General features: G+C 61.5%; 55 protein-coding genes and 2 pseudogenes (2 of these 57 only partly in view). 41 read left to right on the top strand and 16 right to left on the bottom strand.

The features are described 5' to 3' along the window. Positions 1–91, top strand: the 3' portion of a protein-coding gene (locus BM317_RS13215) for a CAP domain-containing protein (RefSeq protein ID WP_092474535.1). 770 nt of this gene lie to the left of the window's left edge; 91 of the gene's 861 nt are visible here — the last part of the coding sequence; its start codon lies beyond the left edge, outside the window; it ends in the stop codon at positions 89–91. 60 nt (positions 92–151) lie between these two features. Here the strand turns inward: BM317_RS13215 and BM317_RS13220 are convergent, their stop codons facing one another. Both BM317_RS13220 and ggt read right to left on the bottom strand, forming a co-directional pair. Then, complete coding sequence (locus BM317_RS13220; RefSeq protein ID WP_092474537.1) at positions 152–685, bottom strand: cysteine hydrolase family protein; 534 nt, start codon at positions 683–685, stop codon at positions 152–154. 40 nt (positions 686–725) lie between these two features. Next, complete coding sequence (gene ggt, locus BM317_RS13225; RefSeq protein WP_092474539.1) at positions 726–2,453, bottom strand: gamma-glutamyltransferase; 1,728 nt, start codon at positions 2,451–2,453, stop codon at positions 726–728. Between the two features lie 164 nt (positions 2,454–2,617). Here ggt and BM317_RS13230 point away from each other — a divergent pair, with 164 nt between their 5' ends. Next, on the top strand, positions 2,618–3,043 hold the full coding sequence (locus BM317_RS13230; protein WP_092474543.1) for a GNAT family N-acetyltransferase: 426 nt from the start codon (positions 2,618–2,620) through the stop codon (positions 3,041–3,043). A 130-nt stretch (positions 3,044–3,173) separates the two neighbouring features. Here the strand turns inward: BM317_RS13230 and BM317_RS13235 are convergent, their stop codons facing one another. Next, positions 3,174–3,524 (bottom strand): hypothetical protein, encoded by a 351-nt coding sequence (locus tag BM317_RS13235; protein ID WP_060741574.1) that lies wholly within the window; start codon positions 3,522–3,524, stop codon positions 3,174–3,176. A gap of 139 nt (positions 3,525–3,663) precedes the next feature. Here BM317_RS13235 and BM317_RS13240 point away from each other — a divergent pair, with 139 nt between their 5' ends. The 8 genes from BM317_RS13240 to BM317_RS13275 all read left to right on the top strand — a co-directional run bounded on the left by BM317_RS13240 (position 3,664) and on the right by BM317_RS13275 (position 8,022). Next, a complete protein-coding gene (locus BM317_RS13240; RefSeq protein ID WP_072406776.1) occupies positions 3,664–3,924 on the top strand; it encodes a hypothetical protein in 261 nt (86 codons plus the stop codon). Positions 3,925–3,926: 2 nt separating this feature from the next. Further along, positions 3,927–4,256, top strand: a complete 330-nt coding sequence (locus BM317_RS13245; protein ID WP_092474545.1) for a DUF6388 family protein — start codon at positions 3,927–3,929, stop codon at positions 4,254–4,256. 300 nt (positions 4,257–4,556) lie between these two features. After that, positions 4,557–4,949 (top strand): sulfurtransferase complex subunit TusD, encoded by a 393-nt coding sequence (gene tusD, locus BM317_RS13250; protein ID WP_092474611.1) that lies wholly within the window; start codon positions 4,557–4,559, stop codon positions 4,947–4,949. Further along, positions 4,950–5,312, top strand: coding sequence for a sulfurtransferase complex subunit TusC (tusC, locus tag BM317_RS13255; RefSeq protein WP_092167159.1), 363 nt, complete (start codon positions 4,950–4,952; stop codon positions 5,310–5,312). Further along, positions 5,312–5,605, top strand: a complete 294-nt coding sequence (tusB, locus tag BM317_RS13260; RefSeq protein ID WP_092167156.1) for a sulfurtransferase complex subunit TusB — start codon at positions 5,312–5,314, stop codon at positions 5,603–5,605. The genes tusC and tusB overlap by 1 nt, the downstream gene beginning before the upstream one ends. Further along, a complete protein-coding gene (locus BM317_RS13265) occupies positions 5,602–5,937 on the top strand; it encodes a TusE/DsrC/DsvC family sulfur relay protein (protein WP_060741569.1) in 336 nt (111 codons plus the stop codon). Before tusB ends, BM317_RS13265 begins: the two co-directional genes overlap by 4 nt. Further along, on the top strand, positions 5,934–6,935 hold the full coding sequence (locus BM317_RS13270; protein WP_092167154.1) for a glycosyl transferase family protein: 1,002 nt from the start codon (positions 5,934–5,936) through the stop codon (positions 6,933–6,935). The genes BM317_RS13265 and BM317_RS13270 overlap by 4 nt, the downstream gene beginning before the upstream one ends. An 88-nt stretch (positions 6,936–7,023) precedes the next feature. Then, entirely contained in the window at positions 7,024–8,022 is a 999-nt protein-coding gene (locus BM317_RS13275) for a glutathione S-transferase family protein (protein WP_092474547.1), read from the top strand. A gap of 126 nt (positions 8,023–8,148) precedes the next feature. Here BM317_RS13275 and cysG read toward each other — a convergent pair whose 3' ends face one another. The 6 genes from cysG to BM317_RS13305 form a co-directional block, all read right to left on the bottom strand. Beyond that, positions 8,149–9,543 carry a siroheme synthase CysG gene (gene cysG / locus BM317_RS13280; RefSeq protein WP_092474549.1) on the bottom strand — a complete coding sequence of 465 codons (1,395 nt, stop codon included), beginning with the start codon at positions 9,541–9,543 and terminating at the stop codon, positions 8,149–8,151. Continuing rightward, the gene (gene serS / locus BM317_RS13285) at positions 9,544–10,824 is read right to left on the bottom strand and encodes a serine--tRNA ligase (RefSeq protein WP_025213005.1); all 1,281 of its coding nucleotides are present in this window, start codon (positions 10,822–10,824) and stop codon (positions 9,544–9,546) included. A 15-nt stretch (positions 10,825–10,839) separates the two neighbouring features. Then, positions 10,840–11,214: a fluoride efflux transporter CrcB gene (gene crcB / locus BM317_RS13290; protein ID WP_018608522.1), complete on the bottom strand. Its 375-nt coding sequence runs from the start codon at positions 11,212–11,214 to the stop codon at positions 10,840–10,842. After that, a complete protein-coding gene (locus BM317_RS13295; RefSeq protein WP_072339609.1) occupies positions 11,211–12,536 on the bottom strand; it encodes a replication-associated recombination protein A in 1,326 nt (441 codons plus the stop codon). The genes crcB and BM317_RS13295 overlap by 4 nt, the downstream gene beginning before the upstream one ends. Positions 12,537–12,704: 168 nt before the next feature. After that, positions 12,705–13,328 (bottom strand): outer membrane lipoprotein periplasmic chaperone LolA, encoded by a 624-nt coding sequence (gene lolA, locus BM317_RS13300; protein ID WP_003203330.1) that lies wholly within the window; start codon positions 13,326–13,328, stop codon positions 12,705–12,707. A 58-nt stretch (positions 13,329–13,386) separates the two neighbouring features. Next, positions 13,387–15,792, bottom strand: a complete 2,406-nt coding sequence (locus BM317_RS13305; protein WP_092167146.1) for a DNA translocase FtsK — start codon at positions 15,790–15,792, stop codon at positions 13,387–13,389. Positions 15,793–16,053: 261 nt separating this feature from the next. Here BM317_RS13305 and trxB point away from each other — a divergent pair, with 261 nt between their 5' ends. From trxB to infA, 4 genes are all read left to right on the top strand, one after another. Then, positions 16,054–17,013, top strand: a complete 960-nt coding sequence (gene trxB, locus BM317_RS13310) for a thioredoxin-disulfide reductase (RefSeq protein WP_092167144.1) — start codon at positions 16,054–16,056, stop codon at positions 17,011–17,013. Positions 17,014–17,092: 79 nt separating this feature from the next. After that, the gene (gene aat / locus BM317_RS13315; protein WP_092474551.1) at positions 17,093–17,773 is read left to right on the top strand and encodes a leucyl/phenylalanyl-tRNA--protein transferase; all 681 of its coding nucleotides are present in this window, start codon (positions 17,093–17,095) and stop codon (positions 17,771–17,773) included. Positions 17,774–17,830: 57 nt separating this feature from the next. After that, positions 17,831–18,538 carry an arginyltransferase gene (locus tag BM317_RS13320; RefSeq protein ID WP_092167139.1) on the top strand — a complete coding sequence of 236 codons (708 nt, stop codon included), beginning with the start codon at positions 17,831–17,833 and terminating at the stop codon, positions 18,536–18,538. A gap of 123 nt (positions 18,539–18,661) precedes the next feature. Beyond that, the gene (infA, locus tag BM317_RS13325; RefSeq protein WP_002553999.1) at positions 18,662–18,880 is read left to right on the top strand and encodes a translation initiation factor IF-1; all 219 of its coding nucleotides are present in this window, start codon (positions 18,662–18,664) and stop codon (positions 18,878–18,880) included. A 220-nt stretch (positions 18,881–19,100) separates the two neighbouring features. On the opposite strand, the gene clpA is transcribed toward infA, so the two are convergent. Further along, positions 19,101–21,371: an ATP-dependent Clp protease ATP-binding subunit ClpA gene (gene clpA / locus BM317_RS13330; RefSeq protein WP_024616766.1), complete on the bottom strand. Its 2,271-nt coding sequence runs from the start codon at positions 21,369–21,371 to the stop codon at positions 19,101–19,103. Between the two features lie 29 nt (positions 21,372–21,400). Beyond that, positions 21,401–21,763 (bottom strand): ATP-dependent Clp protease adapter ClpS, encoded by a 363-nt coding sequence (clpS, locus tag BM317_RS13335; protein ID WP_003180089.1) that lies wholly within the window; start codon positions 21,761–21,763, stop codon positions 21,401–21,403. A gap of 244 nt (positions 21,764–22,007) precedes the next feature. On the opposite strand from clpS, the gene BM317_RS13340 reads away from it, so the two are divergent. Beyond that, complete coding sequence (locus BM317_RS13340; RefSeq protein WP_170842295.1) at positions 22,008–22,268, top strand: cold shock domain-containing protein; 261 nt, start codon at positions 22,008–22,010, stop codon at positions 22,266–22,268. An 80-nt stretch (positions 22,269–22,348) separates the two neighbouring features. Here BM317_RS13340 and icd read toward each other — a convergent pair whose 3' ends face one another. Beyond that, positions 22,349–23,605, bottom strand: a complete 1,257-nt coding sequence (gene icd / locus BM317_RS13345) for an NADP-dependent isocitrate dehydrogenase (protein ID WP_060741560.1) — start codon at positions 23,603–23,605, stop codon at positions 22,349–22,351. A gap of 482 nt (positions 23,606–24,087) precedes the next feature. Between icd and BM317_RS13355 the strand changes: the two genes are divergently transcribed. Further along, positions 24,088–26,313: an NADP-dependent isocitrate dehydrogenase gene (locus BM317_RS13355; protein ID WP_092167131.1), complete on the top strand. Its 2,226-nt coding sequence runs from the start codon at positions 24,088–24,090 to the stop codon at positions 26,311–26,313. An 86-nt stretch (positions 26,314–26,399) separates the two neighbouring features. Here BM317_RS13355 and BM317_RS31125 read toward each other — a convergent pair. Then, positions 26,400–26,504 (bottom strand): annotated as a pseudogene (locus BM317_RS31125) (metal ABC transporter ATP-binding protein); the annotation flags it as partial. A 20-nt stretch (positions 26,505–26,524) separates the two neighbouring features. Here BM317_RS31125 and BM317_RS13360 point away from each other — a divergent pair. From BM317_RS13360 to aceA, 8 genes are all read left to right on the top strand, one after another. Then, the gene (locus BM317_RS13360) at positions 26,525–26,971 is read left to right on the top strand and encodes an NUDIX hydrolase (protein ID WP_060741556.1); all 447 of its coding nucleotides are present in this window, start codon (positions 26,525–26,527) and stop codon (positions 26,969–26,971) included. Between the two features lie 59 nt (positions 26,972–27,030). Next, positions 27,031–28,155: a tRNA 2-thiouridine(34) synthase MnmA gene (gene mnmA, locus BM317_RS13365; RefSeq protein ID WP_072406814.1), complete on the top strand. Its 1,125-nt coding sequence runs from the start codon at positions 27,031–27,033 to the stop codon at positions 28,153–28,155. After that, positions 28,152–28,775, top strand: coding sequence for a high frequency lysogenization protein HflD (gene hflD, locus BM317_RS13370; protein WP_060741554.1), 624 nt, complete (start codon positions 28,152–28,154; stop codon positions 28,773–28,775). The genes mnmA and hflD overlap by 4 nt, the downstream gene beginning before the upstream one ends. A 169-nt stretch (positions 28,776–28,944) precedes the next feature. After that, positions 28,945–30,315: an adenylosuccinate lyase gene (purB, locus tag BM317_RS13375; RefSeq protein ID WP_092167127.1), complete on the top strand. Its 1,371-nt coding sequence runs from the start codon at positions 28,945–28,947 to the stop codon at positions 30,313–30,315. 84 nt (positions 30,316–30,399) lie between these two features. After that, entirely contained in the window at positions 30,400–31,566 is a 1,167-nt protein-coding gene (locus BM317_RS13380) for a ribosomal protein uL16 3-hydroxylase (RefSeq protein WP_092474554.1), read from the top strand. Beyond that, a complete protein-coding gene (locus BM317_RS13385; protein WP_092167122.1) occupies positions 31,559–31,984 on the top strand; it encodes a GNAT family N-acetyltransferase in 426 nt (141 codons plus the stop codon). The genes BM317_RS13380 and BM317_RS13385 overlap by 8 nt, the downstream gene beginning before the upstream one ends. Before the next feature lie 277 nt (positions 31,985–32,261). Next, positions 32,262–33,023 carry a secretin N-terminal domain-containing protein gene (locus BM317_RS13390; RefSeq protein ID WP_092474556.1) on the top strand — a complete coding sequence of 254 codons (762 nt, stop codon included), beginning with the start codon at positions 32,262–32,264 and terminating at the stop codon, positions 33,021–33,023. Between the two features lie 456 nt (positions 33,024–33,479). Next, positions 33,480–34,805: an isocitrate lyase gene (aceA, locus tag BM317_RS13395; RefSeq protein WP_014337679.1), complete on the top strand. Its 1,326-nt coding sequence runs from the start codon at positions 33,480–33,482 to the stop codon at positions 34,803–34,805. Positions 34,806–34,913: 108 nt separating this feature from the next. Here aceA and BM317_RS13400 read toward each other — a convergent pair whose 3' ends face one another. Beyond that, positions 34,914–36,836 carry a HAMP domain-containing methyl-accepting chemotaxis protein gene (locus BM317_RS13400; RefSeq protein WP_092474558.1) on the bottom strand — a complete coding sequence of 641 codons (1,923 nt, stop codon included), beginning with the start codon at positions 36,834–36,836 and terminating at the stop codon, positions 34,914–34,916. Positions 36,837–37,674: 838 nt separating this feature from the next. On the opposite strand from BM317_RS13400, the gene BM317_RS13410 reads away from it, so the two are divergent. From BM317_RS13410 to BM317_RS13485, 16 genes are all read left to right on the top strand, one after another. Next, a complete protein-coding gene (locus BM317_RS13410) occupies positions 37,675–38,088 on the top strand; it encodes an NADH-quinone oxidoreductase subunit A (protein WP_003203367.1) in 414 nt (137 codons plus the stop codon). 10 nt (positions 38,089–38,098) lie between these two features. Next, positions 38,099–38,773 carry a NuoB/complex I 20 kDa subunit family protein gene (locus tag BM317_RS13415; RefSeq protein ID WP_030141322.1) on the top strand — a complete coding sequence of 225 codons (675 nt, stop codon included), beginning with the start codon at positions 38,099–38,101 and terminating at the stop codon, positions 38,771–38,773. A gap of 72 nt (positions 38,774–38,845) precedes the next feature. Beyond that, on the top strand, positions 38,846–40,630 hold the full coding sequence (gene nuoC / locus BM317_RS13420; protein WP_060741548.1) for an NADH-quinone oxidoreductase subunit C/D: 1,785 nt from the start codon (positions 38,846–38,848) through the stop codon (positions 40,628–40,630). A 2-nt stretch (positions 40,631–40,632) separates the two neighbouring features. After that, positions 40,633–41,130: an NADH-quinone oxidoreductase subunit NuoE gene (nuoE, locus tag BM317_RS13425; RefSeq protein ID WP_053123206.1), complete on the top strand. Its 498-nt coding sequence runs from the start codon at positions 40,633–40,635 to the stop codon at positions 41,128–41,130. Continuing rightward, on the top strand, positions 41,127–42,482 hold the full coding sequence (gene nuoF, locus BM317_RS13430; protein WP_092167115.1) for an NADH-quinone oxidoreductase subunit NuoF: 1,356 nt from the start codon (positions 41,127–41,129) through the stop codon (positions 42,480–42,482). The genes nuoE and nuoF overlap by 4 nt, the downstream gene beginning before the upstream one ends. Before the next feature lie 137 nt (positions 42,483–42,619). Continuing rightward, positions 42,620–45,334: an NADH-quinone oxidoreductase subunit NuoG gene (nuoG, locus tag BM317_RS13435; RefSeq protein ID WP_092474563.1), complete on the top strand. Its 2,715-nt coding sequence runs from the start codon at positions 42,620–42,622 to the stop codon at positions 45,332–45,334. Continuing rightward, entirely contained in the window at positions 45,331–46,338 is a 1,008-nt protein-coding gene (gene nuoH, locus BM317_RS13440; RefSeq protein WP_025212983.1) for an NADH-quinone oxidoreductase subunit NuoH, read from the top strand. The genes nuoG and nuoH overlap by 4 nt, the downstream gene beginning before the upstream one ends. 11 nt (positions 46,339–46,349) lie before the next feature. Beyond that, complete coding sequence (gene nuoI / locus BM317_RS13445) at positions 46,350–46,898, top strand: NADH-quinone oxidoreductase subunit NuoI (RefSeq protein ID WP_003180051.1); 549 nt, start codon at positions 46,350–46,352, stop codon at positions 46,896–46,898. A 9-nt stretch (positions 46,899–46,907) separates the two neighbouring features. Then, positions 46,908–47,408 carry an NADH-quinone oxidoreductase subunit J gene (gene nuoJ / locus BM317_RS13450; protein ID WP_060741545.1) on the top strand — a complete coding sequence of 167 codons (501 nt, stop codon included), beginning with the start codon at positions 46,908–46,910 and terminating at the stop codon, positions 47,406–47,408. A gap of 4 nt (positions 47,409–47,412) precedes the next feature. Beyond that, positions 47,413–47,721, top strand: a complete 309-nt coding sequence (nuoK, locus tag BM317_RS13455; protein WP_003180046.1) for an NADH-quinone oxidoreductase subunit NuoK — start codon at positions 47,413–47,415, stop codon at positions 47,719–47,721. Beyond that, complete coding sequence (gene nuoL, locus BM317_RS13460) at positions 47,718–49,571, top strand: NADH-quinone oxidoreductase subunit L (RefSeq protein WP_060741544.1); 1,854 nt, start codon at positions 47,718–47,720, stop codon at positions 49,569–49,571. The genes nuoK and nuoL overlap by 4 nt, the downstream gene beginning before the upstream one ends. A gap of 39 nt (positions 49,572–49,610) precedes the next feature. Next, the gene (gene nuoM, locus BM317_RS13465) at positions 49,611–51,143 is read left to right on the top strand and encodes an NADH-quinone oxidoreductase subunit M (RefSeq protein ID WP_060741543.1); all 1,533 of its coding nucleotides are present in this window, start codon (positions 49,611–49,613) and stop codon (positions 51,141–51,143) included. Positions 51,144–51,150: 7 nt separating this feature from the next. Further along, entirely contained in the window at positions 51,151–52,614 is a 1,464-nt protein-coding gene (gene nuoN, locus BM317_RS13470; RefSeq protein ID WP_092167110.1) for an NADH-quinone oxidoreductase subunit NuoN, read from the top strand. Between the two features lie 260 nt (positions 52,615–52,874). Then, positions 52,875–53,147, top strand: coding sequence for a CopG family ribbon-helix-helix protein (locus tag BM317_RS13475; protein ID WP_060741541.1), 273 nt, complete (start codon positions 52,875–52,877; stop codon positions 53,145–53,147). Further along, the gene (locus BM317_RS13480) at positions 53,147–53,422 is read left to right on the top strand and encodes a type II toxin-antitoxin system RelE/ParE family toxin (protein WP_092167108.1); all 276 of its coding nucleotides are present in this window, start codon (positions 53,147–53,149) and stop codon (positions 53,420–53,422) included. The genes BM317_RS13475 and BM317_RS13480 overlap by 1 nt, the downstream gene beginning before the upstream one ends. 302 nt (positions 53,423–53,724) lie before the next feature. After that, entirely contained in the window at positions 53,725–54,201 is a 477-nt protein-coding gene (locus BM317_RS13485; protein ID WP_053123224.1) for a hemerythrin domain-containing protein, read from the top strand. A gap of 56 nt (positions 54,202–54,257) precedes the next feature. Here BM317_RS13485 and BM317_RS13490 read toward each other — a convergent pair whose 3' ends face one another. Both BM317_RS13490 and ycaC read right to left on the bottom strand, forming a co-directional pair. Further along, entirely contained in the window at positions 54,258–55,136 is an 879-nt protein-coding gene (locus BM317_RS13490) for a LysR family transcriptional regulator (protein WP_092474565.1), read from the bottom strand. A 250-nt stretch (positions 55,137–55,386) separates the two neighbouring features. Further along, a complete protein-coding gene (gene ycaC / locus BM317_RS13495) occupies positions 55,387–56,016 on the bottom strand; it encodes an isochorismate family cysteine hydrolase YcaC (protein ID WP_014337664.1) in 630 nt (209 codons plus the stop codon). Between the two features lie 17 nt (positions 56,017–56,033). Between ycaC and BM317_RS31130 the strand changes: the two are divergent. After that, positions 56,034–56,101 (top strand): annotated as a pseudogene (locus BM317_RS31130) (metal ABC transporter ATP-binding protein); its annotated part runs 43 nt beyond the window's last position; the annotation flags it as partial.

The raw sequence follows: 56,101 nt of genomic DNA on the forward strand, positions 1-56,101 counted from the left end.
CCCGATGTTCACGCAGATGGGCGCAGCGTCGGCCAGCGACTCGCGCAGCGATGCGCGGGTGTATTGGACGATGGTGCTTGGCGCGCCGTGAAAAACCATCCTCGACGCTGAGCCATAGGTCTGCTGCTCCAGCCCAAACAGTGAGTATCGGCTACAAGCGGATTTCGGCAGCCGGCGTTACATCAATCCGCGACACCGCACTGCTCAGTCGCCCCAGCCGGTTGTTGTGGTTGGCGATGATCTGCTCGGCCGCCATGCTGCCGTTGTCCACGGTGGAGTGGGCATCGGCCGCCAGGACCACGTCGTACCCCAGGGCATGGGCCTGGCGCACGGTGGCATTGATGCAATAGTCGGTTTGCAGCCCGCAGATCACTAGGCGGTCGATGCCCCGGGCCTGCAGCAAAGGTTGCAGGTCGGTCTGGTAGAAAGCATCGGGAGTGGTCTTGCGCACCCGCAGGTCATCCGCCGCGGTCGACAGGCCGACGGCCAGTTGCCAGCCGGCGGCGCCATGGGTCAGCGCCCCTTCCAGCTCTTCATGCTGGATCAGGATCACCGTCCGGCCGGCAGCCCGGGCCCTGGCACCGAGGTCACTGATGGTCCGGATGATGCGCTGGCTGTCGAAGCATTCCTCTTCGCCGCTGCACAGCGCGTTCTGGACATCGATAATCAGCAATGCGGTGTTCATGACCTTCCCTCTTCAAACCGTGTCGCAGCCGCGCACCCCATCAGTAACCCAGCGACAACCCAGTGTTGCGACGGGGGTCGTTGGCGCCATAGAAGCGGTTCTTGCCCACTGGCTTGCCACCCAATGACGGCGCGCCGACCAGGATCGCGGCGATGTGGTTGGGGTCCTGCGGGCCGGCAAACTTGTGCCCCCAGCTCTCCAGCAGTTTCTGGGTATCGGGGCTGGCCGCGAACGTCTCCAGGTTGGTTTCCTCCGGCATCCATTGCTGATGGAAACGCGGCGCATCGACCGCCTCCTGGAGGTTCATGCCGTAGTCGATCACGTTGAGGATGGTCAGCAACGTCGCGGTGATGATCCGGCTGCCGCCCGGGGTGCCTACCACCATGACCGTCTTGCCGTCCTTGGTGACGATGGTCGGGCTCATGGATGACAGCGGCGCCTTGCCCGGCGCGATGGCGTTGGCCTCGCCCTGCACCAGGCCATACATGTTGGGCACGCCGACCTTGGCGGTGAAATCGTCCATTTCATCGTTGAGGATCACCCCGGTCTTGCTCGCCATGACGCCCGCGCCGAACCAGTCGTTCAAGGTGTAGGTAACCGAAACGGCGTTGCCCCACTTGTCGACGATGGAGTAATGGGTGGTGTTGCTGCCCTCATGGGGCGCCACCCCGGGCTTGATCTTCTGCGAGTCGCCGGCTTTTTGCGGCTCGATCGCGGCCCGCAGCTTGGCGGCGTAGTTCTTGTCCAGCAGATGGTCGATGGGGTTCTTCACGAAATCCGGGTCACCCAGATAGCTGTTGCGGTCCACGTAGGCGTGGCGCATGGCTTCGATCTGATAGTGCATGCCCTGGGCCGAATGGAACCCCAGGTCCTTCATCGGATAACCGTCGAGGATGTTCATGATCTGGCACAGCACCACCCCGCCGGAACTGGGCGGCGGTGCCGAGATGATGTGGTAGCCACGGTAGTCGCACTCCACCGGGGCGAGCTCGCGGGTCTTGTACTTGTCCAGGTCGGCCTGGGTGATGATGCCTTTGTTGGCCTGGCTGGAGGTGACCAGGGCATCGGCGACCCAGCCCTTGTAGAAACCGTCGGCGCCCTTGGCGGAGATTTCCCGCAGGGTCTTGGCGAGATCTTTTTGCACCAGCTTCTGGCCGACCTGCATGGGCTCGCCGTTGTGCAGGAAGATCGCACCGGAGTCGCGCATGTCCTTCTTGAACACATCGGTGGCGGTTTCCAGCAGATCGACATCACCCTGCTCCAGGGCGAAGCCTTCCTCGGCGAACTTGATGGCCGGGGCGATCAATTCCGCCCGGGGTTTGCTGCCGTACTTGCTCAACGCCAGCTCCATGCCGGACACGGTGCCGGGCACGCCTACCGCCAGGTGGCCGCGGGTACTGAGTTCGGGCACGACGTTGCCGTCCTTGTCCAGATACATGTTGGCGGTGGCGGCCAGAGGGGCCTTTTCGCGGAAATCCAGGAACGTCTTGCGACCGTCGGCCAATTGCAGGGTCATGAAACCACCCCCGCCCAGGTTGCCCGCCGCCGGGTACACCACCGCCAGGGCATAGCCCACCGCCACCGCCGCATCCACGGCATTGCCACCGTTCTTGAGCACGTCGACACCCACATGGGTCGCTAGGTGCTGGGCGGTGACCACCATGCCGTTCTCGGCCGCCACCGGTGCCAGGGAAGCGGCGTACGTCGATAAACAACCGAGGGTCAGTGACGTCGCGATGAGGGTCCGGGCCAAGGATTCGAACTTCATGAGTCGGTCTCTTCTTGTTTTTTGGGATAGGGATCGCTTCAAAAGCATTAGGCAGTATGGCCTGGTTTGCGTAATGCGCCTGTTTCCCCGCCGACCGGATGACGTCACGGCAGCCTTTGGGATAGGCTCCTGCGCTTGATCTTGACGGAATAGGGACATCGCCGATGACGCTACGAATCGAACGCACGGACACACCCACCGACGAAGAACGCCAAGCCATCCTCGCCCCGCTGCGCGCCTATAACACCGCCAAGACCGGTGGAAGTGCACCTGAACTGGTGGCTTGGCTGGTGCGGGACGAGAAAGGCGAAATTGTCGGCGGGCTCTACGGCCGAGTGTTTTTTCGCTGGCTGTATATCGAGCTGCTGGTGGTGCCGGAACAGGCCCGGGGCCAGGGCACCGGCTCGACCCTGATGCAGATGGCCGAAGCACTGGCCCGGGAGAAAAACTGCGTGGGCATCTGGCTGGACACCTTCGACTTCCAGGCCCCGGCGTTCTACTGCAGACACGGTTTCACCGAGTGCGGCCTGATCGACGACTACCCGCCGGGCCACCAGCGCTTCTTCTTCCAGAAGCGCCTGGACACCTGAAGCACAACCCCCTGTGGGAGCGGGCTTGCTCGCGAAGACGGCTTAACATTCAACATCGATGTCGATTGACCCGACGCTTTCGCGAGCAAGCCCGCCCCCACATAGGATCCGGGGCATTAGTGCGAGCTGCTTACAAGCAAGTCGCCAACGCCGCCAACCGGCGCTTGGCCACGAAGTCGTCATGCTTGGCGTAATAACTCAACTCGGTGCCCGTCGCACCGGCGTGCAAATCGACAAACGATTCGGCGGAGCGGGTGTAGACCGTAGAGCCACCTTTCTTGCCCGGTTGCAGGTAGGCGCCGGCATCGACACCGAATACCGCTTCGTCCTGCCAGGAAAACTGCACGCACTGGGCCACGACCTGTTCCGGCTTGTCCGAGGTCAGGGTCTTGTAAGGGGCCTGGGTCCGAGCCTCGTTCATCGCCGAACCCGCGCAGCCGACCAGCAAAGTGGCGGCCAGGGCCACCGTCAACATTCGCATTGCGTTCATTCATCGAAAAAAAACGGACTGTAGCACTGCGGCCCGAGCCATCGTGCTGCTTTACTGAAATTTACCCGCGACAGCGAGCACCGATTCACGCAATCTGTCGCGCCATCGCCACCAGCCACGCGGAATCCCCATGACCCCCAACGCCGAGTTCTACAAGCCCACCCCGGAATATGCCGACAAACTGATCAGCCAGATCGGCCAGACACCTTCGTGGATCGCCAAGCGAATCGGCGTCACCGACAAGCGGATTCGCTACATCCTCGACGGCGAACGCACCGTCAAGGGCGAAACCACGCCGATCCAGATGACCTACACCGAACAATTCGCCCTCGAATGCCTGGCGGCTGCGGCCAAGGCCAGCAAGAAGCAGTCTGCATCCCCCAAGGAGTGACCATGGCGGCAACCGAACAGCAACACGAACGGGCCTTGGCAAAGTTTCTCGATGAGCGCCCCGAACTGCGCCACGAACTGGACCATCTCAACCCGCTGCTGGCCCAGGTCAAGGGCGAGACCGCTGCGCAGTACCGCGCCGAGCGCTTGCACGAAGCGTTCGAAGCCGAGGCCGAGCGCCTGGGCCTGTTTGCCTGGGAACTGACTTTGCAACTGACCGCCGCCTCGCCCGAGGAGTACCAGGCCCAGCGCCTGGAAGTGCACAGGGAAGTGGCGGAGATGGCGGGGATGGAGTGGGCGGAGTATTGCCAGTTGCATGGACTCAAGCAGTAGCTCGTATGGATTGAATAGCACTGTTTGGACCGGGGACATGGCAGACCACCTGTGGCGAGGGGATTTATCCCCGTTGGGCTGCAAAGCAGCCCCTTGACCCGTCAACGCGGTGTATCAGACAGGCCACGGCGACTGAAAGAGGGGCCGCTACGCGACCCAACGGGGATAAATCCCCTCGCCACAAGATAAATCCCCTCGCCACAAAGTATTCAAAGCATGCCCTTGTGTTGAATCTCCTGGCAATCGCCCCACCGCCCATAAAGCTTTATCATGGCCGCAGTTTTGCTGATCGGGTCTGTCATGAAGTTCGCCATCGCGCTGTTTTCCGCCGCCCATGCGCCCTCCTCGCGCCGTGCCTTGCTGTTTGCCCAGGCGGCGCTGGCAGGTGGGCATGAGATCGTGCGGCTGTTTTTCTATCAGGACGGCGTCTATAACGCCTGCGCCAGTGTCGTCGCGCCCCAGGACGAACAGGACCTGCCCCAGCAGTGGCGCGCATTCGTCAGCGACAACCGGCTCGACGGCGTGGTCTGCATCGCGGCGGCGTTGCGTCGTGGCGTGTTGAACGAGGAAGAAGCCCTGCGCTACCAGCGTGCGGCGGCCAGCGTCGAAGCGCCCTGGGCCTTGTCCGGGCTGGGCCAGTTGCACGATGCGATCCAGGACGCCGACCGCTTGATCTGTTTTGGAGGCGCGTGAATGGCCAAGTCTTTATTGCTGATCAGCCGCCAGGCCCCTTGGTCCGGCCCCGGCGCCCGTGAAGCCCTGGACATCGTCCTGGCCGGCGGTGCGTTCGACCTGCCCATCGGCTTGCTGTTTCTCGATGACGGCGTGTTCCAGCTCACCGCCGGCCAAAACGCCAAGGCGCTCCAGCAAAAGGACCTGAGCGCCAACCTGCAGGCGTTGCCGATGTTCGGCGTCGAAGACCTGTTCCTCTGCGCTGACAGTGCCGCCGAACGTGGCGTTGCCAGCGCTGCCCTGGCCCTGGGCGAGGTGAAAGTACTGAGCGCGCCGGACATCGCCGCGCTCATCGACCGTTACGACCAGGTGATCACCCTCTGATGTCGACTTTGCATGTGTTGTCTCATTCGCCCTTCGGCGATAACCGCCTCGCCAGTTGCCTGCGGGTGCTGGGCAATCAGGATGCGCTGCTGCTGTGCGGCGACGCGACGTACGCGTTGCAACCGGCCAGCCCACCGTTTGCAGTGCTGCAGGCCGCCGGCGTGAAGCTGTTCGTGCTCGCCGAAGACCTCCAGGCCCGCGCCCTGGACACACCAGACTGGGCCGAAGCCATCAACTACTCAGGTTTCGTCGAGCTATCGATCGAGCACGACAAGGTCAACACCTGGCTATGAACACGCTGAACGTGGGCGACCGCGCCATCGCGCTGGACAAGGACGGCTACCTGGCTGACCTGGACGACTGGTCGGCCGAAGTCGCCACGGCCCTGGCCAGCGCCGAGGACATCGAGTTAAGTCCCGAACACTGGGAAATCCTTGAACTGCTACGGGGTTTCTACGACGAATTCCAGCTCTCCCCCGCAACCCGGCCGCTGATCAAGTACACGGCACTGAAACTGGGGGCGGACAAAGGCAACAGCCTGCACCTGAACCGATTGTTCAAAGGCACTCCCGCCAAACTCGCCGCCAAGCTGGCGGGCCTGCCCAAACCGACGAATTGCTTATGACCGATTTTCCAGCACTGACCCTTGAGACCCCGGCCGAACACCCGTTCGCCCAGTTCGTGCGCATCCTTGGCAAAGGCAAGCGCGGCGCCCGCAACCTGACCCGCGAAGAAGCCCGCGAAGCCATGGGCATGGTGCTCGATGAACAGGTCGAGGACACCCAGCTGGGCGCCTTCCTGATGCTGCTGCGGCACAAGGAAGAAAGCGCCGAGGAAATGGCCGGCTTCACCGAAGCCCTGCGTGAACGCCTGGTGGTCCCGGCGTTGACGGTGGATCTCGACTGGCCGACCTACGCCGGCAAGAAGCGCCATTTGCCGTGGTACCTGCTGGCGGCCAAGTGCCTGGGCCAGAACGGCGTGCGAATTTTCATGCACGGCGGCGGCGCTCACACGGCCGGTCGCCTCTACACCGAACAATTGCTGGGCTTGCTGCAGATCCCGCTGTGCCGGGACTGGCAACAGGTCGGCAGCGCGCTGGACAACGGCGGCCTGGCCTTCATGCCGCTGGTGGACTGGGCGCCGCAAATGCAGCGGATGATCGACTTGCGCAACACCCTGGGCCTGCGCTCGCCGATCCATTCCCTGGCCCGGATTCTCAATCCACTGGGCGCCCGTTGCGGCTTGCAAAGCATCTTCCATCCGGGCTACCAGGCCGTGCATCGCGATGCCAGCGGCTTGCTCGGTGATACCGCCATCGTGATCAAGGGCGACGGCGGCGAAATCGAGATCAACCCGGACGCCGACAGCCACCTGTACGGCACCACCGGCGGCGCCAGTTGGGACGAAGAATGGCCGCGCCTGGCCGAGCAGCGCCATGTCAAACCGGAGAGCCTCGACCCCGAGCATTTGAAGGCGATCTGGCGCGGTGACGTCGAGGACAGCTACCCGCAATTGGCGCTGATCGCCACCATGGCACTGGCCTTGCGCGGCCTGGGCCTGGCTCGCGAAGAAGCGTTCGATAAAGCCCGGCAGTACTGGGACGCGCGGGATCGTTCGATTTAACCGATCATTAACGCCCAACCTTTGCGCTTTTAGTTCGAACCTATGGGAATAGACTCGTCTCCAATGATTATTGAGCGAGGATATCCAGATGGGTTTGTTGGTCGAGGGCCGCTGGCAGGACCAGTGGTATGAAAGCAAGGATGGCACCTTCCAGCGCGAACAGGCGCAGCGCCGTCATTGGGTGACCGCCGACGGCAGCGCCGGGCCCTCGGGCGAGAGTGGCTTTGCCGCCGAGGCCGGGCGCTACCATTTGTATGTCTCCCTGGCCTGCCCCTGGGCCCATCGCACACTGATTTTCCGCAAGCTCAAAGGCCTGGAAGACCTGATCGACGTCTCGGTGGTCAGCTACCTGATGCTGGAAAACGGCTGGACCTTCGACAAGGCCCACGGCTCCACAGGCGATAAACTCGACCCTCTGCAATTCCTGCATCAGCGCTACACCGCCGACACACCGCACTACACCGGCCGTGTCACCGTGCCGGTGCTGTGGGACAAACGCCAGCGACGCATCGTCAACAACGAATCGGCGGAAATCATCCGCATGTTCAACAGTGCCTTCGATGGTTTGACGGGCAACGACCTGGACCTGTATCCCGAGCACCTGCGCCGCGATATCGATGCCTTGAACGAGCGGATCTACCCGGCGGTCAACAACGGCGTGTATCGCGCCGGGTTCGCCACCACCCAAGCGGCCTACGAAGAAGCGTTCGACGGTTTATTCGCCGAACTGGACCGGCTGGAGGCCTTGCTTGCGACCAAGCGCTACTTGGCTGGTGAATACCTGACCGAGGCGGATATCCGCCTGTTCACCACGATCATCCGTTTCGACGCGGTGTATTTCGGTCACTTCAAATGCAACCTGCGGCGCATCGCCGATTATCCGAACCTGTCGAACTGGTTGCGGGAGTTGTATCAGTGGCCGGGCGTTGCCGAAACCGTGGACTTCACCCATATCCAGGGCCATTACTACGGCAGCCACAAGACCATCAACCCTAACGGGATCGTGCCCAAGGGGCCGAAGCAGGACTTTACGGTCGCCCATGATCGGGAAAGGTTGAGTGGGAAAGGGATTTGGCAGCGCCATTGAGATCGTTCCCACGCTCCGCGTGGGAATGCATCCGGTGACGCTCTGCGTCACTCCAAGGCGGAACGCGGAGCGTCCTGGGCGGCATTCCCACGCGGAGCGTGGGAACGATCAACGGTGCGGGTCTTCCTAGACCTGCCCCTGAGCCCCTTCAAACCAGGCCAGTTTCTCGCGTAACTGCACCACTTCCCCAACGATCACCAGCGTCGGCGCATGCACCTCATGCTCGGCCACCAGCCGTGGCAAGTCCGCCAAAGTACCGGTAAAGACCCGTTGGTTCGACGTGGTGCCTTGCTGGATCAATGCCGCCGGCGTATCCGCCCCGCGACCGTGCCTGATCAGCTCGTCGCAGATCATCGGCAGGCCGACCAAGCCCATGTAGAACACCAGCGTCTGCGCTGGCGACACCAAGTCGGCCCACGGCAAGTCGCTGGTGCCGTCCTTGAGATGGCCGGTGATGAAACGCACCGATTGGGCGTAGTCGCGATGGGTCAGCGGGATCCCGGCGTAGGCCGCGCAACCACTGGCGGCGGTGATGCCCGGGACGACCTGGAACGGGATGCCATGGGCCGCCAGCTCTTCGATCTCTTCACCGCCGCGACCGAAGATGAACGGATCGCCGCCCTTCAACCGCACCACGCGCTTGCCCTGGCGGGCCAAGTCCACCAATTGCTGGTTGATCTGGTCCTGGGGCACGGCGTGTTCGGCGCGGCGCTTGCCGACGTAGATGCGCTCGGCATCACGCCGGCACAGTTCGAGGATCGCCGGCGCCACCAGGCGGTCGTACAGCACCACGTCCGCCTGCTGCATCAAACGCAAGGCGCGGAAGGTCAACAGGTCCGGATCACCCGGCCCGGCCCCCACCAGATAGACTTCGCCCGGCGCGCTCGGCGCCTGGCCGTCGATCTTTTCCCGCAGCAAGCGCTCGGCTTCGCCGCCCTGCCCGGCCAGTTGGCGGTCGGCGATAGGACCTTGGAACACCTCTTCCCAGAACGCCCGGCGCTGCTGGACATCGGGAAACAGTTGCTTGACCTGATTGCGAAAACGCGCCGCCAGCCCGGCCAACTGCCCATAGGTCGAGGGAATCCAGGTTTCCAGCTTGGCCCGGATCAGCCGCGCCAGCACCGGCGCGTCGCCGCCACTGGACACCGCGATCACCAAGGGCGAGCGGTCGACGATCGCCGGGAAGATCACGCTGCACAGGGCCGGCGCGTCCACCACGTTGACCGGCACGCAACGCTTATGGGCGTCGGCCGAGACCTGGGCATTGAGCGGTTCGTCGTCGGTGGCGGCAATGATCAGCCCGCAACCGTCCAGATCCGACTCAAGGTAACCGCGTTGGATACACTCGCCGCCGCTGCCACTGACCAGTTCCCGCAACTGCGGTTCGATGTCGGGTGCGACCACCCGCAGCAACGCGCCGGCATCGGCCAGCAGTCGGGATTTGCGCAAGGCAATCTCCCCGCCGCCGACCACCAGCACGCGGCTGCCGCGCAGGTTGTGGAACAGTGGCAAATAGTCCATTTAGCCGATGACCTCGATGCCGCCCATGTAGGGTTTCAACACCTCAGGCACACGGATCGAACCGTCGGCCTGCTGGTAATTCTCCAGCACCGCCACCAGGGTACGCCCCACCGCCAGGCCGGAGCCATTGAGGGTGTGGACCAGTTCCGGCTTGCCGGTTTCCGGGTTGCGGAAACGCGCCTGCATGCGGCGGGCCTGGAAGTCGCCGCAGTTGGAGCACGACGAGATCTCGCGGTACTTGTCCTGGCTCGGAATCCAGACTTCCAGGTCGTAGGTCTTGACCGCACTGAAGCCCATGTCGCCGGTGCACAGCGCCAGGGTGCGATACGGCAGTTCCAGCAGTTGCAGGACCTTCTCGGCGTTGGCGGTCAGGCTTTCCAGCGCTTCCATGGATTTCGACGGCTCGACAATCTGGACCATCTCGACCTTGTCGAACTGGTGCTGGCGGATCATGCCGCGGGTATCACGGCCCGACGCCCCGGCTTCACTGCGGAAGCACGGCGTGTGGGCGACGAACTTGATCGGCAGCTGCTTGGCGTCGACGATCTCGCCGGCCACGATGTTGGTCAGCGACACTTCGGCGGTCGGGATCAGGTACAGGTCGGCCTCGCCGTCGCGGCTGATCTTGAACAGGTCTTCCTCGAACTTCGGCAACTGACCGGTGCCCTGCAGCGCCGGGGCCTGGACCAGGTACGGGGTGTAGGCTTCCTCGTAGCCGTGTTCGGTGACGTGCAGGTTGATCATGAACTGCGCCAGGGCCCGATGCAGGCGCGCGATCGGCCCGCGCAACAGGGCGAAACGGGCGCCCGACAGCTTGGCGGCGGTTTCGAAGTCCAGCCAGCCGAATTTCTCGCCCAGGGCCACGTGGTCCTGCACTGGGAAATCGAAGGTTGTCGGCGTGCCCCAACGGCGCACTTCGACGTTGCCGTCTTCGTCTTCACCAACCGGCACCGACTCGTGAGGCAGGTTCGGGATGCCCAGCAGGATCGAATCCAACTCGGTCTGGATCGCGTCCAGCTCGACCTTGCCCGCGCTCAATTCACCCGCCATGCGCTCGACATCGGCCATCAGCGGCGCGATGTCTTCGCCACGCTGCTTGGCCTGGCCGATGGACTTGGAGCGCGCGTTACGTTCAGCCTGCAGGGCTTCGGTGCGGGTCTGGACGGTCTTGCGCTGTTCTTCCAGCGCTTCGATGCGCGCGACATCCAGGGCAAAGCCACGGGAAGCCAGGCGGTCCGCTACGTCCTGGAGGTTGCTACGTAACAGTTTGGAATCGAGCATGTCGGTCTCTCGTTATCAAAGTTTGGTCAAGGACAGGCCAGCCCAGGTGGCGAGCAGCCCGCCGAATACGCTGATGGCCGCATAGCCCAGGGCCAGCGGCACCTGCCCGCTTTCCAGCAGGCGCACCGTATCCAGTGAAAAGGATGAAAAAGTCGTCAGGCCGCCGAGAAAGCCAACCATCAGCCCGGCCCGCACCTCGATGGGCACTTCCGGGCGAATCAAAAACAGACCGTATAGAACGCCGATCAGCAGACAGCCCACGATATTAACGGCCAGCGTCGCGGTATAGAAGTGCCGGGGCCAATTTGCGTTGATCCAGTTGCCCGTGGCGAAACGCAACAACGTGCCGGCGACGCCGCCAGCGGAAACAGCAAGTATCAGGGGGATCAAGGTTTTCTCCTCTGCCGTGGACTCAGGCGATCCAGTTGTGCCAGGTGGTTGAGCTTCTCGCCGATCTTCAGTTCAAGACCCCGGGGCACCGGCTGGTAGAAGCGCTGGGGTTCGAGTTCATCGGGGAAATAATCTTCGCCGGCGGCATAGGCGTCCGGCTCGTCGTGGGCGTAACGGTATTCATCGCCATAGCCCAACTGCTTCATGAGCTTGGTCGGCGCGTTGCGCAGGTGCAGCGGTACTTCGAGGGAGCCGTGCTCGGTGGCGCTGCGCATCGCCGCCTTGAAGCCCATGTACACCGCGTTGCTCTTCGGTGCGCAGGCCAGGTACGTGATGGCCTGGGCCACGGCGAGTTCACCTTCCGGGCTGCCGAGGCGCTCCTGCACGTCCCACGCCGCCAGGCACAGGCTCAGGGCCCGGGGGTCGGCATTGCCGATGTCTTCGCTGGCCATGCGCACGACGCGCCGCGCCAGGTACAGCGGATCGCAACCACCGTCGATCATGCGCGCAAACCAGTACAAGGCCGCGTCCGGGTTGGAACCGCGAATGGATTTGTGCAGCGCCGAAATCTGGTCGTAGAACGCCTCGCCGCCCTTGTCGAAGCGGCGCCGGGTATCGCCCAGCAGGCTTTGCAGCAGCTCGACGCCAATCTCGCTGTCGTCTTCGGCCAGGTCCGAGGCATTTTCCAGCAGGTTGAGCAAGCGCCGGCCATCGCCATCGGCGGCTGAAAACAGGATCTGGAAGCCTTCATCGCTGAGGCTCAAGTGCCGCTTGCCCAGGCCGCGCTCCTCGGTCAGCGCCCGATGCACCAGCTTGCGCATCGCCGTCTCGTCGAGGCTCTTGAGCACATAGACCCGCGCCCGCGAGAGCAAGGCGTTGTTGAGTTCGAACGAAGGGTTTTCGGTGGTGGCACCGATGAAGATCAGCGTGCCATCTTCGACGTAGGGCAGGAATGCATCCTGCTGGGACTTGTTGAAGCGGTGCACTTCGTCGACGAACAGGATCGTGCGCTTGCCGTACTGCCCAGCCTGCTGCTTGGCCACTTCCACCGCCTGGCGGATTTCCTTGACCCCGGCCAGCACTGCCGACACCGTTTCGAAGTGAGCGTCCGAGACTTCCGCCAGCAGCCGCGCCAGGGTGGTCTTGCCCACGCCCGGCGGGCCCCAGAAGATCATCGAGTGCAGCGCGCCCTGCTCCAAGGCCTCGCGCAGAGGCTTGCCGCGGGCGAGCACATGCTCCTGGCCGACGTACTCATCCAGGTTGGTCGCGCGCAGGCGAGCGGCCAGGGGCTGGGCAATCGGGGCGCTTCGAAACAGGTCCATGATTACTACAAAACCTCCGCTGGGTCCTGTTGCCGACTCTATTGAACACTACAGCACCCTGTGGGAGCGAGCTTGCTCGCGATGGCGTCGGATCAGTCGAAATAGATGTGACTGACCCACCGATATCGCGAGCAAGCTCGCTCCCACATTAGGTTCTGAGATGCCCCCTTATTCCTGGATCACATCGGCACCCTTGGGGATGTCGAACTTGAACTTGGACGCGGCGATCGGCTCGTTGGCCTTGACCCCGGTGAACAGGATATTGGTGCGCTGGCCGACACTGTCGATCAACTGCATGTCGTTGACCAGGCCGTTGCGGAACGACAGGCGCAGGCTGTCGAACAGGCTGTCCTTGGTCTTGGGCTTGAGGGTGAAGTCGATCACGCCACCGGCCTCCTTGGAGGTGATCTCGAAGCTCTGGCTGATCTCGGAGATGTCACCGGAGAGCAGCAACGCCGGTGTCTGGGTCAGGCGCTGGTCGAGGGTCTTGATGGTCACCTGTTCCAGGTCCGGGTCCCACAGGGAGACTTTCTTGCCGTCGGACACCATCAGTTGTTCGGCTGGTGCATCCGTGTGCCAGTAGAACAGGCCCGGGCGCTGCAGGGCCATGTCGCCAGCGGTTTCCTGCAATTGGGTGCCACTGCCATCGAGGGTCAACTGGGAAAAACGTGCGGTCAGGGTCTGGGAGCCCCCCAGCAATTGGGTCAGGCGAGCGACGTCCTTTTCGCCGGCGTGGGCCGACAAGGTAGACAAGGCCAGTACGGGCAACAGCAACATGCGAATCAGGCGCATGGGAGTCCTCATGAAGTCGTGGGGGTTCGAGCGGCGCTTCGACAGGCCGCCCGGGTCATTAGTCGCGCATCGGGCCCGGCGCCAGTACTTCGCGCGAGCCGTTGGTGTTCATGGCCGTCACCACCCCGGCCATTTCCATGGCTTCGATCATGCGGGCGGCGCGGTTGTAGCCAATCTTCAGCTTGCGCTGGACGGCGGAAATCGAGGCCCGGCGGCTCTCCAGGACGAACTGCACCGCTTCGTCGTAGAGCGCATCGGTTTCAGCGTCGTCGTCACCGCCGCCACTGCTGCCCTCGAAACCGCTGCCGGCCTCTTCGACACCGTTGAGGATGTCGTCGTTGTATTCAGGGGCGCCACGCAACTTCCAGGCTTCCACCACGCGGTGCACTTCGTCATCGGAAACGAACGCACCGTGCACACGAATCGGCAGGCTGGTGCCCGGCGGCATGTAGAGCATGTCACCATGCCCCAGCAACTGCTCGGCGCCACCCTGGTCGATGATGGTCCGCGAGTCGATCTTGCTCGATACCTGGAACGCCATGCGGGTCGGGATGTTGGCCTTGATCAGGCCGGTGATCACGTCCACCGACGGCCGCTGTGTGGCGAGGATCAAGTGGATACCGGCCGCACGGGCCTTCTGGGCGATACGGGCGATCAGTTCTTCGACCTTCTTGCCGACGATCATCATCATGTCGGCGAATTCGTCCACCACCACCACGATGGTCGGCAGCTTGTGCAGCAGCGGCGCTTCGTCGTGGATGCTCTCGCGGTGATACAACGGGTCGCTCAATGGCGTACCGGCCTCTTCGGCCTCCTTGACCTTGGCGTTGAAGCCCGAGAGGTTGCGCACGCCCATCTTCGCCATCAGCTTGTAGCGGCGCTCCATCTCGGCGACGCTCCAACGCAGGGCGTTGGCGGCGTCCTTCATGTCGGTGACCACCGGGCACAGCAGGTGCGGAATGCCTTCGTAGATCGACAGTTCGAGCATTTTCGGGTCGATCATGATCAGCTTGGCGTCTTCCGGGCCGGACTTGAACAGAATCGACAGGATCATCGCGTTCACGCCCACCGACTTACCGGAACCGGTGGTACCGGCCACCAGCAGGTGGGGCATCTTCGCCAGGTCGGTGATGACCGGCTTGCCGCCGATGTCGTGGCCCAGGGCCAGGGTGACCGGCGACTTGTGGTTGTCATACTCAGGCGTCGACAGCACTTCGGAGAAGCGCACGATCTGCCGGTCTTCGTTGGGAATCTCAATGCCCACGGTGGTCTTGCCGGGAATCACCTCCACCACCCGCACACTGGTCACAGCCAGGGAACGCGCCAGGTCCTTCGCCAGGTTGGCGATGCGGCTGACCTTCACGCCGGCGGCCGGCTGGATTTCGTAGCGGGTAATCACCGGACCCGGGTGGATCGAATCCACCGACACCTCGACCCCGAACTCCTTGAGCTTGATCTCCAGTAGGTGGCCGACGGCCGCCAGGGATTCGGGGGAATAATTGAGCTGTTTCTTCTCGGCCGGGTCGAGGATCGAGATCGGCGGCAAGGTGCCTTCCACCGCACTGTCGACGAACAGCGGCGCCTGTTTCTCTTTCTGCACGCGCTTGCTCTGCTCCGGCGGCTTGGCCGGGGCCATGGTGATGACCGGCGGCACCTGTTTTTCGCGCTCGGACATGTGCTTGCTCAAGGCCTGCTCACGCTCGATCAGGCGCTCCTTGACCTTGGCCTGCTCGCGCTTGTCCGGCGTCGTCGGGGCCACCACGTCGTGGACGCGGTCGTCCACTTCACGCAATTGCGCCACCAGTTGCTTGCGCTCGGTACGCGCCGCCCACCAGCGATTGACGGCGCCCTGGATCAGCTCGATCAGGTCGAGGGTGATCTTGCCGGTGACGTCCATGACCTTGAACCAGGACAGGTCGGTGAATACCGTCAGGCCGAACAGGAACAGGGCGATGAACAACAACGTGCTGCCCTGGATGTTCAGGGCGTTCCTGGCCAGGTCGCCGAGGCTTTCCCCCAGCGCGCCACCCGCCCCGGCCGGCAAACCGGTGGGCGTATGGAAATGGATATGGGCCAGCGCAGCCCCCGACAACACCAGGAACACCAGGCCGATCAGGCGCCATGAGAACAGCCAGCCGCTCCACTGCCACGGCTCGTGGCGCTGGCGGAAGATCTGGTAGGCCTTGATCGCCAGCAGCAACGGGAAAATGTAGGCGAAATAGCCCAGCACCATGAACAGGATGTCGGCGCTGTAGGAACCGGCCGGACCGCCGAAATTCTGCACGTCGTCGATCTTGCTGTTATGACTCCAGCCCGGATCGTCCTTGCCATAGGTCAGCAAGGCCATCATCAGGAACAGGCACAGGGCGCCGATGGCGATCAATGCACCTTCCTTGAGCCGATAGTGCAGTTGCTGGCGCCAGAGCGGAACGACTGGTTTGGGTGCTGCGGTGGATTTCTTCAAAACGCTTCTTTTCCTGCGCCAACGGCGCGTCCATCTGTTGAATGACTATAAAAAACTGCCCATGACGAGCAGGTAAAAAAGTGAATGTGCACAACCGGTACTACTTTTACCACTGTGAGGCGCATCCAGAAAACTACAGGCGTGGCCGAAAATTTTGATCTTTAGCCCATCCCGCGTTCAAAACCCAGGCATTGTACGGGTTTGTCTGCGCCAATTGGACCATGCATTCTCTTTTGTGACAAAGGCTTATGAGGTGTTTTTATGAGCGAAGTGAAGCATTCACGCCTGATCATTCTGGGTTCCGGCCCTGCGGGGTACAGCGCGGCCGTCTATGCCGCCCGCGCCAACCTCAAACCTGTTGTCATTACTGGCCTGCAGGCCGGTGGCCAGCTCACCACCACCGTGGAAGTCGATAACTGGCCCGGCGATGTCGAAGGCCTGACCGGCCCGGTACTGATGGAGCGCATGCAACGGCACGCCGAGCGTTTCGACACGCAGATCGTCTACGACCATATCCACACCGCCAAGTTGCAGCAGCGCCCGTTCGAATTGACCGGCGACAGCGGCATCTACACCTGTGATGCGCTGATCATTGCCACCGGCGCATCGGCCCAGTACCTGGGGCTGCCCTCGGAAGAAAGCTTCGCCGGCAAAGGGGTTTCCGCATGCGCGACGTGCGATGGCTTTTTCTATCGCAACCAGGTGGTCGCGGTAGTCGGAGGCGGCAATACAGCGGTCGAGGAAGCCCTGTACCTGTCGAACATCGCCAGGGAAGTGCACCTTATCCACCGCCGCGACAAGCTGCGCGCCGAGAAAATCCTCCAGGACAAACTCTTCGAAAAGGCCACCAGCGGCAATATCAAGCTGCACTGGAACCAGAACCTGGATGAAGTCCTGGGCGACGCCAGCGGCGTGACCGGCGCACGCCTGCGGCACAGCGAGACCGGCGAAACCAGTACCCTGCCCCTCGCCGGGGTGTTCATTGCCATCGGCCACAAACCCAATACCGATCTGTTCCAGGGCCAGTTGACGATGCGCGACGGCTACCTGCTCGTGCGCGGCGGCAGCGAAGGCAACGCCACCGCGACCGATATCGAAGGCGTATTCGCCGCAGGCGACGTGGCCGACCATGTCTATCGCCAGGCGATTACCTCCGCCGGTGCCGGCTGCATGGCCGCACTCGACGCGGAGAAGTATCTCGATGACATCCCTGCCGTTTGACGGTTAACCTTCCAGGCGGGGGCTCGCTGACCGGCGAGCCCCGCATCTGCCGCCCTCCCCTTCTACAAGCCGGACGCCCATGCTGACCTGGTTACAACGCAACAGCCTCGAATTTCCGCCACTGGCAAAAGCCATGCGCGATCCCAACGGATTATTGGCCGCCGGTGGCGATCTATCCGCCGACCGGCTGATCCAGGCCTACCGCCACGGCTGCTTCCCATGGTTTTCCGAGGGGCAACCGATCCTGTGGTGGTCGCCGGACCCACGCACGGTGTTGTTTCCCGACGAACTGCACATATCCCGCAGCCTGGGCAAACTGTTGCGCAAGCAGCGCTATGACGTGACGTTCGATCAGGATTTTGCCGCGGTCATCCGGGCCTGCGCAGCACCGCGCGACTATGCCGAGGGCACCTGGATCACCGACGCCATGCAGACCGCTTATCTGGACCTGCACCGACGCGGTTTCGCCCATTCGGTGGAAGTCTGGGACCAGGGGGTGCTGGTGGGCGGCCTGTATGGCTTGGCCATGGGCCAGTTGTTTTTTGGCGAATCCATGTTCAGCCGGGCCGACAATGCGTCGAAATTCGGCTTCGCCACCCTGGTCCAACACCTCAAGGCCGCCGGTTTCGTGCTGATCGACTGTCAGATGCCCACCGAGCACCTGCACAGCCTGGGCGCTCGATCGATCCCACGCACCGAATTTGCCGGCTATCTAAAGGCTCATCTGGATCTGCCCAACCAGGCAACATGGGTTTGCTGAGCGACATTCGCGCTCCTGGCTTACAATTAAATCCAAAGCTTATTCCGAGGGCCGATCATGACCGAGTTGGCGCGTTTGAAGTTCTATGCCACTCAGCCCCACTCTTGCAGTTATCTGCCGGAGGAGCAGGCCACGACGCTGTTCCTCGACCCTAGCCAGCCCATGGATGTGCATGTCTACGCAGACCTGTCGGAAATGGGCTTTCGGCGTAGCGGCGATCACCTCTACCGGCCCCATTGCCAGCATTGCAACGCCTGCGTCCCGGCGCGTATTCCCGTGGCGCAATTCTTGCCCAATCGCCAGCAGAAACGCATTTTCAAGCGCAACGCCGACCTTCAGGTCCGCCCGGCCAAGCCGCAGTTCACCGAGGAATACTTCGACCTGTACCAACGCTACATCGAACAACGCCATGCCGATGGCGACATGTACCCGCCCAGCCGGGATCAGTTCTCGACCTTCCTGGTGCGTGACCTGCCGTTTTCCCGCTTCTATGAATTCCGACTGGAGGGACGGCTGGTCGCCATCGCTGTCACGGACCTGCTGCCCAACGGTCTTTCAGCGGTGTACACCTTCTATGAGCCACAAGAAGAACGGCGTAGCCTGGGGCGCTTTGCCATCCTCTGGCAAATCAATGAAGCCCGGCGCTTGGGACTGGAGGCGGTGTACTTGGGCTACTGGATCAAGAACTGCAAGAAAATGAACTACAAGACCCAATATCGGCCTATCGAATTGCTGATCAACCAGCGATGGGTTGTCCTGAGTTAGATCCCTTCGGCTTATAAAGCTAGAACCCCTTGGCTTGCCCCCCCTTTTTCGGGCACAATGCACGCCGCTTTTGCCTGGCGCAGTTGCACCGGGCCATTCACTGGATACCGAGGGCTTTACTGCATGTCGAAAGAAGACAGCTTCGAAATGGAAGGCACTGTCGTCGACACCCTGCCCAACACCATGTTTCGTGTGGAGTTGGAAAATGGGCACGTCGTAACCGCGCATATCTCCGGCAAGATGCGCAAGAATTACATTCGTATTCTTACCGGTGACAAAGTGCGCGTCGAGCTGACGCCCTATGACTTGAGCAAAGGGCGCATCACTTACCGCGCTCGCTAACAAGTCAATACAAGACGCCCGGCTAGATGCCGGGCGTTTTTGTTTGCGCGCAACGCGGATCATTCCCACGCTCCGCGTGGGAATGCAGCCAGGGACGCTCTGCGTCCCAAAAGCCGAACGCAGAGCGTCCGTTGAGGCGTTCCCACGCGGAGCGTGGGAACGATCCCATACACAGCAAAAAGGCGCCTTTCGGCGCCTTTTGCTTTGTTGCAGTTTACGGTCAGGCCATTTCGGCCGTGGTTTCGAAGTCGAAGGTCAGTTCGCCGTCCTTGATGTCGATGTGAACCACACCGCCATGCTCGGCCAGCTCGCCAAAGAGGATCTCCTCCGCCAGTGGACGCTTGATCTTGTCCTGGATCAAGCGAGCCATCGGCCGCGCGCCCATCGTCACATCGTAACCACCTTCGGCCAGCCAACTGCGGGCCGCATCGGTCACCTCCAGCAACACACGCTTGTCTTCGAGCTGCGCCTGAAGTTCGGTAAGGAACTTGTCCACCACGCTCTTGATGACTTCATGACTGAGGCGACCGAACTGGATAATGGTGTCCAGGCGGTTGCGGAATTCAGGCGTGAAGCTTTTCTTGATCACTTCCATCGCATCGGACGAGTGGTCCTGATGGGTGAAACCGATCGAAGCGCGCGCTGCGGTTTCGGCGCCGGCGTTCGTGGTCATGATGACGATCACGTTGCGGAAGTCCGCCTTGCGCCCGTTGTTATCGGTCAGCGTACCGTGATCCATCACCTGCAGGAGCAGGTTGAAGACTTCCGGATGCGCCTTCTCGATTTCGTCGAGCAGCAATACGCAGTGCGGTTGCTTGGTGATGGCTTCGGTCAACAGGCCGCCCTGGTCGAAACCGACATAGCCCGGAGGCGCACCGATCAGACGCGATACGGTATGGCGCTCCATGTACTCGGACATGTCGAAGCGCACCAGCTCGATGCCCATCGCCTTGGCCAACTGCCGTGCCGCCTCGGTCTTGCCGACACCGGTAGGACCGGCGAACAGGAACGAACCCACCGGTTTGTCCGGCGACTTGAGACCGGCGCGGGACAGCTTGATGGCGGTCGACAGCGAGTCGATGGCCGCATCCTGGCCGAACACCGTCAGCTTCAGGTCACGCTCCAGGTTACGCAGCAGCTCCTTGTCGGAACTGGTGACATGCTTGGGCGGAATACGCGCGATTTTCGCCACGATGTCCTCGACCTGAGGCACTTCGATGCGCTTGACGCGTTTCTCCACGGGTTGCAGGCGCTGGTAGGCACCCGCTTCGTCGATGACGTCGATGGCCTTGTCCGGCATGTGCCGGTCGTTGATGTAGCGCGAGGCCAGTTCAGCCGCCGCGCGCAGGGCTTCATCGCTGTATTCGATGTTGTGGTGCAGCTCGAATCGCCCTTTCAGGCCGCGCAGGATACCAATGGTGTCTTCCACCGAAGGCTCCGACACATCGACCTTCTGGAAACGCCGGGCCAGGGCACGGTCTTTCTCGAAGATCCCGCGAAATTCCTGGAACGTAGTCGAGCCGATGCAACGGATATCACCCGAGGACAGCAGCGGCTTGAGCAGGTTCGACGCATCCATGACCCCGCCCGACGCCGCCCCGGCACCGATAATGGTGTGGATTTCGTCGATGAACAGGATCGCCTGCGGACGTTTTTTCAGCTCACCGAGCAACGCCTTGAAGCGTTTCTCGAAATCGCCGCGGTATTTGGTACCGGCCAGCAAGGCGCCCAGGTCGAGGGAGTACACCACGCTGTTGGCCAGCAGGTCCGGCACCTGGTTATCGACGATGCGCTTGGCCAGGCCTTCGGCAATCGCGGTCTTGCCCACCCCTGCCTCGCCCACCAGCAATGGGTTGTTCTTGCGCCGCCGGGCCAGGATCTGGGCCACGCGCTCGACTTCCGCCTCGCGCCCGACCAGCGGATCGATCCGGCCCTGGCGCGCCAGTTCGTTCAGGTTGCTGGCATAGGCATCCAATGGGTTGCCTGAAGAAGAAGACTCACCGCCCTCGTCGTCCTGCATATCCTGCTCACCCTCGGAATGATCGCCATGCCCCGGCACCTTCGAGATGCCATGGGCGATGTAGTTGACGACATCGATACGCGCAACGCTCTGCTGCTTGAGCAGGAACACTGCCTGGCTTTCCTGCTCGCTGAAGATGGCAACCAGCACGTTGGCGCCGGTGACTTCGCGCTTGCCCGAGCTCTGTACGTGGAAGACAGCACGCTGCAGGACACGCTGGAAGCCCAGGGTTGGCTGGGTTTCACGATCCTCGTCATGCACAGGGATCAATGGCGTGGTGGAGTCGATGAACTCCTGCAGATCATGCTTGAGTTTATCGAGGTTCGCGCCGCAGGCACGCAAAACGGTGGCGGCAGCCTCGTTATCCAATAGGGCCAGCAGCAGGTGCTCGACGGTCATGAATTCATGACGCTTCGAACGAGCCTCCTTGAAGGCAAGATTGAGGGTGACTTCGAGCTCGCGGTTTAACATAGCTTCACCTCATACCCAAGTGGTCGGCGTTAACCGTCCTTCTCGATTTCACAGAGTAGCGGATGCTGGCTTTCCCGGGCGTACTGGTTGACCTGCATGGCCTTCGTCTCGGCGATGTCGCGGGTAAACACGCCACACACTGCCCGTCCCTCTGTATGGACGGCCAGCATGACCTTGGTCGCCAGCTCCCGATTCAGGTTAAAAAACACCTCGAGCACTTCGACGACGAAATCCATCGGTGTGTAGTCATCGTTGAACAAAACCACCTTGTACATCGGTGGCGCCTGTAATGCGGGCTTTGCTTCCTGAACAGCAATGCCTGCGGAATCGTCGTCGTGTAGATCCGGGCGATCCTGATTGAATGTTAGTCGAATCTGGCTGACTGCATGCATGGAAAGAAAGGTTCGTTTAGTTGGCGAATACAGTGATGGGGGCGCTTGTGGGCGATTTCAACCACGACCACCGGAGCCACCTTGACTATCGGGAAAACGGTGTTACAACCAATAGAGCCCATCGTGGGTTAAAAAGGTCCGTGGAATCTATCCTTGTACAAGAAGATTAACCTGCGGATGGACTGGATGATACTCCAGTGATGGAGTGCGTTGCAGAGGGAAATGGGTTATGTCGGTCGTCAAGATGAAGGGTAAGGTGAAATGGTTCAATAATGCCAAGGGTTACGGTTTCATTCTTGCGGACGGCAAGGATATTGGAGACCTGTTCGCCCATTTTTCGGCGATCGAGATGGACGGCTACAAGACCCTGAAGGCCGGGCAACCGGTGACATTCAACGTCATCCAGGGGCCCAAGGGCCTGCACGCGATCAACATCAAGGTTGTCCTCGCCGAAGACGCGCCCGCCCCTGTCAATGTCATTGCCAGGGTCACCGAGACCCACTGACCGGCAGTCGCCACCCCGCCTGAATGAAAATGCCCGGCTCGATCACTCGAGCCGGGCATTCGCGTTGAGCGCCGATTCGCTTACATGTGCGAGATCAGGGCATCACCGAAGCCCGAGGACGATACCAGCTTGGCACCCTCCATCAGGCGTTCGAAGTCATAGGTCACGGTCTTGGCCGAAATCGCGCCGTTGGTGCCCTTGATGATCAGGTCGGCCGCTTCGGTCCACCCCATGTGGCGCAGCATCATTTCCGCCGACAGAATCAGCGAGCCCGGGTTGACCTGGTCCTTGCCGGCATACTTGGGCGCGGTACCGTGGGTGGCTTCGAACATCGCCACGGTGTCGGACAGGTTGGCGCCCGGCGCGATACCGATACCGCCCACTTCCGCCGCCAGGGCGTCGGACAGGTAGTCACCGTTCAGGTTCAGGGTGGCGATCACGTCATACTCGGCCGGGCGCAACAGAATCTGCTGCAACATCGCATCGGCGATGGCGTCCTTGACGATGACGTTCTTGCCGGTCCGCGGGTTCTTGAACTGCATCCACGGCCCGCCGTCGAGCAGGGTCGCGCCGAACTCTTCGGCCGCCACTTCGTAGGCCCATTCCTTGAAGGCACCTTCGGTGAACTTCATGATGTTGCCTTTATGCACGATGGTCAGGGAATCGCGGTCGTTGTCGACCACATATTGCAGGGCCTTGCGCGCCAGGCGCTTGGTGCCCTGCTTGGAAACCGGCTTGACGCCGATGCCGCAATCCTCGTCGAAACGGATCTTGGTCACGCCCATTTCTTCTTTCAGGAACTTGATGACCTTGGTGGCTTCGGGCGAGCCGGCTTTCCACTCGATGCCCGCGTAGATGTCCTCGGAGTTCTCGCGGAAAATCGTCATGTCCACATCGCCGGGCTTCTTGACCGGGCTTGGCACACCTTCGAACCAGCGCACCGGACGCAGGCAGACATACAGGTCGAGCTGCTGGCGCAGCGCTACGTTCAACGAACGGATACCGCCACCGACCGGCGTGGTCAGCGGGCCCTTGATGGAAACTACATAGTCCTTGACCGCATCCAGGGTTTCCTGGGGCAGCCAGGTGTCCTGGTCGTAGACTTGGGTCGCTTTCTCACCGGCATAGACTTCCATCCAGGAAATCTTGCGCTTGCCGCCATAGGCCTTCTGAACCGCAGCGTCCACAACCTTGATCATGACCGGACTGATATCGACGCCAATGCCGTCGCCTTCGATGAAGGGGATGATCGGGTTGTCGGGAACATTAAGAGAATGGTCTGCATTGACGGTGATTTTGTCACCGACGGCTGGAACCTGAATCTTTTGATACCCCATGCTGAACTCCATTGCTTGGATTGAACATCTGGCTGCGTTCGAGCGTACCCCAGTTGAATCGGCACGCAAACCCTACGTTAGGCCCATCGACGGCAAAGCGTTGCACTTCGCCGGGTACAACCCTGAAAACCAAGGGAAAAGCGCCAAACATGAGCATAGTCCGCCCCAAGGGTACTGCGACGTTTAGACCAATGGACGTGTACGGAAGTCTATGAACCATCGGCAGATCGCCAGCTACCTATGTATAATGCCGCCGCTGACCACAGGGTCACGACGGCTGACGGCTCTATCACAGGACTTTCCGCCAGTTTAAAAGCCGGACCGTTACCGCGGCCCAACCGCTTGACGCTCGACTGATGCACCCAACATCACCGCGAAGAAACCTCGACATTCGGTTCACGGATGACTTTGAACGAACGCGCTTACCCGGCGCCCCTCGAGTTTCTGCGCATGCTTTAGCAAAGAAGAGAGTTAATCCGAATATGCCCACCCGCTCGAAGATCATCTATACCTTCACCGACGAAGCGCCTGCCCTCGCCACCTATTCGCTGCTGCCGATCGTCGAAGCCTTTACCGCTTCGGCCGATATCGCCGTGGAAACCCGCGATATCTCCCTCGCAGGGCGCATCCTGGCCAGCTTCCCCGAGCAACTGGGTGACAAAGCCGTAGCCGACCACCTCGCCGAACTGGGCGACCTGGCCGTTACGCCTGAAGCCAACATCATCAAGCTGCCGAACATCAGCGCCTCGGTGCCGCAACTGCAGGCCGCGATCAAGGAATTGCAGGCCCAGGGCTACGCCCTGCCGGACTACCCGGAAACCGTGACCACCGACGCCGAGAAAGACGCTCGCGCCCGTTACGACAAGGTCAAGGGCAGTGCCGTGAACCCGGTCCTGCGTGAAGGCAACTCCGACCGTCGCGCACCGCTGTCGGTCAAGAACTACGCGCGCAAGCACCCGCACAAGATGGGCGCCTGGGCCGCGGACTCCAAGTCCCACGTAGCCCACATGAGCACCGGCGATTTCTACGGCAGCGAAAAAGCCGCCCTGATCGACGCCGCCGGCAGTGTGAAAATCGAGCTGATCGCCCAGGACGGCACTGCCACTGTCCTGAAGGAAAAAACCACCGTACAAGCCGGTGAGATCCTCGACTGCGCCGTGATGAGCAAAAACGCCCTGCGCGACTTCATCGCCGCTGAAATCGAAGACGCCAAGCAAAAAGGCGTGCTGCTGTCGGTTCACCTCAAGGCCACCATGATGAAGGTCTCCGACCCGATCATGTTCGGCCAGATCGTTGCCGAGTTCTATAAAGACGCCCTGGCCAAGCACGCACAAGTGCTGGAGCAGATCGGCTTCAACCTGAACAACGGCATCGGCGACCTGTACGCCCGCATCAAGGCCCTGCCGGCCGAGCAGCAGGCGCAGATCGAAGCCGACATCCAGGCGGTCTACGCGGCGCGCCCATCCCTGGCGATGGTCAACTCCGACAAAGGCATCACCAACCTGCACGTGCCGAGCGACGTGATCGTCGACGCCTCGATGCCAGCCATGATCCGTGATTCCGGCAAGATGTGGGGCACCGATGGCCAGCTGCACGACACCAAGGCCGTGATCCCGGATCGCTGCTACGCCACCATCTACCAGGCGGTGATCGAAGACTGCAAGCAACACGGCGCCTTCGACCCCACCACCATGGGCAGCGTGCCGAACGTCGGCCTGATGGCCAAGAAAGCCGAAGAGTACGGCTCCCACGACAAGACTTTCCAGATCAAGGCCAATGGCGTGGTCCGCGTTTCGGACAACACCGGTCGCACCTTGCTGGAGCAGAACGTCGAAGCCGGTGACATCTTCCGCATGTGCCAGACCAAGGACGCGCCGATCCAGGATTGGGTCAAACTGGCCGTCAACCGTGCCCGCGCCAGCAGCACCCCGGCGATCTTCTGGCTGGACCCGATGCGCGCCCACGACGGCGTAGTCATCGAGAAAGTCCAGACCTACCTGAAGGACCACGACACCAGCGGCCTGGACATTCGCATCATGTCGCCTGTCGACGCGATGAAGTTCACCCTGGGCCGCACCCGCGAAGGCAAGGACACCATCTCGGTGACCGGCAACGTGCTGCGTGACTACCTGACCGACCTGTTCCCGATCATGGAACTGGGCACCAGCGCCAAGATGCTGTCGATCGTGCCGCTGATGAACGGCGGTGGCCTGTTCGAAACCGGCGCCGGCGGCTCGGCCCCCAAGCACGTTCAGCAGTTGCTGGAAGAGAACTTCCTGCGCTGGGATTCCCTGGGCGAGTTCCTGGCCCTGGCCGCGTCCCTGGAACACCTGGGCGTGACCTACAACAACCCGAAAGCCCTGGTGCTGGCCAAGACCCTGGACCAGGCCACCGGTGAGTTCCTGGACCGCAACAAGTCGCCTTCGCGCAAGGTCGGCGGCATCGACAACCGCGGCAGCCACTTCTACCTGACCCTGTTCTGGGCCCAGGCACTGGCCGCCCAGGACGACGACGCAGCCCTCAAGGCCCAGTTCGCCTCCCTGGCCAAGACATTGACCGACAACGAAGAAAAGATCGTTGCCGAACTCAATGCCGTGCAAGGCAAGCCCGTGGACATCGGCGGTTACTACTTCGCCAACCCCGAGCTGACCAGCAAGGCCATGCGCCCGAGCGCCACCTTCAACACGGCGATTGCTGCGCTGGTGTAAGGTTGTAAGGGAACATCACGAACCCCGGCCTTGTGCCGGGGTTTGTGTTTCCGACAAATAATTCCAATGTAAACACGAATCCAATGTGGGAGCGGGCTTGCCCGCGAATGCGGTTTATCATTCAACATCTCTATTGACTGACCCAGCGCTTTCGCGAGCAAGCTCGCTCCCACAGGGTCCGTGTTCAAAATTTGACATTGAGGAAAGCTCCATGGACTGGCAACCCCACATCACCGTCGCCACCATCGTCGAGGACAACGGCCGCTTCCTGATGGTGGAAGAATCCAAGGGCGGACGCGCGGTGCTCAACCAGCCGGCCGGTCACCTGGACCCGAACGAAACGCTGATCGAAGCCGCCGTGCGCGAAACCCTGGAAGAAACCGGCTGGGACGTCGAGCCCACCGCCGTGGTAGGCATTTACCTGTACACCGCCCCCAGCAACGGCGTGACCTACCAACGCGTCTGTTTCGCCGCCAAGGCCTTGCAACACCACCCCGAGTATCAACTGGACGACGGCATCCTCGGCGCCAAATGGCTGACCCGCGACGAACTGCTCGAACGGCGCGAGCACTGGCGCAGTGAGCTGATCATCCGTTGCATCGACGATTATCTGGCCGGCCATTGCCACAGTCTGACGCTGATCCGTCCTTCTCTTTAGCCTTGCGCGCCCGGGCCTGATAGAATCGCGTCCTTTTTCAAGACACTCATTGAATCCCTATGCGTGATCCAGCCCCTTCTGACACACCCAAGAAGCGCGTCATTGTCGGCATGTCCGGCGGCGTGGACTCTTCCGTTTCCGCCCTTCTGCTGATCGAGCAGGGTTATGAGGTGGAAGGCCTGTTCATGAAGAACTGGGAAGAAGACGACGGAACCGAATACTGCACCGCCATGGATGACTTGGCGGACGCCCAGGCCGTGTGCGACAAGATCGGCATCAAGCTGCACACCGCCAACTTCGCCGCCGAGTACTGGGACAACGTGTTCGAGCACTTCCTGGCCGAATACAAGGCCGGTCGCACGCCGAACCCGGACATCCTCTGCAACCGCGAAATCAAGTTCAAGGCATTCCTCGACTACGCCATGATGCTGGGTGCCGACCTGATCGCCACCGGCCACTACGTGCGCCGCCGCGACATCGATGGCCGCACCGAACTGCTCAAGGGCCTGGACCCGAACAAGGACCAGAGCTATTTCCTGCATGCCGTCGGCGGCGAGCAGATCGCCAAGACCCTGTTCCCGGTAGGCGAACTGGAAAAGCCCGAAGTGCGCGCGATTGCTGAAAAACACCAGCTCGCCACCGCCAAGAAGAAGGACTCCACCGGGATCTGCTTCATTGGCGAGCGCCGTTTCAGCGACTTCCTCAAGCAATACCTGCCAGCCCAGCCGGGCGAGATCAAGACGACCGAAGGCGAAGTCATCGGCCGCCATCATGGCCTGATGTACCACACCATCGGCCAGCGCCAGGGCCTGGGCATCGGCGGGCTGAAAGACGCCGGGGAAGAGCCGTGGTACGTGCTGGTCAAGGACCTGGAGCACAACGAGCTGATCGTCGGCCAGGGCAACGACCATCCCTGGCTGTTTTCCCGTGCCCTGCTCGCCTCCGAGATCTATTGGGTCAACCCGATCGACCTCGGCGAACCACGCCGCCTGACGGCCAAGGTTCGCTACCGCCAGAGCGACCAGCCCTGCACCCTGGAAAAAACCGCCACGGGCTACCGCGCCACCTTCGATGACCCGCAGCGAGCGGTCACACCCGGCCAATCCGTGGTGTTCTACGACGGCGACATCTGCCTGGGCGGCGGCGTGATCGAAGTCGCAGAGCCTTGGAGCAGCCAGGCATGAACCCTATCCAGGAACAACTGACGGCATTGGGCGGCGTGTTTCTCGCCGCCGTGCTGGTGGACAGGATCGCCAAGACCGGCCAGGCCACCGAAGCGGGCGTGGCCTGCATGCTCGGCAGCCTGCTGGTTCGCGACCCCAAGGACACCCTGGAAGTCTATGGCGGCGACGACCTGAACCTGCGCGAAGGCTATCGGGCGCTGATCGGCGCCCTGGAGCGCGATCCCAGCGCCTTGCAACGCGAGCCGTTGCGCTATGCCCTGTCGATGCTGGGCCTTGAGCGCCAGTTGGCCAAGCGCGACGACCTGCTGGAGACCATCGGCAAACGCTTGCCGCAGATCCAGTCCCAGGTCGAACACTTCGGCCCGGCTCACGAAAACGTCGTCGCAGCCTGCGGTTCGCTGTACCAGGACACCTTGAGCACCTTGCGCCAGCGCATCCAGGTGCATGGCGACATGCGCAACCTGCAACAGCCAAGCAATGCCTCGAAGATCCGCGCCCTGCTGCTGGCCGGAATTCGCTCGGCACGACTTTGGCGGCAGTTAGGTGGTCATCGTTGGCAACTGGTGATCAGCCGCCGCAAATTGCTGAAAGAGCTTTACCCGTTGATGCGCAACGAATAAGTCGCCTCGACCTGCTTTTTGTGGCGAGGGGGCTTGCCCCCTCACCACAGGTAATAAACAGTTTTTAGCTTGTCACGCGTAGCACGCCGGTCAGTTGGCGACGGACCGGCACTTGTTTTCATGTATGATACGCGCCCCATTTCGTTGCCCGACTGTCCGAGAACACCCCATGCAGCTTTCTTCGCTCACTGCGGTTTCCCCTGTTGACGGCCGCTACGCCGGCAAAACCCAGGCCCTGCGCCCGATTTTCAGCGAGTACGGCCTGATCCGTGCCCGCGTCCTGGTTGAAGTGCGCTGGCTCCAGCGCCTGGCCGCCCACCCTGCCATCGGCGAAGTGCCGGCGTTTTCCGCCGAAGCCAACGCAGTGTTGAACGCACTGGCAGAAAACTTTGTGCTGGAGCACGCCGAGCGCGTCAAAGAAATCGAGCGCACCACCAACCACGACGTCAAGGCCATCGAATACCTGCTCAAGGAGCAGGCGGCCAAGCTGCCGGAGCTGGCCAACGTCAGCGAGTTCATCCACTTTGCCTGCACCAGCGAGGACATCAACAACCTGTCCCACGCCCTGATGCTGCGCGAAGGCCGTGATGAGGTGATGCTGCCCCTGATGCGCCAGACCGCCCAAGCCATCCGCGAACTGGCGATCCGCTTCGCCGACGTGCCGATGCTGTCGCGCACCCACGGTCAACCGGCTTCGCCGACCACCCTGGGCAAGGAACTGGCAAACGTGGTGTACCGCCTGGAGCGCCAGATCGCCCAAGTGGCCGCCGTGCCGCTGCTGGGCAAGATCAACGGCGCCGTGGGCAACTACAACGCCCACCTGTCGGCCTACCCGGACATCGACTGGGAAGCCAATGCCCGCGCCTTCATCGAAGACGAGCTGGGCCTGAGCTTCAACCCGTACACCACCCAGATCGAACCGCACGACTACATCGCCGAGCTGTTCGATGCGATCGCGCGCTTCAACACCATCCTGATCGACTTCGACCGTGACATCTGGGGCTACATCTCCCTGGGCTACTTCAAGCAGCGCACCATCGCCGGCGAAATCGGTTCTTCGACCATGCCGCACAAGGTCAACCCGATCGATTTCGAAAACTCCGAAGGCAACCTGGGCATCGCCAACGCGCTGTTCCAGCACCTGGCGAGCAAACTGCCGATCTCCCGCTGGCAGCGCGACCTGACCGACTCCACCGTGCTGCGCAACCTGGGCGTGGGTTTTGCCCACAGCGTCATTGCCTACGAAGCCAGCCTCAAGGGCATCAGCAAGCTGGAACTGAACGAGCAGAAGATCGCTGCCGACCTCGACGCTTGCTGGGAAGTTCTCGCCGAGCCGATCCAAACCGTGATGCGTCGCTACAACATCGAAAACCCGTATGAAAAGCTGAAAGAACTGACCCGTGGCAAGGGCATCAGCCCTGAAGCGCTGCAAACTTTCATCGATGGCCTGGACATGCCTGCCGAGGCCCGCGCGGAGCTGAAGAAGCTCACCCCGGCCAGCTACATCGGCAACGCGGCGGAACAAGCCAAGCGCATCTGATCCACGGCTTTACCTTTGAGACGCCCGGCCGCGCCGGGCGTTTTTATTCGCGTCTGAAAAGTATATTTTTTCAATAGGTTACACATGAATCCTGATATTCCTCTGCAACTCCTGGGCGGCATCACGGCACGGGAATTCCTGCGCGACTACTGGCAGAAAAAACCCCTGCTGATCCGTCAGGCGATTCCCGACTTCCAAAGCCCGATCGACGCCGATGAACTGGCCGGCCTGGCCCTGGAAGAAGAAGTCGAATCGCGCCTGGTGATCGAACACGGCGAGACCCCTTGGGAAATGCGTCGCGGCCCGTTCGCCGAAGACGAATTCAGCAAGTTGCCGGAACGCGAGTGGACCCTGCTGGTGCAGGCGGTCGATCAGTTCGTACCGGAAGTCGGCGAACTGCTGGAGAACTTCCGCTTCCTGCCGAGCTGGCGCATCGACGATGTGATGATCAGCTTCGCCGCCCCCGGTGGCAGCGTGGGCCCGCATTTCGATAACTATGACGTGTTCCTGCTGCAAGGCCATGGCCAGCGCAACTGGAAAATCGGCCAGATGTGTGACTCCGAAAGCCCGCTGCTGCAGCACGCCGACCTGCGCATCCTCGCTGACTTCGAAGCCACCGACGAGTGGATCCTGGAACCGGGCGACATGCTCTACCTGCCGCCGCGCCTGGCGCACTGCGGCGTGGCCGTGGACGACTGCATGACCTACTCGGTGGGCTTCCGCGCCCCAAGCGCCGCTGAAGTGCTGACCCATTTCACCGACTTCCTGAGCCAGTTCCTGCCGGACGAAGAGCGCTACACCGACGCCGACGCGCGCCCGGTGGCCGACCCGCACCAGATCCAGCAAGACGCCCTCGACCGCCTCAAGGGCCTGCTGGCCGAGCACATGAGCGACGAGCGCCTGCTGCTGACCTGGTTCGGCCAGTTCATGACCGAGCCGCGCTACCCGGAACTGGTAGTGGGCCCGGAAATGGAAGATGACGAACTGTTGGCTGGCCTGGAGCAAGGCGCGGTGATCATCCGCAACCCAAGCGCCCGCCTGGCCTGGTCGGAAGTCGACGACGACCTGTTGCTGTTCGCCAGCGGCCAGAGCCGTTACCTGCCGGGCAAGCTGCGCGAACTGCTGAAAATGATCTGCGCCGCCGACGCCCTGCACAGCGAAAACCTCGGCCCATGGCTGGCCGACGAAGACGGCCGCGGCCTGATCTGCGAGCTGGTCAAGCAAGGCAGCCTGGGGTTCGCCGATGAATAAAATCCACGTTCGTGTCGCAGACTGGCAAAAGGATAACGCCGAGATCCGGCGCATTCGTGAGACCGTGTTCATTGCCGAGCAGTCCGTCCCGCCCGAGCTGGAGTGGGATGCCGACGACCAGGGCGCGGTGCATTTCCTGGCGTTTGAAGGCGATTTCCCCATCGGCACCGCGCGCCTGTTGGCCGACGGCCACATCGGCCGTGTCTCGGTCCTCAAGGACTGGCGCGGCCTGAAGGTGGGCGATGCGTTGATGCAGGCGGTGATCACCGAAGCCGAGAAGCGCGGGCTCAAGCAACAGATGCTCAGCGCCCAGGTGCATGCCACGCCGTTCTACGAGCGGTTGGGGTTTGCAGTGGTCAGCGAGGAGTTCCTGGAAGCCGGGATTCCCCATGTGGACATGGTGCGGCACTCGGCCTGACAAATCCTGTGGCGAGGGGATTTATCCCCGCTGGGCTGCGCAGCAGCCCCAATGGAGCTGAATTGCATTGACCTGACACACCGCGGCGATTGATTTGGGGGCTGCTTCGCAGCCCAGCGGGGATAAATCCCCTCGCCACAAAGCAATCTCTCAGCTCACATCCAAAACGCCCCGCCATCCCCCGATGCCGGGGCGTTTTGCCGTCTACCATTCAACTTGCCCCATCCGGGGCCGACAAACTGGCAATATCAAGCCTTTGTCTCGCGGAGAAATGGACATGCCTCTACGCACCCTCCTGGTCACCCTGCTGCTCGGTTGCAGCCTGTCGGTCATGGCCGATACGCAAATAGTGCCGCTGAACTACCGCACCAGCGCCGACCTGTTGCCGGTGGCGCAGAATTTCATCGGCAAGGACGGTCAGGTCAGCGCCTACGGCAACCAACTGATCGTCAACGCCGAGCCGGGCAAGATCGAAGAACTCCGGCAGTTCCTGGCCCAATTGGACACCGCCCCCAAGCGCCTGCTGATCACGGTCGACACCAACGAAAACAACCTGCAGGGCGACCAGGGTTACTCGATCAACGGTGCCGCCCCCAGCCAGACCCGCATCATCAACCGCAGCACCGCCAGCCGTGACGGCGACGTACAGCAGGTGCAGGCCAGTGAAGGCCAGCCGGCGCTGATCCAGGTAGGCCAGAGCGTGCCATTCACTAGCAACCAGACCGACAACTACGGCCGCATGCAGAGCCAGACTGAATACCGCAATGTCACCCAGGGTTTTTATGTCACGGCCAGCGTCACCGGCGAGACCGTTCATCTAAGCATCAGCACCAATCGTGACCGCATGAGCCAGGAACGTCCCGATGTAGTGAACGTTCAGAGTACCGACACAACTGTCAGCGGACGCCTCGGCGAATGGATCACCCTGGCCGGCGTGAATCGCCAGACTCAGGCCGACAAACAAGGCCTGACCCGCAGCTACTCGACCCAGGGCCGTGACGACATGATTTTGCGGGTCAAGGTCGATACCCTGAACTGAAGCACCAAAAACTGACTGATGAGTCGTATTAGACCAAAGATGTAGTGCTATAAAAAAAGCACTACAAAACGTTTGACGAGCCAAAAAACCGAAGGCATGATGGCCTCGCTCCCGCTAATCAGGGGCCCTGGCAAGGGCCTTCGGGTCGACGCTTGCAACTATCCTGCGAGCCGATTCGTGTCTGTACCGCCCACAAGGTGTGTTTGACGAGGTTGCGACTGGAACGAAGTTGTCCCGAGGGACGGAAGCGTAACTAGGTAACCCGGCATCACTCTGAGTTCGTATTGAAGGCCCACGACGCCCGAATGCGCCCGCAGTTCGCCCCTACCTGCTCACTTTCCCCTCGAGCCCATCGTTCATCCCGTCGCCGCCTCGCCTGAACCGACTTGTACGCCAACCCCTGGTCGGCAGGAGCAGGAATTTTCCACCAAGACCTATGCGACGAGGTTTATCTCCATGGCACTGACACGCGAACAGCAAATTGCAGCCCTTGAAAAAGACTGGGCTGAAAACCCGCGCTGGAAAGGCGTGAAGCGCAATTATTCCGCTGCTGACGTCGTCCGTCTGCGTGGCTCGGTTCAACCTGAGCACACCTTTGCGAAAATGGGCGCCGAGAAGCTGTGGAACCTGGTCACCCAGGGCGCCAAGCCAGCCTTCCGTCCCGAGAAAGATTTCGTCAACTGCATGGGCGCCCTGACCGGCGGCCAGGCTGTGCAGCAAGTCAAGGCGGGCATCCAGGCGATCTACCTGTCGGGCTGGCAAGTGGCTGCGGACAACAACTCCGCCGAGTCGATGTACCCCGACCAGTCGCTGTACCCGGTGGATTCGGTTCCAACCGTGGTCAAGCGCATCAATAACTCGTTCCGTCGCGCCGACCAGATCCAGTGGAAAGCCGGCAAGAACCCGGGCGACGAGGGCTACATCGACTACTTCGCGCCGATCGTGGCTGACGCCGAAGCCGGTTTCGGCGGCGTCCTGAACGCCTACGAGCTGATGAAGAGCATGATCGAAGCAGGCGCCGCCGGCGTTCACTTCGAAGACCAACTGGCCTCGGTGAAGAAATGCGGCCACATGGGCGGCAAGGTTCTGGTTCCAACCCAGGAAGCCGTGCAGAAGCTGACAGCTGCCCGCCTGGCCGCCGACGTTGCCGGTGTACCGACCATCATCCTGGCCCGTACCGACGCCAACGCCGCTGACCTGCTGACCTCCGACTGCGACCCGTACGACCAGCCGTTCGTGACCGGTACCCGCACCCAGGAAGGCTTCTACAAGGTGCGCGCCGGTCTCGACCAGGCCATCGCCCGCGGCCTGGCCTACGCGCCGTACGCCGACCTGATCTGGTGCGAAACCGCCAAGCCGGACCTGGACGAAGCCCGTCGCTTCGCTGAAGCGATCAAGAAGGAATACCCGGACCAACTGCTGTCGTACAACTGCTCGCCTTCCTTCAACTGGAAGAAAAACCTGGACGACGCGACCATCGCCAAGTTCCAGCGCGAACTGTCCGCCATGGGCTACAAGCACCAGTTCATCACCCTGGCCGGCATTCACAACATGTGGCACAGCATGTTCAACCTGGCGCACGACTACGCCCGCAACGACATGACCGCCTACGTGAAACTGCAAGAGCAGGAGTTCGCCGACGCCGCCAAGGGCTACACCTTCGTGGCTCACCAGCAGGAAGTGGGCACCGGTTACTTCGACGACATGACCACCGTGATCCAGGGCGGCACTTCGTCGGTGACAGCACTGACCGGCTCCACCGAAGAAGAACAGTTCCACTGATTCACACGCTTGCCTCGAGTAAGCGGCCCTTGCGGACCGGATAAAAACTAACCGCAAAGCCGACGATCTGAAGCCCCGACTGGTTCGGGGCTTTTTTTTCGCCGGTTTTTACACTTTGAAGTGACTGACCAGTTGCTGCAACTGGTTACCCAGGCGCGCCAGCTCGATGCTGGAAGCGGCGGTTTCTTCGCTGGCCGAGGCGGTCTGTTCGGATACATCGCGCACGCTCAGAATACTGCGGCTGATGTCCTCGGCCACCGAGCTTTGTTGCACCGCAGCAGCGGCAATCTGCTGGTTCATGGCCTGGATGCCGGAAACCGCCTGGGTGATGTTGCCCAGGGAGATGCCGGCCTTGCCGGCCAATTCCACGCTGCTGTCGGTCAGTTCGCGGCTGTTTCGCATGATGCTCGACACCTGGCGCGTGCCGTTCTGCAAGCCCGCCACCAGGCTTTCGATCTCTTCGGTGGAATGCTGGGTACGCTGGGCCAGCCCACGCACTTCATCGGCGACCACGGCAAAACCGCGCCCGGCGTCACCCGCGCGAGCGGCCTCGATGGCGGCGTTAAGGGCCAACAAGTTGGTCTGCTCAGCCACCGCCTTGATCACGTCCATGATCTTGCCGATGCGCGCGCTTTCTTGTTCCAACTCATCCATGGCGTCGACGGAGCGCCCGACTTCGCCGGCCAAGCGCTCGATCTGAACGATGGCCTGGGCGACCACCTGGTCGCCGATACGAGCCTGCGCATCGGCCTCCGATGCGGCAGTGCAAGCCTGTTCGGCATTACGCGCGACTTCATGCACGGTGGCCGACATTTCCTGCATGGCGGTGGCCACCTGGTCGGTCTCGGTCTTCTGGCTATTGACCCCGGCACTGGTCTGCTCGGTGACGGCCGATAACTCCTCGGCGGCGCTGGCGATTTGGGTGACGCCATCGCGGATGCCACCGATCAGGTCGCGCAACGTGGTGCCCATGCGCTGGATACCTTGCTGCAGGACACCCAGTTCATCACCACGGGTCACGACCATGTCTTGGGTGAGGTCGCCTGCTGCAATGCGATCGACCACAGCCAATGTGTCCTGCAATGGCCGCGTAATCTGGCGAGTGATGATCATGGCCGCAAGAATCCCCAACAACATCGCCAAAGCAGTGCAGCTCAACTGCAGGATGCGGGCCTGGGCGCTGTCTTCGTCACGGGAGGTCAGTTGGCTGGCATACATTTCGTCTGTCAGACGGGTGATGGTGTCACCCAAATCGATGGTGTCCTGCACAGCCTTGCCAATGGCCTGGTTACTGGCGGTGAAGTTCTGCACCGAATGGCGGTAAGCAATCAGTGCGGCCTCCAGCTGCTTGATAGTGTCGGCATAGCTCGGGCCGAAAGCGCTGTTGAGGGTATCAATGCCCTTGAGCGCATTTTCGAGCTGGCGGGTGGCGGCTTGTTCGGTGGCGCTGTTGGGGTTGCCGGTGTAGCCCCGCACTTCATAACGCACCAGCGCCACGTCCTCCTTGGCCTTGAGGATGATCCTGTACAACTCGAAACGGCGATCATCCGAGGCAGGCATTGCCTCTACGTCATTGATGACCTTGGCAATCAGCGCGGCGCCCTTGACCGCATTGACGCCCATCTCCTTGCGCATGGCTGTGTCGTTGCGATAAGCCTCGCGCATCGTATTCAGTGCCACTTGATACTGCGCGCTGGCCTGCTCGATCAGCGCAAGCTTTTTAAGGTTGTCAGGCTTTCTCAACTCGTTCGCAAGGCTTTTCTGCTTGGCGACAAACTGCTCCAACGACGCCTGGATCAATGCCCCCTTTTGTTCATCGCCCTTGTCCAGCTGGTATTGCAAGCGAGCCCTGCGCAGGTGATCAAGACGGTCGCCGAGTTCGGTAATGCTGGTCATTCGATCAGTGCGCTCGACCATTTTTCCCAGGCTGAACCAGCCGCTCGCCGCAAGGATAGCGGTCAGCAGCAGCACAACGGCAAAGCCCAAAGCCAACTTGAGCATGACGCTCATATTCGCGAACCAAGAATTCATGACATTCCTTTGGTAATCAGCCGCGAACGATGAGAACTGACGCAGCTATCTATGAAGGGAGCGATTGTCTAACCATATTGATATAGATGATTAGATGAGCGAGGGACAAAGATAGCTATTTGCCATCAATCCTTCAAGGCTCTAGGCCGAGCCTCATGCCGATTTTTTGCGGGCAACGCGGTTTCGCTTAACGCTCCAATGCCCCGGGCGCAGTTTCTGGATTGGCTTGGCTGGGTGACCTCGATCTGATGACCGAGGTTTTTTTACCCGTTTTCTTTGAAGCCACCTACGCTGTAAGAGCAAGCCTGCACCTGTGGAAGCCAGGCTTGGCTGTGATGAACGATAAGGCAGTCTTGCCTCGGGACTGCGTTGTCGACATCGCGAGCAAGCCTGGCTTCCACGGGAGCAGCCCCCATAAAACTTCGGCGCAGCGCTAGAAAAATTGATCGAACGCAGTATTGGGCAGTCCGAAAAGGAGTAAAACGTCCGACGCTGACAATTGCAGTAGCGACGATTAAGACAGCCTCTCAGACACGACACTAAGTGCACTGTAGAAAAGGTCGGCACAGATAATAATAATTATCATTTGAAAGTCGTTATCATTGTTACATTCCGCACGAAATATTATTGATGAATAGCCGGCCAACGCCCACGGGGCCGGGGCCGCAGGGTCCTGGAGGCGCGCTATGTCCTTATTCCAATAAATAATTTCGCTATAGGAATTTTACTTGCCCGGTGTTTAGCCATAAAATCACCGCGATTGATTGCTGCGACATATCGTCACTGCTTTATTTCATTCAAGCTCAGAGACCTTTGCTCTCTGTTAAGGATTTCCAGCATGTCCGAAGCGACAGGACTCATGGCCCACAATTGGGGCTTTGCCATTTTCCTTCTGGGCGTTGTTGGCCTGTGTGCTTTCATGCTCGGTGTGTCGAGCCTGCTTGGGTCAAAAGCCTGGGGCCGCAGCAAAAATGAACCGTTCGAGTCCGGCATGCTGCCTACCGGTGGCGCCCGCTTGCGGCTCTCAGCCAAATTCTATCTGGTCGCGATGCTGTTCGTGATCTTCGATATCGAAGCCCTCTTTCTCTTTGCCTGGTCTGTGTCCGTCCGCGAAAGCGGCTGGACCGGATTCGTCGAAGCTCTCGTTTTCATAGCAATTCTGTTGGCAGGTCTTGTCTACCTTTACCGGGTGGGGGCACTTGATTGGGCTCCGGAAGCTCGGCGCAAGCGGCAAGCGAAGCTGAAACAATGAGGCTTTGGCAATGCAATACAATCTCACCAGGATCGACCCCGATGCTCCTAACGAGCAGTATCCGATTGGCAAACGGGAAACCGTCGCCGATCCGTTAGAAGATCAAGTCCACAAAAACATCTTCATGGGCAAGCTCGAAGACGTGCTGAACAGCACGGTCAACTGGGGTCGCAAGAACTCCCTGTGGCCGTACAACTTCGGCCTTTCGTGCTGCTACGTGGAAATGACCACCGCCTTCACGGCGCCCCACGACATCGCGCGCTTTGGCGCCGAGGTGATCCGGGCATCGCCGCGCCAGGCGGATTTCATGGTTATCGCCGGTACCTGCTTCATCAAGATGGCGCCGATCATCCAGCGTCTCTACGAGCAAATGCTCGAGCCCAAGTGGGTCATCTCCATGGGTTCGTGCGCCAACTCCGGTGGCATGTACGACATCTACTCTGTCGTTCAAGGGGTGGACAAGTTCCTGCCCGTGGACGTCTACGTGCCCGGCTGCCCGCCTCGCCCAGAAGCTTTCCTGCAAGGCTTGATGCTGTTGCAGGAGTCGATTGGCCAGGAGCGTCGCCCACTGTCCTGGGTCGTTGGCGATCAAGGCGTCTATCGCGCCGAGATGCCGTCGCAAAAGGAACAGCGCCGCGAACAGCGTATCGCAGTCACCAACCTGCGCAGCCCCGACGAAGTCTGATCCAGCTCTGCTCTGTACAAGAAACGAGAACCTGGCTTCATTCTTTACGTTGACCGAAAGCGATAAATAACCATGACTACAGGCAGTGCTCTGTACATCCCGCCTTACAAGGCAGACGACCAGGATGTGGTCGTCGAACTGAACAACCGTTTTGGCCCCGAGGCGTTCACCGCCCAGCCGACCCGTACCGGCATGCCGGTGCTTTGGGTCGCCCGCGCCAAACTCGTCGAAGTCCTGACGTTCCTGCGCAACCTGCCCAAGCCGTACGTCATGCTCTATGACCTGCACGGCGTGGACGAGCGCCTGCGCACCAAGCGTCAAGGGCTGCCCGACGGCGTCGACTTCACCGTTTTCTATCACTTGATGTCGATCGAGCGTAATAGTGACGTAATGATCAAGGTCGCCTTGTCCGAGAGCGACCTCAGCGTGCCGACCGTGACCGGCATCTGGCCGAACGCCAACTGGTACGAGCGTGAAGTGTGGGACATGTACGGGATCGACTTCCCCGGCCACCCGCACCTGACCCGCATCATGATGCCGCCGACCTGGGAAGGTCACCCTTTGCGCAAGGACTTCCCGGCCCGTGCCACCGAGTTCGACCCATTCAGCCTGTCCCTGGCCAAGCAACAGCTCGAGGAAGAAGCCGCGCGCTTCAAGCCTGAAGACTGGGGCATGAAGCGTTCGGGCGCCAACGAGGACTATATGTTCCTCAACCTGGGCCCGAACCACCCTTCGGCCCACGGTGCGTTCCGCATCATCCTGCAACTGGACGGCGAAGAGATCGTCGACTGCGTGCCGGACATCGGCTACCACCACCGTGGCGCCGAGAAAATGGCCGAGCGCCAGTCCTGGCACAGCTTCATCCCGTACACCGACCGTATCGACTACCTCGGCGGCGTGATGAACAACCTGCCGTACGTACTGTCGGTGGAGAAACTGGCCGGGATCAAGGTCCCGGAGAAGGTCGACGTCATCCGCATCATGATGGCCGAGTTCTTCCGCATCACCAGCCACCTGCTGTTCCTGGGTACCTATATCCAGGACGTGGGGGCGATGACGCCGGTGTTCTTCACCTTCACCGACCGCCAGAAGGCCTACACGGTGATCGAAGCCATCACCGGTTTCCGCCTGCACCCGGCCTGGTACCGCATCGGTGGCGTGGCCCACGACCTGCCGCGCGGCTGGGAAAAGCTGGTCAAGGACTTCGTCGAGTGGATGCCCAAGCGCCTGGACGAATACACCAAGGCCGCCCTGCAGAACAGCATCCTCAAGGGTCGTACCATCGGGGTCGCCGCCTACAACACCAAGGAGGCCCTGGAATGGGGCGTCACCGGTGCCGGCCTGCGTTCCACCGGTTGCGACTTCGACCTGCGCAAGGCGCGCCCCTACTCCGGCTACGAAAACTTCGAATTCGAAGTACCGCTGGCGGCCAACGGTGACGCCTATGACCGCTGCATGGTTCGTGTCGAGGAAATGCGCCAGAGCATCAAGATCATCGACCAATGCCTGCGCAACATGCCGGAAGGCCCGTACAAGGCGGATCACCCGCTGACCACGCCGCCGCCCAAAGAGCGCACGCTGCAGCACATCGAGACCCTGATCACGCACTTCCTGCAGGTTTCGTGGGGCCCGGTCATGCCGGCCAACGAGTCCTTCCAGATGATCGAAGCGACCAAGGGCATCAACAGTTATTACCTGACGAGCGATGGCGGCACCATGAGCTACCGCACCCGGATTCGCACCCCAAGCTACCCGCACCTGCAGCAGATCCCTTCGGTGATCAAAGGCAGCATGGTCGCGGACTTGATCGCGTACCTGGGTAGTATCGATTTCGTTATGGCCGACGTGGACCGCTAAGCATGAACAGCACGCTTATCCAGACAGACCGTTTCGCCCTGAGCGAAACCGAGCGCTCGGCCATCGAGCACGAGCTGCATCACTACGAAGACCCGCGCGCGGCGTCGATCGAAGCCTTGAAGATCGTCCAGAAGGAACGTGGCTGGGTGCCTGACGGCGCGCTCTACGCCATCGGCGAGATCCTCGGCATCCCGGCCAGCGACGTCGAAGGCGTCGCCACTTTCTACAGCCAGATTTTCCGCCAGCCAGTGGGCCGTCACATCATCCGCGTCTGCGACAGCATGGTCTGCTACATCGGCGGCCACGAATCGGTGGTCGGCGAGCTCCAGAGCAAGCTGGGCATCGGCCTGGGCCAGACCACCGCCGACGGCCGCTTCACCCTGCTGCCGGTGTGCTGCCTGGGCAACTGCGACAAGGCACCGGCGCTGATGATCGACGACGACACCTTCGGTGACGTCCAGCCTGATGGCGTCGCCAAACTGCTGGAGGGCTACGTATGACCCTGACTTCCTTCGGGCCCGCCAACCGCATCCAGCGTTCGGCCGAAACCCATCCCCTGACCTGGCGTCTGCGTGACGACGGCGAAGCGGTATGGCTGGACGAGTACCAGGCCAAGAACGGCTACGCCGCCGCGCGCAAGGCGTTCACCGACATGGCCCAGGACGACATCGTCCAGACCGTGAAGGATTCCGGCCTTAAAGGTCGTGGCGGCGCGGGCTTCCCCACAGGTGTGAAGTGGGGCCTGATGCCCAAGGACGAATCCATCAACATCCGCTACCTGCTGTGCAACGCGGATGAAATGGAACCCAACACCTGGAAGGACCGCATGCTGATGGAGCAACTGCCCCATCTGCTGATCGAAGGCATGCTGATCAGCGCCCGTGCGCTGAAGACCTACCGTGGCTACATCTTCCTGCGTGGCGAATACACCACCGCCGCCAAGCACCTGAACCGTGCCGTGGAAGAAGCCAAGGCCGCGGGCCTGCTGGGCAAGAACATCCTGGGCAGCGGCTTCGATTTCGAGCTGTTCGTCCACACCGGCGCCGGGCGCTACATCTGCGGTGAAGAAACCGCGCTGATCAACTCCCTCGAAGGCCGCCGCGCCAACCCACGCTCCAAGCCGCCCTTCCCTGCCGCCGTGGGCGTGTGGGGCAAGCCGACCTGCGTGAACAACGTAGAGACCTTGTGCAACGTGCCGGCGATCATTGCCGACGGCGTGGAGTGGTACAAATCCCTGGCCCGCGACGGCAGCGAAGACATGGGCACCAAGCTCATGGGCTTCTCCGGCAAGGTCAAGAACCCTGGCCTGTGGGAACTGCCGTTCGGCATCACCGGCCGCGAGCTGTTCGAAGACTACGCCGGCGGCATGCGCGACGGCTACACGCTCAAGTGCTGGCAGCCCGGCGGCGCCGGTACCGGTTTCCTGCTGCCGGAACACCTGGACGCCCAAATGTACGCCGGCGGCATCGCCAAGGTGGGTACCCGCATGGGTACCGGCCTGGCCATGGCGGTGGACGACAGCGTCAACATGGTGTCGCTGCTGCGCAACATGGAAGAGTTCTTCTCCCGTGAGTCGTGCGGTTTCTGCACCCCTTGCCGTGACGGCTTGCCGTGGAGCGTCAAGCTGCTGCGAGCCATTGAAAATGGCGAAGGCCAGGCCGGCGATATCGAGACCCTGCTGGGTCTGGTGGGTTTCCTCGGCCCAGGCAAGACCTTCTGTGCTCACGCACCGGGTGCCGTGGAGCCGTTGGGCAGCGCCATCAAATACTTCCGTCCAGAGTTCGAAGCCGGCATCGCGCCCACCAGCGCCGTCGTCCCGCCTCTGGCAAAGCCGATCGTAGTCGGCGCGTAAACGCTAAAAAAGGCGAAGGGTCCGTGCCCTTCGTCTTCTCGTGTGATGACGCCGTAAGCGGCTGTGTTGATTCACGCGAACAACAAGATTCCATTAGCCACGCCCGCTGACACCGGGCCAACGAAGAACTTTGAACCATGGCCACTATCCACGTAGACGGCAAAGAGCTCGAAGTCGATGGCGCAGACAACCTGTTACAGGCATGTCTGTCCCTGGGCCTCGACATTCCTTATTTCTGCTGGCACCCCGCCCTTGGCAGCGTTGGCGCTTGTCGCCAGTGCGCGGTCAAGCAGTACACCGACGAAAACGACAAGCGTGGTCGGATCGTCATGTCCTGCATGACCCCCGCCACCGACGGCAGCTGGATCTCCATCGACGACGAAGAAGCGAAAGTGTTTCGCGCCAGCGTCGTCGAATGGCTGATGACCAACCACCCTCACGACTGCCCGGTCTGTGAGGAAGGCGGCCACTGCCACCTGCAAGACATGACCGTGATGACCGGCCACAACGAGCGCCGTTATCGCTTCACCAAGCGCACCCACCAGAACCAGCAACTGGGCCCGTTCATCTCCCACGAGATGAACCGCTGCATCGCCTGCTACCGCTGCGTGCGTTTCTACAAGGACTACGCCGGCGGCACCGACCTGGGCGTGTTCGGTGCCCACGACAACGTGTACTTCGGTCGCGTCGAAGACGGCACCCTGGAAAGCGAGTTCTCCGGCAACCTCACCGAGGTCTGCCCGACCGGTGTGTTCACCGACAAGACTCACTCCGAACGCTACAACCGCAAGTGGGACATGCAGTTCTCGCCAAGCATCTGCCATGGCTGCTCCAGCGGTTGCAACATTTCCCCGGGCGAACGCTACGGCGAACTGCGTCGCATCGAAAACCGCTTCAACGGTTCGGTGAACCAGTATTTCCTGTGTGACCGTGGCCGTTTCGGCTATGGCTACGTCAACCGCAAGGATCGCCCACGCCAACCGCAGCTGGCGGGCGGCGCCAAGCTGAGCCTGGACGAAGCGCTGGACAAGGCCGCCGAGCTGCTGCGCGGTCGCAACATCGTCGGCATCGGTTCGCCACGGGCCAGCCTGGAAAGCAACTACGCCCTGCGTGAACTGGTCGGCGCCGAGCACTTCTACAGTGGCATCGAAGCCGGCGAGCTGGAACGCATCCGCCTGGTGCTGCAAGTGCTCAAGGACAGCCCGCTGCCGGTGCCGACGATGCGCGACATCGAAGACCACGACGCGGTGTTCGTCCTTGGCGAAGACCTGACCCAGACCGCCGCCCGCATGGCCCTGGCCCTGCGCCAATCGGTCAAGGGCAAGGCCGAGGACATGGCCGACGCCATGCGCGTGCAGCCATGGCTCGACGCCGCCGTGAAGAACATCGGCCAGCACGCGCTGAACCCGCTGTTCATCGCCAGTCTCGCTGAAACCAAGCTCGACGACGTGGCCGAAGAATGCGTCCACGCCGCTCCCGACGACCTGGCCCGCATCGGTTTCGCCGTGGCCCACGCCCTGGACGCCAGCGCCCCGGCCGTCGACGGCCTGGACAGCGAAGCCGCCGCCCTGGCCCAACGCATCGCCGACGCCCTGCTGGCGGCCAAGCGCCCATTGATCATCGCCGGCACCTCCCTGGGTTCCAAGGCCTTGATCGAAGCCGCCGCCAACATCGCCAAAGCCTTGAAACTGCGCGAGAAGAACGGTTCCATCAGCCTGATCGTGCCGGAAGCCAACAGCCTCGGCCTGGCCATGCTCGGGGGCGAATCGGTGGACGCAGCCCTGCAAGCGGTGATCGACGGCAGTGCCGACGCCATCGTCGTGCTGGAAAACGACCTCTACACCCGCACCGACAAAGCCCGGGTGGACGCCGCCCTGAACGCCGCGAAAGTGGTGATCGTCGCCGACCATCAGAAAACCGCCACCACCGACCGCGCCCACCTGGTGCTGCCGGCGGCGAGCTTCGCCGAAGGCGACGGTACGCTGGTCAGCCAGGAAGGCCGCGCCCAGCGCTTCTTCCAGGTGTTCGACCCGACTTACCTGGACGCCAGCATCCTGGTTCATGAAGGCTGGCGCTGGCTGCACGCCCTGCGCTCGACCCTGCTGGACCAGCCAGTGGACTGGACGCAACTGGACCATGCCACCGCTGCCTGCGCCGAGAGCAACCCGCAACTGGCGCGCATCGTCGATGCCGCCCCGTCGGCTTCGTTCCGCATCAAAGGCCTGAAACTGGCGCGCGAACCCCTGCGCTACAGTGGCCGTACCGCCATGCGCGCAAATATCAGCGTCCACGAACCGCGCACCTCCCAGGACACGGATACCGCGTTCTCGTTCTCCATGGAAGGCTACTCGGGCTCCACCGAACCGCGCTCGCAAGTGCCGTTCGCCTGGTCGCCGGGCTGGAACTCGCCGCAAGCCTGGAACAAGTTCCAGGACGAAGTCGGTGGTCACCTGCGTGCCGGCGACCCGGGCACCCGCCTGATCGAAAGCCAGGGCGATGGCCTGAGCTGGTTCGCCAGCGTGCCACGCGCCTTCAACCCGGCACCGGGCACCTGGCAGGTCGTGCCGTTCCATCACCTGTTCGGCAGCGAAGAGAACTCTTCCAAGGCCGCACCGGTGCAGGAACGCATCCCGGCCGCCTACGTGGCGCTGGCCAAGTCCGAAGCCGACCGCCTGGGCGTCAACGATGGCGCCTTGCTGAGCCTGAACGTGGCCGGCCAGACCCTGCGTCTGCCGCTGCGCATCAATGAAGAACTGGGCGCCGGCCTGGTGGCCCTGCCGGCCGGTTTGGCGGGTATTCCACCGGCGATATTCGGCAAAACCGTCGACGGTCTGCAGGAGGCAGCGCAATGAGCTGGTTCACCCCTGAAGTGATCGCTGTGATCCTGACGGTCCTCAAGGCCATCGTGATCCTGCTGGCCGTGGTGGTCTGCGGCGCGTTGCTGAGCTTCGTCGAACGTCGACTGCTGGGCTGGTGGCAGGACCGCTACGGTCCGAACCGCGTCGGCCCGTTCGGCATGTTCCAGATCGCCGCCGACATGATCAAGATGTTCTTCAAGGAAGACTGGACACCGCCGTTTGCCGACAAGGTGATCTTCACCCTGGCACCGGTCGTGGCCATGAGCGCCTTGCTGATCGCCTTCGCGATCATCCCGATCACCCCGACCTGGGGCGTGGCGGACCTGAACATCGGCCTGCTGTTCTTCTTCGCCATGGCCGGCCTGTCGGTGTACGCGGTGCTGTTCGCCGGCTGGTCGAGCAACAACAAGTTCGCCCTGCTGGGCAGCCTGCGGGCCTCGGCCCAGACCGTGTCCTACGAAGTGTTCATGGGCCTGGCGCTCATGGGCATCGTGATCCAGGCCGGCTCGTTCAACATGCGCGACATCGTCGAGTACCAGGCCCAGAACCTGTGGTTCATCATTCCGCAGTTCTTCGGTTTCTGTACCTTCTTCATCGCTGGCGTGGCCGTGACTCACCGTCACCCCTTCGACCAGCCGGAAGCGGAACAGGAACTGGCCGACGGTTACCACATTGAATATGCCGGCATGAAATGGGGCATGTTCTTCGTCGGTGAGTACATCGGCATCATCCTGATCTCGGCGCTGCTGGTGACGCTGTTCTTCGGTGGCTGGCACGGTCCGTTCGGCATCCTGCCGCAACTGTCCTTCGTCTGGTTCGCCCTGAAGACCGCGTTCTTCATCATGCTGTTCGTCCTGCTGCGCGCCTCGATCCCGCGCCCGCGCTACGACCAGGTGATGGACTTCAGCTGGAAATTCTGCCTGCCGCTGACCCTGATCAACATGCTGGTGACCGCTGCGATCGTTTTGATGAACGCGCCTGCGGCCGCGGTTCAGTGAGGATTTGACCCATGTTCAAATATATTGGCGACATCGTTAAGGGTACCGGTACCCAACTGCGAAGCCTGGTCATGATCTTCGGCCATGGCTTTCGCAAGCGCGACACCCTGCAATACCCGGAAGAGCCGGTCTACCTGGCACCCCGTTACCGTGGCCGCATCGTCCTGACCCGCGACCCCGACGGCGAGGAACGCTGCGTGGCCTGCAACCTGTGCGCCGTGGCGTGCCCGGTAGGTTGCATCTCGCTGCAGAAAGCTGAAACCGAAGACGGTCGCTGGTACCCGGACTTCTTCCGCATCAACTTCTCGCGCTGCATTTTCTGCGGCCTCTGCGAGGAAGCCTGCCCGACCACCGCGATCCAGCTCACGCCGGATTTCGAAATGGCCGAGTTCAAACGTCAGGACCTGGTGTACGAGAAAGAAGATCTGCTGATTTCCGGTCCCGGTAAAAACCCTGATTACAACTTCTATCGTGTTGCAGGCATGGCCATTGCCGGTAAGCCAAAAGGCGCCGCGCAGAATGAAGCCGAACCGATCAACGTGAAGAGCTTGCTGCCTTAAGGAAGAAAGATGGAATTCGCTTTCTATTTCGCATCGGGTATCGCGGTGGTGTCCACGCTTCGTGTGGTCACCAACACCAATCCCATACATGCCCTGCTCTACCTGATCATTTCGCTGATCGCCGTGGCCATGACCTTCTTCGCCCTCGGCGCGCCGTTCGCCGGTGCCCTGGAAGTGATCGCCTACGCCGGCGCCATCATGGTGCTGTTCGTGTTCGTGGTGATGATGCTCAACCTCGGCCCGGCCGCGGTCCAGCAGGAACGCTCCTGGCTCAAGCCGGGCATCTGGGCGGGGCCGGTGATTCTCGCCGCCCTGCTGCTGGGTGAACTGCTGTATGTGCTGTTCGCTCACCAGAGCGGCCAGGCCATCGGCCACACCACCGTAGGCGCCAAGGCCGTGGGCATCAGCCTGTTCGGTCCGTACCTGCTGGTGGTCGAACTCGCCTCGATGCTGCTGCTTGCCGCAGCCGTCACGGCGTTCCATTTGGGCCGTAACGAGGCGAAGGAGTAATCACATGCCTGCTATCCCTCTCGAACATGGCCTGGCGGTTGCCGGCATCCTGTTCTGTCTCGGTCTGGTCGGCCTGATGGTCCGCCGCAACATTCTGTTCGTGTTGATGAGCCTGGAGGTCATGATGAATGCCTCCGCCCTGGCCTTCATCGTCGCGGGCGCTCGCTGGGCGCAGCCGGATGGACAGATCATGTTCATCCTGGTGATCAGCCTGGCAGCCGCCGAGGCCAGTATCGGCCTGGCGATCCTGTTGCAGCTGTATCGCCGCTTCCACACTCTCGATATTGACGCTGCCAGCGAGATGCGCGGATGAACCTTCTCTTCCTGACTTTCATATTTCCTCTTGTCGGTTTCCTGCTGCTGTCGTTCTCCCGTGGACGCTGGTCGGAAAACCTGTCGGCGCTGGTTGGCGTGGGTTCCATCGGCCTGTCTGCCATCGTCACGGCCTACGTGATCTGGCAATTCAACGTCGCCCCGCCGGAAGGTGGCCGGTACGTGCAAGTGCTGTGGCAGTGGATGGCGGTGGAAGGCTTCACGCCGAACTTCGCCCTGTACCTGGACGGCCTCTCGGTCACCATGCTCGGCGTGGTGGTCGGCGTGGGTTTCCTGATCCACCTGTTCGCGTCCTGGTACATGCGCGGTGAAGCCGGTTACTCGCGCTTCTTCGCCTACACCAACCTGTTCATCGCCAGCATGCTGTTCCTGGTGCTCGGCGATAACCTGTTGTTCCTGTACTTCGGCTGGGAAGGCGTGGGCCTGTGCTCGTACCTGTTGATCGGTTTCTACTACAGCAACCGCAACAACGGCAACGCCGCACTCAAGGCGTTCATCGTGACCCGGATCGGCGACGTGTTCATGGCCATCGGCCTGTTCATCCTGTTCCAGCAACTGGGCACGCTGAACATCCAGGAACTGCTGGTCAAGGCACCCGAGCACTTCAAGGTCGGCGACTTCTGGATCGTCCTGGCGACCCTGATGCTGCTGGGCGGTGCCGTTGGTAAATCCGCACAACTGCCGCTGCAGACCTGGTTGGCGGACGCGATGGCCGGCCCTACCCCGGTCTCGGCACTGATCCACGCCGCGACCATGGTGACCGCGGGCGTCTACCTGATCGCCCGCACCCACGGTCTGTTCGCCCTGGCGCCGGACATCCTGCACCTGGTTGGCATTGTTGGCGGTGTGACCCTGGTGCTGGCCGGTTTTGCCGCCCTGGTACAGACCGACATCAAGCGCATCCTCGCCTACTCGACCATGAGCCAGATCGGCTACATGTTCCTGGCCCTGGGCGTGGGTGCCTGGGAAGGCGCGATCTTCCACCTGATGACCCACGCCTTCTTCAAGGCCCTGCTGTTCCTGGCGTCCGGTGCGGTGATCGTGGCCTGCCACCACGAGCAGAACATCTTCAAGATGGGCGGCCTGTGGAAGAAACTGCCGCTGGCCTACGCCAGCTTCATCGTCGGCGGCGCGGCCCTGGCGGCCCTGCCACTGGTCACCGCCGGTTTCTACTCCAAGGACGAGATCCTCTGGGAAGCCTTCGCCAGCGGTAACCAAGGCCTGCTCTATGCCGGCCTGGTGGGTGCGTTCATGACCTCGCTGTACACCTTCCGCCTGATCTTCATCGCGTTCCACGGTGAAGCCAAGACCGAAGCCCATGCCGGCCACGGAATTGCCCACTGGCTGCCGCTGTCGGTGCTGATCGTGCTGTCGACCTTCGTCGGCGCCCTGATCACCCCACCGCTGGCCGATGTGCTGCCGCAAAGCGTCGGCCATGCCGGCGGCGAAGCCAAGCACAGCCTGGAAATCGCCTCGGGCGCCATCGCCCTGGCGGGTATCCTGCTGGCCGCCCTGCTGTTCCTGGGCAAGCGTCGTTTCGTCACGGCGGTCGCCAACAGCGGCATCGGGCGGTTCCTTTCGGCCTGGTGGTTCGCCGCCTGGGGCTTCGACTGGATCTACGACAAACTGTTCGTCAAGCCATACCTTGCGATCAGCCACATTCTGCGCAAAGACCCGCTCGACCAGACCATTGGCCTGATCCCGCGCATGGCCAAGGGCGGTCACACCGCCCTGAGCCGTACCGAGACCGGTCAACTGCGTTGGTATGCGGCTTCCATGGCGGCTGGCGCCGTGCTGGTTATCGGCGCCATCGTGCTGGTAGCGGTCTGATATGAACCTTGCGAACTTGCGAAAGGAAACGAGCCCGTCATGATTCTGCCCTGGCTAATCCTGATCCCCTTCATCGGCGGCCTGCTGTGCTGGATCGCGGAGCGCTCCAGCTCCACGCTCCCGCGCTGGATTGCGCTGCTGACCATGTCCCTGGAACTCGCGCTCGGCCTCTGGCTGTGGGCGACCGGCGACTATTCATTCGCTCCGGCCCCTGGCGCCGATCCGACCTGGGCACTTGAGTTCAAGCACGCCTGGATCGCTCGCTTCGGCATCAGCGTGCACCTGGCCCTCGACGGCCTGTCGTTGCTGATGATCCTGCTGACCGGCCTGCTGGGTATTCTCTCGGTCCTCTGCTCCTGGAAAGAGATCCAGCGTCACGTCGGTTTCTTCCACCTGAACCTGATGTGGATCCTGGGCGGTGTCGTCGGCGTGTTCCTGGCGCTGGACCTGTTCATGTTCTTCTTCTTCTGGGAAATGATGCTGGTGCCGATGTACTTCCTCATCGCGCTCTGGGGTCACAGTTCTTCGGACGGCAAGAAAACCCGGATCTACGCGGCGACCAAGTTCTTCATCTTCACCCAGGCTTCCGGCCTGATCATGTTGGTGGCGATCCTTGGCCTGGTGCTGGTCAACTTCAACAACACCGGCGTGATTACCTTCAACTACGCCGACCTGTTGAAAGTGCAAATGTCGCGCACCACCGAGTACGTGCTGATGCTGGGCTTCTTCATCGCCTTCGCGGTGAAGCTGCCGGTGGTGCCGTTCCACTCCTGGCTGCCGGACGCCCACGCCCAGGCGCCGACCGCCGGTTCCGTGGACCTGGCGGGTATCTTGCTGAAGACCGCGGCCTACGGCCTGCTGCGCTTTGCCTTGCCGCTGTTCCCCAATGCCTCGGCGGAGTTCGCGCCGATTGCCATGACCCTGGGCCTGATCGGAATTTTCTACGGTGCGTTCCTGGCGTTCGCCCAGACCGACATCAAGCGCCTGATCGCGTTCTCCAGCGTCTCGCACATGGGCTTCGTGCTGATCGGGATCTACTCCGGCAGCCAGTTGGCCCTGCAAGGCGCGGTGATCCAGATGCTCGCCCACGGCCTGTCGGCGGCAGCGCTGTTTATCCTCAGCGGTCAGCTGTACGAGCGCCTGCACACCCGGGACATGCGTGAAATGGGCGGCATCTGGTCGCGCATCGCCTACCTGCCGGCCATCAGCCTGTTCTTCGCGGCCGCGTCCCTGGGCCTGCCGGGCACGGGCAACTTCGTCGGCGAGTTCCTGATCCTGATCGGCTCGTTCGTCAGTGCGCCTTGGATCACGGCGATTGCCACCTCTGGCCTGGTGTTCGGTTCGGTCTACTCGCTGATCATGATCCACCGCGCCTACTTCGGTCCGGCCAAGTCGGATGAAGTGTTGCGTGGCATGGACGGTCGCGAACTGATCATGGTGCTCGGCCTTGCGGTGCTGCTGGTTTACCTCGGCGTGTACCCGCAACCGTTCCTCGACACCTCTGCCGCCACGATGCATGGCGTGCAGCAGTGGCTCGGCACCGCCTTCTCTCAACTCGCTTCGGCCCGGTAAGAGCGCTATGGAATTCACGATTCAACACTTTATCGCGCTTGCGCCGCTGTTGATCACCAGCGCCACGATCATCGTGGTGATGCTGGCGATCGCCTGGCGGCGCAATCACTCGCAGACCTTCCTGCTGTCGGTGGCGGGGCTGAACCTGGCCCTGCTGTCGATTTTGCCGGCCCTGAAAGTCGCACCACTGGCGGTCACGCCACTGATGCAGATCGACAGCTTCGCCTGCCTCTACATGGCGTTGATCCTGGTCGCCACCCTGGCCTGCGTCACCCTCGCCCACGCCTACCTCGGCGATGGCGGCTCGGGTTACCCGGGCAACCGCGAAGAACTGTACCTGCTGATCCTGATGGCCGCCGCCGGTGGCCTGGTGCTGGTCAGCGCGCAGCACCTGGCCAGCCTGTTCATCGGCCTGGAACTGCTGTCGGTACCGGTCTACGGCCTGGTGGCCTACGCCTTCTTCAACAAGCGTTCCCTGGAAGCCGGCATCAAGTACATGGTGCTGTCGGCGGCCGGTTCCGCGTTCCTGTTGTTCGGCATGGCCCTGCTCTACGCCGAAGCCGGCACCCTGAGCTTCGTCGGCATCGGCCAGGCCCTGGCGGCCACCGGCCTGCCTAGCCCGATCGCGCAACTGGGCCTGGGCATGATGCTGATCGGCCTGGCGTTCAAGCTGTCGTTGGTACCGTTCCACCTCTGGACCCCGGACGTCTACGAAGGCGCCCCGGCGCCGGTGGCGGCGTTCCTGGCCACCGCGTCGAAAGTGGCGGTGTTCGCGGTCATGGTGCGGCTGTTCCAGATCTCGCCCGTGGCCAGCAGCGGTGTACTGAGCAACGTGCTGACCATCATCGCCATCGCGTCGATCCTGTTCGGTAACCTGCTGGCACTGACCCAGAGCAACCTCAAGCGTCTGCTGGGTTACTCGTCCATCGCCCACTTCGGCTACCTGCTGATCGCCCTGATCGCCAGCAAGGGCCTGGCCGTGGAAGCCATCGGCGTGTACCTGGTCACCTACGTCATTACCAGCCTCGGCGCCTTCGGCGTGATCACCCTGATGTCCTCGCCGTACAACGGCCGCGACGCCGACGCCCTGTACGAATACCGCGGCCTGTTCTGGCGCCGTCCGTACCTGACCGCCGTGCTGACCGTGATGATGCTGTCCCTGGCCGGCATCCCGCTGACCGCCGGCTTCATCGGCAAGTTCTACATCATCGCCACCGGCGTCGAGGCTCACCAATGGTGGCTGGTCGGCTCCCTGGTGCTGGGCAGTGCCATCGGCGTGTTCTACTACCTGCGCGTGATGGTCACCCTGTACCTGATGGAACCGAACCTGCGTCGTCACGATGCCGAGTTGCACTGGGAACAGAAGGCAGGCGGCGTGATGCTGCTGGCCATCGCCGTGTTGGCGTTCTTCCTGGGCGTGTACCCGCAGCCGTTGCTGACTTTGGTCCAGCAGGCTGGCTTGGTGGGCTGATCGCCCAAGCGTTGTAGCCATCGAAAGTGCCCGTATCGCAAGATACGGGCATTTTTTTGGCTCTCGTTCGCGAAGAGTGATACGAGATAAGACAAGAAGCGCGGACTGATTCAGGTCCTTGACGCTGCCACCTTATTCAATATGATTAACCTTGAATCAGATTGCTGTACATCGATACAAAATAAATCGCTAATCATCGGCCTGGAAGCGGTTGTTTGAGAAGGCTGGCTATTCCCGCCAATTGAAAGGGGTCATCCATCATGGCAACCACCACGAAAACTCGCTCTGTCACCGCCCACGTCCCAGTGCAACTGGCCGAAAAAGTCGACCTGATGGCTGAACGCCTTGAGCGCTCCAGGAACTGGATCGTCAAACAAGCTCTATCTGCTTGGATAGATCAGGAAGAGGAGCGCAGTCGTCTGACCCTCGAGGCCCTGGCCGATGTTGACGCTGGCCGTGTGATTGATCACCAGGCGGTCCAGGCTTGGGCCGATAGTCTCAATACCGACACTCCGTTACCGGTCCCGCGCTGATGGAGTTGAAGTGGACCAGCAAGGCACTGTCCGGCATAGCCCGACTCTATGAGTTTCTGGCATCGGCGAACCAACCCGCTGCCGCACGAACAGTACAACAGCTCACGACTGCACCGACCTCATTGCTGGTCAACCCACGCATGGGTGAACGCCTGGAAGAGTTCGAACCTCGGGATGTGCGCACAATTCAGGTCGGCCACTACGAGATGCGCTACGAAATAGTAGGTTCCACCCTGTACCTGCTGCGCCTGTGGCACACACGTGAGGATCGATAACGTCGACTCGGCCAGCCTGGTCGCGATGACAGCGGCACCTTCAACATCGATGCAAGCTGACCTACCGCTTTCGTGAGCAAGCCCGCTCCCACAGAAACTCAGCGCGCCTGCCAGTCAAAGTGCAAGACCATTTCTCCCGCCCTCTTGCAGCTTGCACGAACATGAAAAACCACCTTGATACAACCAATTGTTTTTAAACGTTTTTTTAAGACGATTCGGCTGGCACGGCTGATGCAATTCATCTCATACGCGGCGTTGGCGCTTGAAGCCGGCCCGTAACCGTGAATTGCCTGGAGCTACTTATGAACGCCATCGATCTGTTGAAAGCCGACCATGAACGCGTCAAAGCCATCCTGACTCAACTGAGCGAGTCGACCGAACGCGCCGTGAAAAAACGCACCGACCTGTTGGCGAAACTGGAAATGGAAATTTCCATCCATACCCGTCTGGAAGAAGAGATTCTGTATCCGGCTTTCAAACAGGCAGGCGGCAAGGATGAGGCCGAAATGTATTACGAAGCCAAGGAAGAACACCGCACCGTCGATTCGCTGGTGCTGCCGGACTTGAAAACCACCGACCCGACCCAGCCAGAATTTGCCGGTCGCGTGAAAGTGGTCAAGGAGCTGCTTGAGCACCACATCGAGGAGGAAGAAAAAGAAATGTTCCCCCACGCGAAAAAACTGCTGGGCAAGGCAAAACTGGACGCCTTGGGTGCGGAAATGGAAACCATGAAAGCGCAGTACAAAAAAGAGCTGAGCAGCGCCAACCTCGCCGCCTGACTCCCAACGCCGTAATGCTTTAGCCCGTCTGTGACGGCGGAATGCATTGCGGCGTTTTACTGCATCTGTTCGCGCAGAAACTCCACCAGCGCCTGCACCGGGCGTGAGCCTTGGCGATGTTGCGGGTAGACCGCCGACAGCGCCAGGGGCTCGGTTTCGAACCCCTCCAACACCTTGATCAACCGACCCTCCTTCAAGGCATCGCCGAGGATGAAGGTGGGCAGGTAAGTGACCCCCATTGCGGCGATGGCCGCGTCCCTGAGCAAATCACCGTTATTGGCGCGCATGCGTCCCGTGACCTCCAGGGTCAACGGTTTGCCGGCCCCCGCGAAACGCCACTGCACCTGGCGGCTGTGACCATAGGGCAGGCAGTCATGATGACGCAGGTCTTCAGGTCGCGTGGGTATGCCTTTTTGCGCCAGGTAGGCGGGACTGGCGCAGTACACCCGCTCGATGGTCGCGATGCGCCGGGCAATCAGCGTCGAGTCCTCCAGCACGCCGATGCGCAGCGCCAGGTCATAGCCCTCCCCCAGCAGGTCTACCGAACGGTCGCTCAGGTCCACTTCGACGCTGACACCAGGATAGCGCTGCAGAAAAACCGGCAAGAGGCTGCCCAGATGCGCTACCGCGAACGACAGCGGCGCACTGAGGCGAATGGTCCCGCGAGGTTCGCTGGTCTGGCCGCTGATCCCCTGCTCCACTTGTTCGACGTCATTGAGCAGGCGCAGCGACGCTTCGTAATAGCGCTGGCCCAACGGAGTGACGTCCAGCCGGCGAGTCGAGCGATTGAGCAGGCGCACCCCCAGGCGCTGCTCCAATGCCATGAGCTTGCGGCTGACGAACTGCTTGGACAGCCCCAGCTTGTCCGCCGCGGCGGTGAAGCTGCCTGACTCCATGACCTGGGCAAAGATGCGCATTTCTTCGAAGGGGTTCATTGTCATTCCTGGGGTGGGGCTTTATTTAGACATCAGGCCGAATACAAAACCTGTGGCGAGGGGATTTATCCCCGCTGGGCTGCGTAGCAGCCCCTATAATTAATCACGTAAACATTCTGACACACCCAGTTGGCCTATTTTTGGACCGCTGCGCGGCCCAACGGGGATAAATCCCCTCGCCACAAGGAGTCATTGGCCAGACAAAAAGATGCCCGCACATTGGCGGGCACCTGTTCAGCCAGGAAACTACTTACTTGGCCGTCAGCGCCGAGTAGCTGTTCATCAGGTTGCGGTAGTTCGGAATGCGCTGGGACAACAGGTTGCCCAGGCCTTCGATGTCGTTGCGCCAGTCGCGGTGCAGCTCACAGGCCACCGAGAACCAGTTCATCATCTGCGCGCCGGCGGCGGTCATGCGGACCCAGGCGGCCTGTTGCACGGTTTCGTTGAACGTACCCGAGGCATCGGTCACGACGAACACGTCGAAACCTTCAGCCAGCGCCGACAGGGTCGGGAACGCTACGCAGACATCGGTGACCACGCCCGCGATGATCAATTGCTTGCGGCCGGTGGCCTTGATCGCCTTGACGAAATCTTCGTTGTCCCAGGCATTGATCTGGCCTGGACGCGGGATGTATGGCGCGTCCGGGAACATTTCCTTGAGCTCCGGCACGATCGGGCCGTTGGGGCCTTGTTCGAAGCTGGTGGTCAGGATGGTCGGCAGTTCGAAGAACTTCGCCAGGTCGGCCAAGGCCAGCACGTTGTTCTTGAACTCGTTGGGCGAGAAGTCCTGGACCAGGGAAATCAGGCCGGTCTGGTGATCGACCAGCAGGACCACCGCGTCGTCTTTGTTCAGACGGTTGTAGGCGGGAACGTTGCTCATGGGATGACTCCTTTGGGATGGATTGTGACAAAACCCTGGTGGGAGCGAGCTTGCTCGCGAAAGCGGTGTATCAGTCGACGAAAAT

It is taken from the genome of Pseudomonas sp. NFACC24-1 (assembly GCF_900115235.1).
GTDB classification, from domain to species: Bacteria; Pseudomonadota; Gammaproteobacteria; order Pseudomonadales; family Pseudomonadaceae; genus Aquipseudomonas; species Aquipseudomonas fluorescens_AA.

What these genes read in the sequence shown, in the direction of transcription:
- tusB (WP_092167156.1), top strand. Translation starts at nt 5,312, where the DNA reads ATGTCGACTTTGCATGTGTTGTCTCATTCGCCCTTCGGCGATAACCGC.
- nuoL (WP_060741544.1), top strand. Translation starts at nt 47,718, where the DNA reads ATGAACCTTCTCTTCCTGACTTTCATATTTCCTCTTGTCGGTTTCCTG.
- nuoK (WP_003180046.1), top strand. Translation starts at nt 47,413, where the DNA reads ATGCCTGCTATCCCTCTCGAACATGGCCTGGCGGTTGCCGGCATCCTG.
- cysG (WP_092474549.1), bottom strand. Translation starts at nt 9,543, where the DNA reads ATGGACTATTTGCCACTGTTCCACAACCTGCGCGGCAGCCGCGTGCTG.
- BM317_RS13360 (WP_060741556.1), top strand. Translation starts at nt 26,525, where the DNA reads ATGGACTGGCAACCCCACATCACCGTCGCCACCATCGTCGAGGACAAC.
- nuoH (WP_025212983.1), top strand. Translation starts at nt 45,331, where the DNA reads ATGAGCTGGTTCACCCCTGAAGTGATCGCTGTGATCCTGACGGTCCTC.
- nuoI (WP_003180051.1), top strand. Translation starts at nt 46,350, where the DNA reads ATGTTCAAATATATTGGCGACATCGTTAAGGGTACCGGTACCCAACTG.
- nuoF (WP_092167115.1), top strand. Translation starts at nt 41,127, where the DNA reads ATGACCCTGACTTCCTTCGGGCCCGCCAACCGCATCCAGCGTTCGGCC.
- purB (WP_092167127.1), top strand. Translation starts at nt 28,945, where the DNA reads ATGCAGCTTTCTTCGCTCACTGCGGTTTCCCCTGTTGACGGCCGCTAC.
- BM317_RS13390 (WP_092474556.1), top strand. Translation starts at nt 32,262, where the DNA reads ATGCCTCTACGCACCCTCCTGGTCACCCTGCTGCTCGGTTGCAGCCTG.
- BM317_RS13385 (WP_092167122.1), top strand. Translation starts at nt 31,559, where the DNA reads ATGAATAAAATCCACGTTCGTGTCGCAGACTGGCAAAAGGATAACGCC.
- nuoN (WP_092167110.1), top strand. Translation starts at nt 51,151, where the DNA reads ATGGAATTCACGATTCAACACTTTATCGCGCTTGCGCCGCTGTTGATC.
- mnmA (WP_072406814.1), top strand. Translation starts at nt 27,031, where the DNA reads ATGCGTGATCCAGCCCCTTCTGACACACCCAAGAAGCGCGTCATTGTC.
- BM317_RS13480 (WP_092167108.1), top strand. Translation starts at nt 53,147, where the DNA reads ATGGAGTTGAAGTGGACCAGCAAGGCACTGTCCGGCATAGCCCGACTC.
- ggt (WP_092474539.1), bottom strand. Translation starts at nt 2,453, where the DNA reads ATGAAGTTCGAATCCTTGGCCCGGACCCTCATCGCGACGTCACTGACC.
- BM317_RS13235 (WP_060741574.1), bottom strand. Translation starts at nt 3,524, where the DNA reads ATGCGAATGTTGACGGTGGCCCTGGCCGCCACTTTGCTGGTCGGCTGC.
- tusD (WP_092474611.1), top strand. Translation starts at nt 4,557, where the DNA reads ATGAAGTTCGCCATCGCGCTGTTTTCCGCCGCCCATGCGCCCTCCTCG.
- BM317_RS13490 (WP_092474565.1), bottom strand. Translation starts at nt 55,136, where the DNA reads ATGAACCCCTTCGAAGAAATGCGCATCTTTGCCCAGGTCATGGAGTCA.
- BM317_RS13410 (WP_003203367.1), top strand. Translation starts at nt 37,675, where the DNA reads ATGTCCGAAGCGACAGGACTCATGGCCCACAATTGGGGCTTTGCCATT.
- BM317_RS13230 (WP_092474543.1), top strand. Translation starts at nt 2,618, where the DNA reads ATGACGCTACGAATCGAACGCACGGACACACCCACCGACGAAGAACGC.
- lolA (WP_003203330.1), bottom strand. Translation starts at nt 13,328, where the DNA reads ATGCGCCTGATTCGCATGTTGCTGTTGCCCGTACTGGCCTTGTCTACC.
- serS (WP_025213005.1), bottom strand. Translation starts at nt 10,824, where the DNA reads ATGCTCGATTCCAAACTGTTACGTAGCAACCTCCAGGACGTAGCGGAC.
- ycaC (WP_014337664.1), bottom strand. Translation starts at nt 56,016, where the DNA reads ATGAGCAACGTTCCCGCCTACAACCGTCTGAACAAAGACGACGCGGTG.
- BM317_RS13270 (WP_092167154.1), top strand. Translation starts at nt 5,934, where the DNA reads ATGACCGATTTTCCAGCACTGACCCTTGAGACCCCGGCCGAACACCCG.
- BM317_RS13355 (WP_092167131.1), top strand. Translation starts at nt 24,088, where the DNA reads ATGCCCACCCGCTCGAAGATCATCTATACCTTCACCGACGAAGCGCCT.
- BM317_RS13400 (WP_092474558.1), bottom strand. Translation starts at nt 36,836, where the DNA reads ATGAATTCTTGGTTCGCGAATATGAGCGTCATGCTCAAGTTGGCTTTG.
- aat (WP_092474551.1), top strand. Translation starts at nt 17,093, where the DNA reads ATGCTGACCTGGTTACAACGCAACAGCCTCGAATTTCCGCCACTGGCA.
- nuoG (WP_092474563.1), top strand. Translation starts at nt 42,620, where the DNA reads ATGGCCACTATCCACGTAGACGGCAAAGAGCTCGAAGTCGATGGCGCA.
- nuoM (WP_060741543.1), top strand. Translation starts at nt 49,611, where the DNA reads ATGATTCTGCCCTGGCTAATCCTGATCCCCTTCATCGGCGGCCTGCTG.
- tusC (WP_092167159.1), top strand. Translation starts at nt 4,950, where the DNA reads ATGGCCAAGTCTTTATTGCTGATCAGCCGCCAGGCCCCTTGGTCCGGC.
- nuoC (WP_060741548.1), top strand. Translation starts at nt 38,846, where the DNA reads ATGACTACAGGCAGTGCTCTGTACATCCCGCCTTACAAGGCAGACGAC.
- BM317_RS13265 (WP_060741569.1), top strand. Translation starts at nt 5,602, where the DNA reads ATGAACACGCTGAACGTGGGCGACCGCGCCATCGCGCTGGACAAGGAC.
- BM317_RS13240 (WP_072406776.1), top strand. Translation starts at nt 3,664, where the DNA reads ATGACCCCCAACGCCGAGTTCTACAAGCCCACCCCGGAATATGCCGAC.
- hflD (WP_060741554.1), top strand. Translation starts at nt 28,152, where the DNA reads ATGAACCCTATCCAGGAACAACTGACGGCATTGGGCGGCGTGTTTCTC.
- infA (WP_002553999.1), top strand. Translation starts at nt 18,662, where the DNA reads ATGTCGAAAGAAGACAGCTTCGAAATGGAAGGCACTGTCGTCGACACC.
- nuoJ (WP_060741545.1), top strand. Translation starts at nt 46,908, where the DNA reads ATGGAATTCGCTTTCTATTTCGCATCGGGTATCGCGGTGGTGTCCACG.
- BM317_RS13485 (WP_053123224.1), top strand. Translation starts at nt 53,725, where the DNA reads ATGAACGCCATCGATCTGTTGAAAGCCGACCATGAACGCGTCAAAGCC.
- BM317_RS13340 (WP_170842295.1), top strand. Translation starts at nt 22,008, where the DNA reads ATGAAGGGTAAGGTGAAATGGTTCAATAATGCCAAGGGTTACGGTTTC.
- icd (WP_060741560.1), bottom strand. Translation starts at nt 23,605, where the DNA reads ATGGGGTATCAAAAGATTCAGGTTCCAGCCGTCGGTGACAAAATCACC.
- nuoE (WP_053123206.1), top strand. Translation starts at nt 40,633, where the DNA reads ATGAACAGCACGCTTATCCAGACAGACCGTTTCGCCCTGAGCGAAACC.
- BM317_RS13245 (WP_092474545.1), top strand. Translation starts at nt 3,927, where the DNA reads ATGGCGGCAACCGAACAGCAACACGAACGGGCCTTGGCAAAGTTTCTC.
- aceA (WP_014337679.1), top strand. Translation starts at nt 33,480, where the DNA reads ATGGCACTGACACGCGAACAGCAAATTGCAGCCCTTGAAAAAGACTGG.
- BM317_RS13220 (WP_092474537.1), bottom strand. Translation starts at nt 685, where the DNA reads ATGAACACCGCATTGCTGATTATCGATGTCCAGAACGCGCTGTGCAGC.
- trxB (WP_092167144.1), top strand. Translation starts at nt 16,054, where the DNA reads ATGAGCGAAGTGAAGCATTCACGCCTGATCATTCTGGGTTCCGGCCCT.
- BM317_RS13475 (WP_060741541.1), top strand. Translation starts at nt 52,875, where the DNA reads ATGGCAACCACCACGAAAACTCGCTCTGTCACCGCCCACGTCCCAGTG.
- BM317_RS13295 (WP_072339609.1), bottom strand. Translation starts at nt 12,536, where the DNA reads ATGGACCTGTTTCGAAGCGCCCCGATTGCCCAGCCCCTGGCCGCTCGC.
- BM317_RS13380 (WP_092474554.1), top strand. Translation starts at nt 30,400, where the DNA reads ATGAATCCTGATATTCCTCTGCAACTCCTGGGCGGCATCACGGCACGG.
- BM317_RS13415 (WP_030141322.1), top strand. Translation starts at nt 38,099, where the DNA reads ATGCAATACAATCTCACCAGGATCGACCCCGATGCTCCTAACGAGCAG.
- clpS (WP_003180089.1), bottom strand. Translation starts at nt 21,763, where the DNA reads ATGCATGCAGTCAGCCAGATTCGACTAACATTCAATCAGGATCGCCCG.
- BM317_RS13320 (WP_092167139.1), top strand. Translation starts at nt 17,831, where the DNA reads ATGACCGAGTTGGCGCGTTTGAAGTTCTATGCCACTCAGCCCCACTCT.
- BM317_RS13275 (WP_092474547.1), top strand. Translation starts at nt 7,024, where the DNA reads ATGGGTTTGTTGGTCGAGGGCCGCTGGCAGGACCAGTGGTATGAAAGC.
- clpA (WP_024616766.1), bottom strand. Translation starts at nt 21,371, where the DNA reads ATGTTAAACCGCGAGCTCGAAGTCACCCTCAATCTTGCCTTCAAGGAG.